Below are 42622 nucleotides of genomic sequence, written 5' to 3'. Positions count from 1 at the left end.
TCATGAGCGTCTCGTGGGCTCGGAGATGTGTATAAGAGACAGGTTTACTCCTGTGGCAGTGGCCGCCGCTCGGACGCTACGGGCGGTGGATATTCGCCGGCCTGGCGCTGTCGCTGCTGGGAGACGTGCTGCTGGACGTGGGGCCAGGGCTGTTCCTCCCGGGCCTGGGGGCCTTCCTGCTGGCGCACGTGAGCTACGTCGCCGCGTACGTCACGGTGTCACGCCAGCCGCGGTGGGGCAGGGCGCTGCCCTTCGTGTTCCTGGCGGTGGGGGCCAGCGTCTTTCTCTGGTCTCACCTGGGTGAGATGGCGCTCCCGGTGACGGCCTACGTCGCCGTCATCTGTGCGATGACATGGCGTGCGTGGGCCATGCTGGGGAGCCCGGGGCTTTCGCGTCGCGCGCAGGGGTTCGCGCTCGCGGGGGCGCTGCTATTCGCCGTCAGTGACGGACTGCTGGCGCTCAAGCTCTTCGTACGCCCGCTGCCGGGCTCCGGCTACGCCATCATGCTGTGTTACTGGGCCGCGCAGTGGTGCATCGCCGTCTCCGCGCGCGAGCCCCGCCAGTCTGGCGCGTCGCGAACCCTTCAGGCCGAAGGGGTGGGCTCCAGCGCCTGACGTGCGCGTTGGTACACGTCGAGGTCCCTGTCGCTGAACAGCACCACGGTGACGCGCTGGAGGGTCGGCATGCGCTGGAGCGCGGCCAGAATCTCGCGCAAGGCGATTCGCGCCGCCCGCTCGATGGGGTACCCATAGGCGCCCGTGGAGATGGACGGGAAGGCGATGGTGCCAAGGCCGTGCTGTTCCATCAGGGAGAAGGCCCGCCGGTAGCAGCGCGCGAGCACGGTCTCCTCGCCGCTGCTTCCTCCTTGCCACACGGGCCCCACGGCATGGATGACGTGTTTGGCGGGAAGGGCATGGCCTCCGGTGATGCGAGCTTCTCCCGGAGGGCAACGGCCCAGGGTTCGGCATTCGGCCAGAAGCCCGGGGCCGGCCGCTCGGTGGATGGCCCCGTCGACGCCTCCGCCTCCCAACAGTGTGGAGTTGGCTGCGTTCACAATCGCATCCGCTTGGACCTGGGTGATGTCTCCCCGCGTCAGCACCAATCGCTCATCGCTCATGTCATCCCCTCTGTCGGGTTCAAATCCTGGCGCAGGTTCCGTGTCGGGGCAGCGGGACGTCGGTCTATCCTGCGCTCATGTCCAATCCACTCCGAGACACGCTCCTGGGGCAACTCGACATCGCCTGGGCACTCACCCTCTATCACCTGGAGGGATTGACCACGGAGGATTGCCTGCGCCGTCCCGCGTCCGTGGGCCTCCATGCCCAGCAGGGTCCGGATGGAAAGTGGCATGTCGAGTGGCCCGAGCATGAAGGTTACGACCTGGGGCCGGCGAGTGTGGCCTGGCTCACGTGGCACCTGGGGTTCTGGTGGTCCATGGTTCACAACCACTCGTTCGGGGATGCCACCCTGACGCGGGAGCAGGTGGAGTGGCCGGGTACCGCGGACGCCGTGCGCGACTTGATTTCGCGGCGGTACACGGAGTGGCGCGCCGCCATCGAGCAACTCAGCGACGAGGACCTCCGCTCCACGGAGCGCACGCGTTGGCCGCTGCAAGGCAAGCCCTTCGGAGACATCGTGGCCTGGGTCAACCTGGAGTTGATGAAGAACGCGGCGGAGATTGGCTACGCGCGCTTCGTCCTGGCCGTTGCGCCCCGGCCGCCAGGGTAACGCGTTGCATGGTACGCGGAGGCCCCCTGAATCGCGGGCGCCCGCTACGGCTTCTGGGCGTCCACGACCTCGACGTTGCGGAAGTTCTCGCAGGGTTGCTTGAGGCCCAGCACGTACTTCATCGAGCTCAGCTCCAGCTTCAGCTTGGCCCAGAGCTTGCGCGGAAGGCTCGGGCGCACGGGCTCGGGCGCCGCGAGGACGAACGCGTTCAGGTCCAGGTAGTGCGTCGCCGTGCGCCCCATGCCCTCGAAGTCGTGCTCCAGTCCCTGGGTGAGCTGGCGGAGCTCCGGCGCGAGCCCCTGGTGCACGGCGTCGGTCATCAGGACGTACTCCGTGACGGGGACGTCGTTCTTCAGCATCCGGTGCACCAGGATGACGTCCACGCCCGCCAGCTCGGTGAGGTGCTTCACGCGCTGGAAGGCGACCTCACCGGCGTGGGCCACGAACTTGAGCGTCAGGGAGCTGACCTGCATGCAGCCGTCGCACTTGCACATGCGGTCGGCGATGAACTGCTCTCGCCGTGAAACGAAGGCGCGGCGGATGTCCGCGACCATCCGGGCGAAGGCGGGAAAATCGTCGCCCACGGCATAGAAGAACGCCGCGTCTCCTTCGAGCTTTGCGAGCTTGAGTGGGCCCGAGGCATCAATGACGGCCTCGAGCAACTGCGCCACCGTCTCCTGCGCGTGCGCGAGGCTGAAGCGGTGGTGACTCATGAAGCGGGTGTATCCGCCGATATCCGCGATGAGCAGAAGCGCCTTCTCGATCGCCATGCGGCGGCCACCCTAACACAGTGTCCGGAAGTTGACGCGAGCAAGATGCTGAAGCCCGTCCATCCGGAGCGGCTCGCGCGGACGCTGGCGCGGCTTACGGTCCGGGAGCAGGGAAGGCCCGGGCCCGCGCCCCGGCCGACTCCAGGGCGGGGCGGGTGTCGTGTTCCCAGCGATCGATTTCAGCAATGCGGGTTTCTGGCAGGGGTGTGTTGCCAGGAATTGCCATTCAATTCTATCTCACGCTCGCTCATCTAGACCGAATGGGTGCACGAGGGCTTCTCCGCTGGAGTCTGGGTGCGTGTGTCTTCACTTGTCGCACGTCCAGTCGCACGACCAAAGGGAGCCGGTTGATGAACGTCATCAAGACGCCTGAGGTAGCCACGAAGGAAGGCAAGGTGCAGGGCCTGGTCGAAGGGAAGATTTCTGTCTTCAGGGGCATTCCCTACGCGATGCCTCCCACGGGAGCGCTGCGCTGGAAGGCGCCCGAGCGCGCCACTCCATGGCCCGGTGTCCGCGAGGCCTTCAACTTCGGCTTCTCCGCGTACCAGTCCCGTCAGGCCTGCATCGAGGCCGGCGGTGGCGACCCCGGTGAGATGCACGAGGATTGTCTCTTCCTCAATGTGTGGACGCCCAAGCTGGATGCGGGCGCGAAGCTGCCCGTGGTGTTCTGGATTCACGGCGGCGCCTTCGTCATCGGCTCGGGCCGTCTGCCGCCCTATGAAGGGATTCATTTGGCGTCGCGCGACGTGGTGCTGGTGACCTTCAACTACCGCCTGGGGCACCTGGGCTTCTTCATGCATCCGGCGCTGGAGAAGGAGAATCCGGGTGGGCCCGCGAACTTCGGCCTGCTGGACCAGGTGCTGGCGCTGGAATGGGTGCGCGACAACATCGCGCGGTTCGGCGGCGACCCCGGCAATGTCACGGTGATGGGACAGTCGGCGGGCGCCAAGAGCGTCCTGTCGCTCTTCACGTCGCCGCAGGTGCGGGAGAAGAACCTCTTCCGCCGGGGCGTGGCCATGAGCGCGTACGTGCTCCAGGAGAAGCCCCTGGCGGACGCGCGGCTGGCCGGCATGGCCTTCGCGTGGAGGAACGGGCTGGACCGGCTGCTGGCCACCATGAAGGACCTGCGCGAGCTGGGGCCGGAGAAGTTCTGGATGCTCCCCGCGGACACCGCGAACGCGCCCAGTCCCATCTACGGAGACTCCGTCCTTCCCGAGCCTATCCGCGAGACCTTCGCGCGCGGAGAGCAACTCTCCCTGCCGCTCATCCTCGGCAGCACGAGTGACGACTCCAGCGTGGTGTCCTCGTTCGGAATCGACCCCGCCACCATCCTTGAACGCCTGGGCGCCTTCGCCGAGTCCATCCGCCAGCTCTACCCCGACGTGGACGATGACCGGGAGATTGGCCGGCGGATGTGTCGCGACTTCGTCTTCACGGTCATGCCCCGCTTGCTGGCCACCCGCCACGCGGAGCGCGGCGCCGCGGTGTGGCGCTACTACTTCGAGTACCGCGCGAAGATGCTTGCCCCTCGGCAGCGTCTGGGTGTGCCTCACGGGGGCGAGGTGCCCTACTTCCTGGAGACGGCCGCGGACGTGCCGCCCACCGGAGCGTTGTTCACGGAGGAGGACGGGACGTTCATGCGTCACCTGGTGGATTCACTGGTCCAGTTCGCGCGCACGGGCGCGCCCGGGCCCGTGGCCCAGGTGAGCTGGGAGGGGCACACGGAGACGCAAGACAGGCTGCTGAGGCTGGATGGCTCACCGCAGGGGGTGACGGACTTCGAGCGAGACATCCTGCAAGCCGCCGAAAACCTCATGCCCTTCCTGGACAGCCTCGCCAAGCCGCCTCCGCCGAAGCTGCCACGCGCCACCTCGGCCGCGGCCACCGCGAGCAGCAACACGCGGCAGGAAGGCCGCCCGTAGTCAGGGGTGTGACGGACCCGGTGGTGTGTCGCATCACACCGCCGGGCTGCTTCATGTCGCCGTCGTCACTTCGGCCCGCGGCTCCAATGACAAGTCATCAACGCTCCGCCCCATTCCAAAGTGTGGCGGAGATGTAATGAAACAGGCATGTCGCAAAACGTGAGCGCCTCCGAAAGCGGTAGCGCTTCATCCGGGGCGGGGCTGGTAGATGGGGAAGATCGTGTGTTACGGTTTTTTAAGCGTGGGTCGGCTAGTCGTGCTTTGCCGTTTCACGTCTTCCCCAGATACCCGAGGTCTCCATGATGTCAGTGAAGGTCATGCGGCGGTGGTCGACAGTTGGCGCGATGTCGTTGCTGGTCGGTTGCGGTCCGGAGATGGTCGAGGAGCAGGCGGAGTCGGTGGCGCCGGCGACCATCGAGCAGGACATCGTCGGTGGCACCACCACGACCATCAATGAGAATCCGTGGCAGGTGTCCCTGCGGTACGGCGGCCACTGGTGCGGTGGCTCCATCCTCAACAAGGATTGGATTCTGACCGCGGCGCACTGTGTGGATGGCTACGCCGTCACCAGCATCGTGGCGGGCTCCACCTCGAGCACGAGCACGAGCACGGGCCAGACGCGCAACGTGGCGCAGACCATCATTCATGAAGATTACGGCGCTTCCGGCAACGACGTTGCCCTGCTCCGTCTGGCCACGTCGCTGGACCTCAATGGCACCACCGTCGCGGCCATTCCCCGCATCTCGGCGGCGGATGCCGCGAGCGGCGCCACCGACCCGGCCGTGGTCGCGCGCGTGACGGGCTGGGGTGCGACCTCCTCCGGTGGTTCGGGGTCCGCCACCCTGCGCACGGTGGACGTCAACGTGATTTCGAACACGGAGGCGCAGCAAAGCTACCCCAATGAGTACATTGGCCCGGATCAGATTGGCGCCAAGGCGCCGGGCAAGGACTCGTGCCAGGGCGACAGCGGTGGTCCGCTCACCGTCAATCACAATGGCACCCGCAAGCTCGCGGGCGTCGTGAGCTGGGGCTACGGCTGCGCCGACGCGCGCTACCCGGGTATGTACGCGCGCGTGTCGTACTTCGAGAGCTGGATCGACTCCAAGCTCAGTGGGACGACCCCGCCGCCCGGCACCACGCTGCTGACCCAGACGAACCTGTCCGGCTCGTCCAGCACCTGGAAGCACTTCGCCATCACGGTCCCCAGCGGCACGACGTCGCTCAAGGTGGTGCAGTCGGGGGGCTCGGGTGACGCGGACCTCTATGTGCGCAGCGGCTCGCAGCCCACCACCAGCGCCTACAACTGCCGGCCCTATCTGGCCGGCAACGAGGAGACCTGCTCCTTCTCCAACCCCCAGGCTGGCACCTGGTACGTGTCCGTGCGCGGCTATTCGTCCTACTCGGGCGTGTCCGTGACGGCCACGATTCCGTAATCACGCGCAGGCTCGCGGGTGACGTCCCGTTGAAACCCCCAGGCCCCATGGACGGGCCTGGGGTGCTTCAAGGCTGGCTCACTCCGACCAGTGCTGCTCCGACAGGATGCGGTATCCGGTCACCGTGTCGACGTAGAACTTGACCTGGATGCCGCCCCACGGGCCCTTCCCGTAGCTGATGAAGCAGCCCTTGAAGGTGCGCCCGGCGGTGCGCGCCTGCAGCTCCGCCAGACCGTCGGTGTAGAGCGTCTCCGGCAGCGGCTCGTTGCGGTCCGCGTAGTCGACCGTGCTCTTGATCTCGTTGTAGACCTCGGTGCCCGTGGCCAGCTCGGGACGGACAGTCCAGACCTGACCCGCGGGGAAGAGGCTGGGGTCGATGCCGAAGCACTGCGCGCTCTTGAATTCGCCATTGCCGTGAGCGCCGTCAATCACGTCCTGGATGTCGAAGTCCTGGCTCAGGCGGGACGTCCACAGGCTCTCCTCCTGCGCGTTGATCACGGCGATGAGCGCCGTCAGGGCGTAGCCCTGCGTGGCCGCGTTGCGGAGGTTGCGCAGGCTGACCGTGCCGATGCCAGTCACCTCGGAGATGGCCTGCGCCGACGTGAAGGGCCGCAGGTTGAGGAGGTTCGTTGCGCCGTTCCAAGCGTACGGCAGGACGGCGTACAACGCGCTGCTGTCGATGGTGTTCACCAGGTTGACCAGGGCCGCCGCGTCATCGGTGGAGAGCGCGAGCTCGTCCAGGATGCCGGCGCAGGTGCTGGTGATGTAGCCCAGCGCGCGGGCGCCACCCTCGATTTGAGTCAGGCGCACCGGGCCGACACCCCGGACCGCGGACACCTGCGCCAACGTGGAGAAGGGCGCCGTCGCGCGGTAGCCGACGAGGTTCTGGGCGACGTCACTGGGGAGATAGGCGTCCAGCGTGGACAGAGACGCCGTGTTGACGAAGGTGAGCAGGCCCTGACACTCCGGGGCCACGTCCACGTCCGTGGTGGTGAGCGGCGCGTCCTGGTGCTCCGTGGACGAAGAAGACGGCTCGGACTCGGAGCCGGTGGGACCACATCCGACCATCAGGCTCGCGGAGAGAAGGGCTGGAACTAGACGACGCATCGAGGATTCCTCCTGGGGGTACGGCGGGGGAGGAGGCTCCATACACCAGGCCCCTGACTCGCCCAGCATCCTTGGATTGCGGGCTGCTGACTTCGCTCATGGGCCGGGTTATGCCGCGTCCACCAGCCCGCTCGAAATGTCATGGTGCTGGAGGGAGGCGACGCGCGTGTCGAACCGGTCCGAAGAAGTCGAACGATTCATGCAGGAGCTCGAACACGCCCGGAAGGACGAAGTCGAAAGCCTGCGCACCGCCATCCTGGCCGCCCATCCAGGCATCGCGGAGCGCATCAAGTGGAACGCGCCAAGCTTCTGCTTCAAGGACGATGACCGGGTGACATTCAAGCTGAAGCCCAAGGACTGCGTTCAGCTCATCTTCCACCGGGGCGCGAAGGTGAAGGCGACGCAAGGCTTCTCCTTCGACGACACCAGCGGCCTGCTGCAGTGGGCCGCCCCGGACCGAGCCATCGTCACGCTTCGCGACCTGGCGGAGGTGAAGGCGAAGAAGAAGGCGCTGTGCCAGGTCGTGGTCCAGTGGATGGAAGCGACCTCGCAGTGAGCGCTCAGGTATCGAGGGCCACCTGACGCGGGGGCGTCCATGCAGCGCCCGGAAGCCCGCCGTGTTCCTCGGTTCAATCCGCCGTGCTACGCGTGAAGTCGCCTGGCGCTTCGCTCAAGTACGTACATCACGCACGAGTCCCAGCCGACAAAGCCCTCGGATGACCCACCACCCCAGGTCCAGCTCGTGTGCCTTCTGGCCCATGCGTGCGGAGCCTGGGAAGGCGTGGTGGTTGTTGTGGAAGCCCTCGCCGAACGACAGCACGCCAAGCACCCAGATGTTCGTACCGCTCTCCGCCGCGCCCGGCAGGGCGTAGCGCCGCTCTCCCCAGACATGGGCCGCGTAGCCCACGGCCCAGTGTCCGAGGATGCCGGCGGCCGTGCGGGCGCAAACGCAGAGGGCCACGGCCTCGGGGCCCAGCACCGCGAGCACCACCCCCGTCAGCCCGAGCACGTGGAGCGGCCAGGTGCGCTCCAGGAAGCACAGCCACGGGTCCGTCAATACGTCTGGAGGAAGCCGCGCCAGGGCCCGGTCATCCGCGGGCTCGAAGCGCAGGTGCAGGTTCCAGCCGAAGTCGCGGGCCATCGAGTGCTCATAGGCGAAGTAGGGCGGACAGTCGGGACGGTTCTGCCAGTAGTCGCGCACCGCATGCAGGCGTGCCCACGACAGGGGACCGCCGAGCCCGCTCAGCACGAACAGGTACGCGAGCACGCCGCGTGTGAGAGGGCCCGCCTCGTAGGTGCGGTGGATGACGCCGCGATGCAGGCCCACCGAGTGTCCCAGGCAGAGCGTCGCGAAGGTGAGCAGGAGCGACACCACCACCGTGGTGGGCGTCGCCGCCGCGAGCCCCACGGTGACACCGGGGATGAGCATGCCCCAGAGCCACAGCGTCCGCGCCGCATCGAAGCGCAAGCGGCCCACCTCGGGAGGCACCAGGGATGCGGTGCTCGCGCGCGGCTCGCCTGTGCCTTTCCCGTTCAGGGAGACCTCGGCATGTCCCAGCGTCGCGGTATTCATCGCGTCACCTCTTCCGCCTGGGCACGCGCCGGTTCGCCGAAGAGCGCCTGCCGGCAGAGGGCGTCCGCGCCCAGGACCATGCTTCCGGCACCAGGCAGCCGGAGCAGGAGCGATGCAGGGGGCAGTAGGCCCGCCAGCATCGACACCAGGCCCTCGGTGGCGCGCTGACGTGGGCTCTTGTCGAGCAGCCACCACAGCACCACGGCCAGATGCGCGACGTAGAGCAACCGGCCCAGTGCATGGGCCACCGTGGCGTTGCTCGGGACGTCCGTGGCGCCCGCGACGGCGTCTTCAAAGACGGCCTGGACCCGCTGCCGGGAGAACGCCGTCTGCGGCGCGAACAGGCCGTCCTCTTCTCCGCCCACGAGCACGGGAATCAGCGCCTTGAGCACCTCGTGGTGCGGCCCGAGCACGCCAAGGCTTGCCCGGAGCGCGAACAGGAAGCGCTCCCGCCAGGAGCCGGCGGGCAACGCCTCGGCGCGCGCCGCATACGCCGAGGACAACTCGTCGTACAGCGCCAGGACGATGGCGCGCTTGCTGGGAAAGTACCGGTACAGCAGGCCAACGCTCACCCCCGCCTCCTTGGCGATGTCCCGCAGATGGGTGGCCTCGTAGCCCCGCGCGGAGATGAACCCCAGCGCGGTCGCATACAGCCGCTGGCGCGTCTCGTGGCCCTGCTCCGTCCGGCCCCGGGGGCGTCCCCGCTTGGGCCCGCCCGTCGCTCCGGCCTTGTTCCGCGTCGCCATGGCCTCCCCCCTTCTTTTCGGTGAACCTGTTCACTGAAATGATGCCTGGAGTGAAGGGCGGGCGCAAGCGGGGACACCCTCAAGGTCTGGCGAGCGGTGCTCGACGAGGAATTCACCGATGAAAAAGTGGGCTGTTGCCAACGTGGTGGCCGCGCAGCTCGCGCCCAGCACGGCCATCGACACCGGTCCGGACGTCACGGGCCGCGCGGCGAACGGGTTTTCGCTCCCTCGTCCGTCGTCAACGCACCGGTGGGGCCATTGCATGCCCCTGGAAACGCGCGTCTTCGGAGGGGGATTGGGGGCGGGGGGAAGGTGCGCCCCTTGGCCCACGTCCGCGCCATCCCGCATTCTTGGGGGGAGGGAATCCGGAATGCCGCCGCGTCATAGATTGAGGCTTTGAGAGGGGCTGATGTCATTTCATGCTCCAGTCGGGAAGTCGCAGCGGACTGGAGGCTTCTGCACGGAGCTTGTCTGTCTTGTTTGATTTGGAATGACGCAGGGGTGAAGCGGGAACGTCTGGAACCTCGATTCGGTCCAATAGACAGGAGGCCGGTGGCTCGCGGCCTTTTTGTCTGGATTGAGCCTGGGAGGATTCCATGAAGAATGGCCATGGACGTTGGTTCGCGTGGATTGCTGGCGTGGTGCTGTTGGTGGGATGCGGCCCCGCCGATGGAGAGGCACCACAGCCGGGCGAACCGGTCGAGGAGGAATCCTCTCCGCCAGGGATTCCCGCCGAGTATCTCGGTGAGGGCGAGGTCGAGAGTTCCGCCATCTGTTGCAACGTCAAGTGCAGCGGGACCTGGTACGGGCCCTTTCCCTCCATCAAGTATGACCTGTGCGCGAAGTACGGAAGGTACTACTGCCCGCAGAAGAAGCTCACCTATCAAGGGCACGCCTGGCGGAACTGCTAGCCATTGTCAGTGTGCAAGGACACGTGAGGGCTGAAACCATGAGAAATCAAATGAAGAGCACGTTGCCGCTGTGGATGGGGGCGCTGTTGGCTGTGGGGTGTGGTGGCCCGCTGCCCGAGGAGTCGCAGGAGCCGCAGGAGTCCATCGCCATTCCAGAGCAGTACCTGGAACAGGCGGACCCCAGCACCGAGGATGGAACGGTCAGCGCCCTCAAGGCCTGCTGCTTCATCCGGTGCTCCGATAAGGTCTGGAGAGGTCCCTATCCCAATGTCGTGTATGGCAACTGCCGCAACCACGGAAAGTACCAGTGCGCGAAGCGGGGGCTGGGCTATGCGGGTGCGGATTGGAAGGACTGCTAGCACGTAGGTCGCGGGGCCTCTCTCTGCCTCAGCAGAGAGGGGAGAGAGGCTTCCGCGGGTTCCTGATGCTCAGGGTATGTGGAGCTTCAGGACGTACAAGAAGTCCCGCTCGGTGCGGCCCCGTCCCAGGACGAGCCCGTCCTTCAGGATGAGAGTCTCTTCCATCGCATCCTGGAAGTGGGCCCGGGGCGTGGTGTCTCGTTGCAGGTGGAAGGTGACCGGGCCTTCGCCCAGCGTCTCCCAGTAGCGCTGGGACACGAAGTCGTCCGTGGTGACGCTTCCATCGAGCTCCGTGCGCAGTTCGCCCGTGGCGAGGTCGAAGACGCGCGTGTGCATGTCTTCGGCCAGGGTGACGAGCACCTCGCTGCTCAGCGCGATGGAGAAGGGCAGGGACGGGTGGGGAAGCTCATGCAGGCGTGCGCCTGTCCGCACATCGAAGACCCGCACGCACTCATCCATGCTGGAGGCCGCCACGCGCGTGCCGTCCGCGGAGAGTCCCAGGGCGATGACGGGCTCCTGGCTCACCGTCAGGACCTGTTGGGCGCCGGTGGGGAGCGTGATGAGCACGAGCTCTCCCGACGCTCGGCCCACGACGATGACGGGCGCGCTGGCCGCCGCGGCATAGGCGGGGGAAGGCTCGACCACCGCTTCGGTGTTGACGATGACCTTGCCGCCCCGGACCTCGTGGACGTACACGCGTTCGCTGGCCGCATGTCCCGACACGACACAGGTGCCATCCGGCGTGAAGTCCACCCAGGTGATGGGACCTCCAGGTCCGCGCAGCCTGTGCAGCAAGGTGCCGTCCGCCACGCGCCAGAGGTGCACCGCGCCCTCTTCGATGGCGGCCGCCAGCAGCTTCCCGTCGGGAGAGAAGGCAATCGGAAGTTTGTTGACGAGGAGCGTCTGGGCCTTCGCGGCCTGTTCGCCAGGGGGCGCCAGCAGGGTGCGCACGGGGGCGAGGCTCCGTGCGTCGAGCAGCAGGATGCCCAGCCGGTAGCGCCGCTCGTGTGAGGACAGCTCGGGTTGGGCCAGCCATGCGCCGTCGGGACTGACCTGCCAGGTCTGCGCGTAGGCCGCCGGAGAGCCGGGAGGCAGTGCCGTGGCCTGCCCCTGTGAATCGATGACGCGCGTCTCCGAGTGCAGGCGTGTAATGCCCCATGCCCCTTCGGCATGTCCCCACAGGTTCATGACGCGGTCCTGTTCGGCCAGGAGGGTAGGGCTGGGGTCCGCATCCAGGTCGCGGACATGCGTGCGCCCATTCGCCGCGGTCAGCGCGAAGCGCTTGCCGGACGGAAGGAAGGCGGCGCCGCGCTCACGGCCGTCGGAAGGGTAGGGATGCGCCCGGAGCACCTCTCCGTTCCTCGCGTCGAGCAGCTCCACCCGGTTGAAGGCGAGTGCGCCCAGCCGTGCGCCTTCGAGCCAGGCGACCTGGGAATAGGGACCCTGGCCCAGCGCCCCGGGCACGCGCGTCCAGCCTGCCGTCTCCACCCGGATGAGGCCGTCCATGGAGGTCAGCACGAGCCAATCGCCATCCGGGCTGAAGGCCACGGACGAGACGGAGGTGGTGCTGCGGATGTGGGCGGTCTGCGTGCCTGTCTCCAGGTCCCAGATGCGCACCGTATCGTCCGACGCGCCTGACGCCAGCCACCGGCCTGAGGGGTGGAAGGCGACCGTCAACACGGACTGTTCGTGCCCTTCGAGCGTGCGCACCTCCCGGCCCGAGGTCACGTCGAACAGCCGCACCCGCCACCCGAGGTTCGCCGCGGCGAGCCAGCGGCCGTCCGGACTGAAGGCCACCGACGTCACCTGGCCCTCCTGGCGTGTCATGGCGTGGAGGAGCTCGCCCGTCTCGACGTCCCAGATGCGCGCGTCGTGGTCGCGTGAGCCGGATGCCAGCCGCGTCCCGTCCGGGCTCCAAGCGACACTGCGCACTTCGCCCTCGTGCCCCGCCAGTTGGCGGATGAGTGTCCCGGTGGCCACGTCCCAGATGCGGACGTTCCGCTCGTCCTCCCAGGAGCCCGTGGCGAGCCAGTCGCCCGAAGGACTGAAGGCCGCGCACAACACCTGGGCGCCGTGCCGCAGGACCTGGTCATTGCCTTCCAGTGCTCCGGGCAGGGGCCGCAGGGATTCGACCCAGGACGTGCCCTCCCGCGCGGTCCACTGTCCCCTCCAGTGCTCCGCGAGCTTCCACAGGTGCGCTTCCGCGTGGCTCCAGGGCCCCGCGTCCGTGGGCGCGAAGTGCGCAGCCGTGTCTGGGGCGTCGAACCAGCGCAGGCGGTTGTAGAGGCATTGGAAGAGCGTCTCGGGGTGCGCCCGGAGAAGCGCCGCGTCGAGCGCGAGCGCGCGCCGGAGCACCTGCAAGGTCCTGGGGCCGACCGACAGGCTTTCGCTCTTGAGGATGCGTGTGTCCGGGGGCGTCCCGGCGAGCACCTCGTCGAAGGTGGCCAGGAGCGCATCCAGGCCACGCTCCGCCAGGAGCCCCTCAAGGGTGGTGAGTTCGGTCAGCGATTCGAGGGACGGAGAGGTGTGGGGCATTCGCGTCTCGGGTCGTTTGGGCCGACCCTACACCGTGTCAGGTGCCGCGTTCGGCAAGCCTCGCGAGTTGTTTCGTGAAGGCGCCCCACCCGTCGTAGAAGCCCAGCTTCTCGTGCCTGGCCCGGTCGGCGTTGTCCTTGAGGAACTGATGGCGGATGCCTTGGAGGAAGCCTCCGCGCTCGCTAAGAAGGCCGGGCCGCCAGACCGGAGGCAGGCACAGGAGACCCCGAGGGCATGCCCCCCGAGCGAATCAACCGCGGTGATGTGTTCTGGGTGGAGCCCGACGACTCACGAGGCCCGGTCCCCAGCTATTCGCACCCCCACGTGGTGGTTCAGGACGACGTCTTCAATCACTCACGCATCACGACGGTGGTCGTGTGTGCGCTGACGTCGAACCTGCACCGGGCCAGCGAGCCGGGGAACGTGCTGCTCGAAGTGGGAGAGGGAAACCTCCCCAAGCAGAGCGTCGTCGTCGTGTCGCAGGTGTCCTCGGTCGACAAGGCGCGTCTGGGAGAGCGAATCGGGGCGCTGTCGGACGCGCGGGTGGAACAGATTCTTGCCGGCCTGCGCTTCCAGCAGGTGTCGTTCTTCGCGAGGCCGTGAAGCCCCGGTGAGTGGGCTTGGAAACCCCTCGTGATTTCGAGGGGTTCTGTCGTTTTTCGAAAAAGAAGTGCCTGCCGTGAAGGGATTTCTTCCTCGCGCCTCTGAGCTGGCGGAAGGAGGAGGGATGACCTCGAAGAGTTGCGATGGATATCAGCTCGCGCTCGAGATGAGCCGCCACGGTGCTCTCGACGTGCGGGAGAAAGAGGAAGCGGAGCAGCATGCCGCGACGTGTCCGGAGTGCCAGCGGGCCCTCGCACTTTCGGCGGAGATGGACCAGGCGCTTGGCGGCGTGAGCATTCCGGCGCCGCGCTACGCGGAAGTCTCGCGGGCGCTCGCGAAGGACCGCTTCTGGCTGAAATACGGCCCGTGGGCCGCGCTCGGGTCCTTCGTGGGGCAGGGCGTGTTCCTGGGCCCTCTGTTCGCACCGGAGGCGCCCCTGCGGTTGTGGGCCATTGTCTCGGCGGTCGGAGTGCTCTTCGCTGGCGGGCTCGTCTTGACCCTGCGCGGCCTTCAACGGCGGGCCATCGAAGCGGCCAGTGTCGGCGTGGACGCGTGGATGGCGCAGCGGCGGGCTCGCATCGACACGGAGCTCAAGGACCTGACCACCCTCCTGTGGCTCTTCCCGGCGATGACGGTCGCGATGGCGGGGACTGCGTTTCTGATGCGCGACAAGGGGCTCCCGGGAGTCGTCACCCTGCTGTTTGCCGCGGGAGTGAACCTGGGCATGACGGTCTACCTCGCTCGGACGCGCAGGCCGCGACTGCTGCGCGAGCGCGCCGAACTCGAGGTCGCACCGTGACGCCGCGCGTGCCATTCGATGAAGAGGCCCTCCGGGCCGCCGTGGTGTCGGGCGACGCCGCCGCGCGAGAGGATGTCATGCGCCACCTGTACGAGGCGCTCAGCGGGAAGCTGTACGTGCTCTGCCATGGAATCACCCGGGACCCGAGTGATGCCCAGGACGCCGTCCAGGAGACGTTCCTCTCGATTCAACGGGCCCTGCCGCAGTTCCGGGGGGATGCGCAGCTGTCGACGTGGGCGTATCGCATCGCGGTGCGGGCCGCCGTGGCCGCGAAGACGCGGCGCGAGCGTCACCGTGGCGACGCGGTCGACATCGAGATGGCGGACCCTCGGGCGGGTATCGAGGAGACCTTCGAGACGCGGGAGCGGAGGCGCAGACTCGAGGTGGCGATGAGGACGCTCTCGCTGGAGCACCGCACCGTGCTGTCGCTCTTCGCCGTGGAAGGCCTGTCACACGCCCAGATTGCCAGCGTCCTCGGGATTCCCGAGGGCACCGCGTGGTCGCGCTTGCACCTGGCTCGCAAGCGGCTGGCGGCGGCGCTCGAATCCACCGCCCCATAGCCTGGGGCGCTCCATCCGCGTTGTCGTTCAACCCCGCGGTCTCATGGCCGCGGAGGGGAGAGGGTCATGTCCAATGTCTATCTGAACTTCGAGGCGTCGCGCTTCTTCGAGGCCTTGGCGCTCGTGCTGGTCCTCACGCTCACCCACGGAGCGGGTGCCTGCGCAATAGCCTGTCTGTTTTTCCATGGGGCTGAAGCGTAAGCTGTTCTGATGAAGGTGAACTCCCGGGGATACTTGGCGTCGCTCGCCGTCATGACCTTGAGCAGCGTGGCCTGCGGTGATGTCGACCCTGAAGAGGCCGTGACGATATCGCAGGGGGTCTATGGGATGACCTCCTATGTCAATGACGTGTGTTCTTCTGGGTGTGAGCGCGAGCCGCGGTCGATGACCTTGCTGGTCAAGTCACTGCCCCAGGACATGGACGTGGTTTCCGTGACATCGAACAAGGATGGCTTCTACGAAGCCTCGCTGGTCCTGGGGGACTATCGAATCTGCACGACGTTCGGGCGTTGCACGGACTTCTCGGTGGGCATCAATGAAGTGGTTCGCCTTGACTACGAGATGTCGGTGGGGCCGGGGTGGTCGAGGTAGTAGCCCACCGCGCCCCGCGGAATGGGGCGCTGGCTTGGTGGCCCACGATGACATCCTGAGCAGAGCGCAGCCGAGGGCCGGCGGCGGCGGGTCCCTTCCGGCTGGACCCTCGGCGTCAGCCGTGATTCATGAGTGGCTTCGGTCTCGCGCTCCAGCGCCTGCCGCCGCCCATGCACTCCGCCGCCGAGCCGACAGTCCCCCGCTTCTGGCCCTTCATGTTCACCCTGTTTGTCGGGTCGTTCATGTCGGTGCTGAGCTCCAGCACGATCACCATCGCCATTCCCGAGCTCCAGCGGCACTTCGGGGCGGAGCTGTCCTCCGTGCAGTGGACCCTGACGGGCTTCATGCTCGCCATGGGAACGAGCGCCCCGCTCACTGGCTATCTGGGTGGACGCTTCAGCTTCAAGTGGGTGTACGTGGCCAGCCTGGTGGCCTTCCTCGTGGCCTCCGTGCTGTGTGGGGTGGCCTGGGACACGCGCTCACTGGTGGCCTTCCGGTTCGTCCAGGGGGCGTTCTGTGGCGCCATCATGCCGGTGACGATGACGCTCATCTATCAGTTGCTGCCGCGTGAACGGCAGGCGCTGGCCGCGAGCCTCTGGACCCTGTCCTCCATGCTCGCCCCCGCCTTCGGCCCCACGCTGGCGGGCTGGCTGATGACGCTGGGCAACTGGCGGTGGTTGTTCTTCATGAACGTGCCGCTGGGCCTCGCCGCCGTGGCGATGGCGGTGCGGGCCGTTCCCTACTACCGCCTGGAGGTTCCGAAGGCGTTCGACTTCCCCGGGCTGCTCACCGTCATCACCGGAACGCTGGCGCTGCTGATCGCCTTGAGTCAGGGACGGGCCTGGGGATGGACGGATTCGAAGACGGTGTCGCTGGCCGTGCTGGGGACGGTGTCACTCGTCTACTTCGTCGTCCGCCAACTGAGGACGCATGCGCCGCTGCTCGACTTGCGGGTGCTGGCCAACGGCCGCTACGTGGTGACGTTGCTCATCTCGAGCATCATCACCATCAGCCTCTATTCGGGCGCGTTCCTCATCCCGTTGTTCCTCCAGGAAATCCAGGGTGTGACGCCGCTGAAGACGGGGTTGATTCTTCTCCCGGCCTCCCTGTCCATGGCGCTCCTGATGCCCCTGGTCGGACGCATGTACGGCAAGCTCGGGCCGAGCACGCTCATGACGGCGGGCGTCCTGTTGATTGCGGGTGGCACATATGCCTTGAGCCGCCTGACGCCGGACGTCTCCCACACCTACGTGCTGATGTGGATGCTGGTCCGGAACGTGGGCATCTCGCTCTCCATCATGCCGGCCAGCAACGCGGGCATGGAGCAGCTCTCCCGGGAGCTGAGTGGCCACGCCTCGTCTATCAGCAACTGGCTGCGAAACGTGTTCGGGGCCTTCTCGATTGCCATCTTCACGTCGCTCCTCTCCAGCTTCGCGGCCCGGGAGGCGCAGGTGCTCGCGCGGGAGGGGATGACGGAGCGTCGTGACATCGAGTTGCTCTCATTCGTGACGGGCATCAACCAGGTGTACCTGGTGGCGACTGTCATCGCCCTGGTGGCCGTGCCCTTGAGTCTGATGGTCCGGAAGTACGTGAGCGGGCTGGAAGCCTCCCGGGGCGCTCGCTAGCGGGCGCGGCGGCTTTCACGCACCTGGGGCCACCAGTCCCGAGATGTCGCGTGTGATTCGCCCTTCCTGGATGGACGTGTAGCCGCCCACGGTTCCGGTTACGCTGTGCTTTGCATGAAGTACGCCTTCGTTTTCGCCATGGCTGCCGTGTTGATTGCCTTCCTGGCCCTGCGACTGGGCGGCGTCGCGTGGCTTCTGTTGTGGCCTGGGGTGAGCTTCATCCTGGTGGCACTCGCCTACGCTGGACTGGGCGAACACGCTTTCGGCAAGCGCGTGGACGGGCGGATGCAGCCCTGGGCAATCATCTTGCTCCTGCCTTATCTCTTGCTGACATGGGGCGCCTGGCATCTGGTTCGATGGCTGTCGCGAGAGCGTGCGTTCGACGAAGTGGTGCCAGGCGTTTTCATTGGAAGACGCTTGTTGGCGGGAGAGCTTCCCGACGGCATCGTGACCGTGCTCGATCTGACGTCTGAGTTCGTCGAACCGGAAGGAATTCGTCGCGCGGGCCGGTATGTCTCCCTGCCCATCCTTGATGCTTCGATTCTGCCCGTAGCGAGAGTGACCCCTGTCCTGCGTGAGCTGGCTGTCGGACCTGATGCGCTCTACATCCACTGTGCGCAAGGGCATGGACGCACCGGGATGATTGCGGCCGCGCTCCTCATTGCCCGAGGTGATGCGTTGGATGCGTCGACCGCGCTCTCGATGGTGCAGCGCGCGCGGCCCGCGGTGCGACTCTCTGCGACGCAATCGCGGGCCCTTGCGGAGCTGGCCACGGCGCTTCTCGCGGCGCGGCAGGGCGCTGGCGCTGCTCTCCCCTGAGTTGACCGATTTGACGGGCGCAAATCCAATGGCGGTGACGGTGCCGGCGACGGCCTCGGCGCTGGCGGCCCTGCTGGTCCGCCTGGCGCCGCGTGCCCGCGTGGCCCACTGACGCGAGTGGCGCATGGGCGCATCACGTCGCGCTTTGTGCTCCCGCGCGTCCCAGCCGCTGAGCGAAGAAGGCGAGGATTTCGTCTCGCGCCGCGCGAGTGGGCTCTCCCTCCGCGTCGATGAGATGGGCCGTCACGACGCTGTGGGCGCACCCGACGACTTCCGCGAAGAAGGGGGGCGGCGTCGGGTTCGCGGCGGACGTAGGCAGCACTCGGGGAACGAAGCGCTTTCCGAGCGCGGCCGTATATGCCTGGAATCGCTGCGCCGTGCAGAATCGGTCTCCCTCGAACCGATAGGCGAGCACCGTCAGGTCGTCACGTTCGAGGCGCTCCTTCACGGCGGCAAGCTCGTCAGGCGCCAGTTGAATCGCGCCGGTGTCGCTCAGGGGCAGCGACGGCTGACACATGACGGGAGCGAGCATCGCGGGTTCGAGCATCATGGAGAGCGCGAAGTTCCCCGTGAAGCACATCCCAATCGCGCCGACCCCCGGACCGCCACACTCCTCATGTGCGAGGCGTGCCAGGGCACGCAGCCACTGCGTCACGGGGCTCGACTCATTCGCCGCGAACGCTCGGAACTCCGCGCTCACGCAGGCGCGTTGCATGATGGCACGCCCCTCCTCCGCGCGAGGGTAGGCACCGTCCCTGCCGAAGAGGGAAGGCATGTAGACAGTGAAGCCCGCGTCGCGGACCCAACGCGCGAAGCGGGCGACGTGCGGGCTGATGCCTGGCATCTCGGCCATGACGATGACGGCGGGGCCGTGGCCGGCGACGTAGACCGTTCGCATGGCGTCGTTGAGGGTGAGGGGCCGCCGGGTGAAGTCATCGAGAGGGTCGTCGGCCGTGGAGTCAGGTGTGGATGGGCGCATGCCTGGACGATGCGGGAAGTCCATCCTCCGCGGCCAGTGGCGAGATTGACAATGAACGGGCTATTCTTGCCACTGTGATTACGCATGTGGTGTTCGATGGCGTGGCAGAGGGCTCGCTGGGCGTGGGGCTCGATGTGGTCGACACGGCCGCGCGACTCGTCGAGGCAGGGCTCGCCTCGGTTCCCCGGGGTGCCCAGGTCTTGCGTCAGCGGGTGGTGTCGCTCGATGGTCAGCCGGTGCGCTCGGGCACGGGACGCACCGTCTCCGTGGACGGCGCGCTGAGCCTCCGAAGTGTGAAGGCTGGAGACGTGTTGCTGGTCCCTGGGCTCTCCGCGGCCAGCGAGCGCGCCATCGAACAGTTGCTCTCTCGGGCCGATGCGGCGCGTGGCATCACGTTGCTCGCGCGTGTGGCGGCGAAGGGCGCCATGGTCGCGGCCTCGTGCTCCGCGACCTTCGTCCTCGCGGCGTCCGGCCTCCTCGCGGGGCGGAGCGCGACGACGACCTGGTGGCTCGTCCCTTCGTTCGTGCGTCGCTTCCCCGAGGTCGCCCTCCAGCCGGACCGGATGGTTGTCGAGAGCGACGGCGTCCTCACCGCGGGCTCGGCCTTCGCGCATGCGGACCTGGTGCTGGCCATCGTCGCGCGGGTCGCGAGCCCATCACTCGCGCACCTGGTGGCCCGCTACCTCGTGCTCGACGAGCGTGTCTCACAGGCCAGGTACATGGTGATGGAGCACCTCCGCGTCTCGGACCCAGCGCTTCGTGCCGTGGAGCAATTCGTCGCCGCGAATCTGGGCCGGCAACTGACGCTCGATGAACTCGCCCGGGCCGGTGCCACCTCCTCGCGCACGCTCGCGCGGCGGGTGCAGGCGGGGCTGGGCATGACGCCGCTCGAGTTCGTGCAGCGGGTGCGCGTGGCTCACGCCTCCCACCTGCTCGAGACGACCCATGCGTCGGTCGAAGATGTCGCTGCCCGGGTGGGGTATGCCGACACCGCTGCGTTCCGCCGCGTGTTCCGGCGGTACGTCGGAGAGACGCCACGAGGAAGGCGCGGCAACTCGCGCTCCCGGCGCTCACCGCTGAACGCGCGCGATTCACCGGCGCCATGAGGGCTTTCGCAGAGATGTCTTGCCCCAGCGCAGCGGGGCTGGCAGCGCAAACGCAGACGCCCCTTTGACCTTCCCGTCAACGGTGCGCTAATAGCTGCCAGACAATGAACTCAAGAATAAGCAGTATGACTGGGGTATGGGCAGCGGTGCTTGGCGCGCTCTTGCTCACGGGATGCACGAAGGATGGCACGCCGGAAGCCGGCACGGGGGCCGCGCTGCGGGCTGTGACCTCGCCGGTGACTGTGTCAGAGGCGGTGGCCATCACCAGCCAAGGCATGACGCAGAACGGCTCGGCACATCGCAATCAGGTGCTGCTCGGGGTGTTCCAGACCGAGGACTATGAGGTTCAGGCCTTGTTGCGCTTCCCGCAGACGGGCGTGCCGGCTGGGGCGGTGGTTCAGAGCGCGACGCTGCGTTTCGCGGTGGAGACCTACACCAGCGACTTCTCGATTCGAGGCGCATATGTGCAGGCGCCCTGGAACCTGGGGGCCAACGGACTGGGATGGCAGTTCCGCGACGATGGGCTGGAGTGGGACCGGCTGGGGGCGGCCGGGCAGGGGACGGACCTGGTCGCCGGTTCGTCGTTCGAGGTCTCCACGTTTCCGGGCACGGTGAGCGTGCACGACGTGCCACTCGACGTGGCGGTGGTGCAGTCGTGGGTCGACGACCCGTCGACCAACCAGGGCGTGATGTTGGCGAACTCGAGGATTGGGAAGGTGGCCAAGGTCTTCACCAGCCTGGCCACCCAGCCGGAGCGTCGGCCGCTCCTCACCATTGAGTACACCGCGCCTGCGCCGCGCAGCGATACCACGCCTCCGTCCGTTGCAATCACGGCGCCCGCGGCGGGCGCGACGGTGCAGGGCGTGGTCGGCATCACCGTGGACGCGAGCGACGACGTCGGCGTGGTCGGCGTGCAGCTGCGCATCGACGGCCGTAACCTCGACTCGACGCAGCTCGACACCCGCCTGTTCCGCAATGGAAACCATGTGTTGACCGCGCACGCGCGCGACGCCGCTGGCAACCTCACCACCTCGGCGCCGATCCTCGTCACCGTCGCCAACGCTGTTGTCGACACCACGCCTCCCGAGGTGCAGGTGACCGCGCCCGTTGCGGGAGAGGCGGTCAGTGGTCCCTTCACGGTGCGGATGAGCGCGAGCGACAACGTGGGCGTCACCCGGGTCCACGTCGAGCTCGACGGCGTTCAGGTCGGCTCGCCGGACATGGCCGCACCCTGGTCGGTGACGCTCGACACCGAGGCGCTCCAGCCCTATGGGCTCAGGCAGTTGACCGCGGTGGCTCGTGATGCCGCTGGCAATGTCACCGTCTCCGCGCCGGTCTCCGTCAACGTGAGCGCGCCACCTCCCGACGTCACGCCGCCCCAGGTCCAAATCGTCGCGCCCGAGAGCGGCGTGACGGTGGGCGGTACCCTCCAAGTCAGGGTCGACGCCCATGACAATGTGAGGATTGCGGGCGTGCAGTTGCAGGTGAACGGACAGGACTTCGGGCGCGAAGACCTCAGCTATCCCTATTGGATCAACGTCTCCACCACCCTGCTGGGGGACGGCACCTTCCCGATGACGGCGGTGGCGCGGGACCGCGCCGGCAACCGGACCACCTCGGCGCCAGTCATGTTGACCATCGCCAACGGGCCGCCCGTGGTGCTCGATATCCCGGTGGCGCATCCTCGGGTGTGGTTCACGGCGGACCGGCTGGCCCGGGCCCAGGCGTACTTCGCGCAGAACCCGTACACGCCCGTCGCGAACGTACAAGCGCCCGAGCAGGCCATCGATGCGGCAATGCACTCGCTGCTCACCGGCACCCCGGCGTCGTGCCGCGCCGCGATTGACTGGGCGGTGCGCACCGAGATTCCCATCTCCGAGAACACGGTGTCGAGCGATCCGGCCCGCTGGTACGGCGAGGCGGCCATCCTCACCTACGACTGGTGTTTCGCCCACCTGCTTCCGGCGGAGCGCACGCTCCTGATCAACCGGTGGAACGTCGCCATCGAGTCGCTCAACGACAATCCGTGGGGCGGCATCGGCATGGAGGGCAACAACTACTACACGGGGTACTTCCGCAACTCGCTCCTGTGGGCCATTGCCAGCTGGCATGAAAACCAGCCGTTCGCCAACGAGCTCCTGCAGTACGCGATGAAATCACGCTGGGCCTTCTCGCTGCGGCCCTATCTGGATGGGCCGGCGGCGGGTGGCGCACCGCACGAGGGCTCAACCTACGGCCGCCGGACGTTCGGCTACATGACGGTGCCGTTCACCACGCTGGGCCTGTATGGCCACGACATGTGGAACCAGACCGACTACTTCATGGCGTCGGTCTTCTGGTCCATCTACTCGACCACGCCGGGGCCCAGCCGGAGGGGCCAATTCCAGCTGTTCGAGACCTTCCCATTCAATGACGACGAGCGCTGGCTGAACCGGTGGAATCCCAGCAACACCGCGCAGACGTTGCTGGGCAGCTACTTCGCCCCGCTCATCGGGGAGTGGTCGGACCAGCCCATCGCGGGTTATGCCAAGCGCTTCCTGGAGCTCACCGGCCATCCGATTGACGACCGGCTCATCCGGTACGTCTACAGCGACACGCTGGCGGCGGTGCCGTCTCGTGACCTCGCGGAGCTGCCGCTCGACTACCACGCACCTGGACTGGGCATGGTGTACGCCAAGACGGCGTGGGCGCCCGACGCGACCCTGGTCAACCTGCAGTTCGGTGTGACGGCCAACGCGGGCCATGAGCACCGCGACTCCGGCAACTTCCAGGTGTGGCGCGCGGGCGAGTTCCTGACCCGCGAGACGGTGGGCTACGCCAACTCCATCGTCGGATACGCCGGTGGCGCGGCGGTCGACTGTGCGTCACCCGTGGCGCACAACACGCTTTTGTTCGAGGGGCTGGGCACGGTCGGCTACTACCACCACGCGCCGCAAATGCTGCGCCTGGAGTCGTCGTCCGTGGCGAGCTACGCCGCGGTCGACCTCACCGGCGTGTATGACTTGAACGCCGAGTGGGCCCACCGAGAGGCCGAGGTCGGCAACCCGCACGCGGGACGGGTGGTGCGTGAGACCTTGTTCGTGCGTCCGCTCGACACCCTGATTGTGTTCGACCGGCTCGAAAGCGCACGGGATGACGCCTCGGTGGCCAAGACCTTCTTGATTCATTTCCCGGAGCAGCCGGTGCTCATGGGCAACACCTGGTCCGCGAACAGTGGCGGGCAGCAGCTGCGGGTCAGCACCCTGGTTCCTGCCAATCCGGTCCGGCGAATCGTCGACGAGCGCGGCCCGGTGCGCGGCGATGGCACCTACCCGTACCCGGTGGGCCAGTTCCGTGGAGAGATTGAGACCCACGGGCAGGTGGTGAGTCACTTCCTGAACGTCGTGCAGGCCAAGGATGTGGCCGACAGCTCGGCGCTGCAGCTCACGCTCGACGAGACGGCGACCGCGTACAGCGTGACGTTGAGTCACCCAACCCGCGGAAGCGCGGTGGTCCGCTTCGAGAAGGGGATTGAGAGCACGGGCGGCAGCTTCGGCTACGCCGCCAGCGGCGCGGTTACTCCGGCGCCGCTGCGCGCGGGGGTGCAAGCGATGACGGTCACCCCAAGCGGGCCGGTGTGGGGACCGTGACCGGCTGAGCCTGGCCCGCGAGCGACGACGTACGCCTTCGCGGTGCTCGAGGTCAGCGTGGCGACCGGTCCGTTGCCGGCGACATCGACCTGGAGCACCTCTGTCTCTCGCTCGGGGCCCGGCTGCATTCTCGAGCAGCAGGGAAGCGGCATTCAGTCAGGAGATGCCGCTTCCTCGGCTTGCATCAAGGCTTCCACCTGCCGCTGGATGCCCTGCAGGTGGTCGAGCCTGAGCTTCAGTGCTTCGCGCAGGTCGCGCTCGTCGGTGTGAAGGACCTCGTCATGCAACTCCGCGATGCTTTCAGACAGGCACGCGTGGAGGACGTGGATCTGCTGATGGGAGAGCTCCAGGACCATGGGTCACCTCTCTGACAGCGGAACAACGGAGACACGCAGCCCTCTCCCCGGGGGCACGGGTGCGAATGCGTGCACGTCAGGCCGCTGAAGCCGGTGCCGCCGCACCTGAGGCCTGTCGCGCAGGCGGTCGCGGTACACCATGAGTGTAGTGCTTGCCCACCCGCTGGCCAGAGCACTCCCGGGCAGGCAAGGGTGGGGATGGTCGGTTCGCTCCCCCCGAGGTCCGGCCCGCTGCCAGGAGGCGCGGTGCCGGCGGGGTGGGGACACCAGGTGGCCAGGCTTGCCCTGGCTTCCCTCCAGCGCTCCGGAGCACCGCGCGGCTGATGGGGCCGCGCGGTGCGAGCTGCCGGGGGGGCGCGGCGCCTCGGCATCCGAGGCGCTGCACCGGTGCGACTACCGCAGCGCGATGAGCGAGGCCACGAGCAGGGACACGACGCTCATGACCTTGATGAGGATGGCCACGCCAGGACCGGAGGTGTCCTTGAACGGGTCACCGACCATGTCACCGACGACGGCGGCCTTGTGGACCGCGGAGCCCTTCGCGTGGCCCGGCAGCTTGCCCTTCTCGATGAACTTCTTGGCGTTGTCCCACGCGCCGCCCGCGTTGGCCATGTAGAGGGCCATCGTGGCGCCGACGACGAGCGAGCCGGCCAGCAGACCCGCCAGCGCACCAGGGCCCAGCAGGTAGCCCACCAGGGGCGGGGCGGCGACGGCGATGATGCCCGGGAAGACCATCTCTTGCAGGGCGCTCTTGGTGGCGATGTCGACGATCTTCTTGGGGTCCGGGTCCGCCTTGAGCTCCATCAGCCCCGGAATCTCGCGGAACTGACGGCCAATCTCCTCGACGATGGCACCGGCCGCGCGACCCACGGCGAGCATCGTGGAGGCGCCCACCAGGAACGGGAGGATGGAGCCCAGCAGCAGGCCGACGATGACGTTCGGGTTGGTCAGTTGCAGGCTCATCTCCGGCAGGCCAGCGGCGATGCGCGTGTGGTTGACCTCGAGGTTGAAGGCGGAGAAGAGCGCGATGACGGTGAGCGTCGCCGAGCCGATGGCGAAGCCCTTGCCGATGGCCGCCGTGGTGTTGCCCACCGCGTCCAGCTCATCGGTGATGGCGCGGACCTCGGGGCCCAGGCCGGACATCTCGGAGATGCCACCGGCGTTGTCGGAGATGGGGCCGTAGGCATCCACGGTCATCACCACGGCGGTGCCGCCCAGCATGCCCACGGCCGCCAGCGCGATGCCGTACAGGCCAAGCGCCTGGTCGGCGATGTAGGCCACCACGGCGATGGTGGCCATCGGGATGCCCACGCTCTCCATGCCGACGGCGAGGCCGCGGATGAGGTTGGTGCCGGCACCCGTGACGGAGGCCTCCGCGATGCGCTGCACCGGCGTGGACGACGTGTAGTAGTCCGTGACGAGGCCGATGATGGCGCCGCCGAAGGCGCCCGCGGCCAGCGCCACCGTGATGGCCTGGGACAGGCCGAACACCTGCATCATCACGAAGGACAGACCCACCAGGATGACCGGGGGCAGGATGAGGGCGCTGCGCAGCACCTGCGCGGGGTTCATGTGCTTGAGCGCGCGCGCGATGAAGATGCTCAGCAGGCTGACCACCAGGCCCACGGCGGACAGCACCAGCGGGATCACCACGCCCGCCACCTTCGCGCTTCCGATCGCGGAGGGGTCCACCACGAGGCGGGAGAGGTCCGCGGCGCTGGCGGTCAGCGCGATGGCCATGGCGGCGACAATCGCGGCCACCATGGACTCGTAGATGTCGGCGCCCATGCCGGCCACGTCACCCACGTTGTCGCCCACGTTGTCGGCGATGACGCCCGGGTTGCGCGGGTCGTCCTCGGGGATGTTCTCAATGACCTTGCCGGCGATGTCGGAGCCGACGTCAGCGGCCTTGGTGTAGATGCCGCCGCCCACGCGGGCGAAGAGCGCGATGGAGCTGGCGCCCACGGCGAAGGAGTGGAGGACGGGGGAAAGCTGCGGATGCCCCTGGAAGGCGTAGTAGACGCCGCCCATGCCGATGAGGCCCAGGCCGGCGACGGCGAGGCCCATGACCGCGCCACCGTCGAGCGCGACCAGCAGCGCGTTCGGCTTGGAGCCGGTGCGCGCGGCCTGCGCGGTGCGCACGTTCGCGAACGTCGCGGCCTTCATGCCGATGTAGCCGGCCAGCAGCGAGAGGAACGCGCCGAGCACGAAGCTCCCGCTGGCGAGCGGCCCCAGCGCCAGGCCGATGAGCACCGCGATGACCGCGCAGTACGCGGCGAGCACCTTGTACTCGCGGACGAGGAACGCCATCGCGCCGTCGCGGATGTAGCCCGCGATGCGGTTCATCGTCGCGTCACCCTCCGGGAGCGCCTTGACGCGGAAGTAGAAGACCGCAGCGAAGAGCAGCCCCACGGCGCCGACCACGCCCGGTGCGATTGCCCAGAAACTCGACTCGAGACTCGACAACTCCATCCAATCCTCCAGAGACGTCCCGGGAGCCTGACCTCGCCGACCGGGTCGCTCGTGTGCCGCGAAATTTGTACGGAGCGCGTATAGTTGATTTCAGCGCAATCTGGGAGTTTCCTAGGCGCGCCCCAGCAGGTTGGGAGTCCTACCAACGTTCTGGGCGGGTGCGTTACGGACTCCAGCGCCGGGCCGGCTCTCATGCGGGGCGCGAGTCCGGACGACATGCGGGGTGGGTGGCTGCATCCCCAGGGGCCCCAAGTGCCCGGACTCACTCGCGATTCTACGAAAGTACGGGCCAGTACGTATTCAAGGCGCCGTCTCCAAGGGGGGCAACGCCCATGGCGCGGCCTTCTCCGAGGGCACCGTGGGGGCCGTGCGCTCAGGCCGGGGGCGGAGGCGGGGGCTCTGAGCTTCTGTGGTAACGGATCGCGGCATGAACGCACCGCACCAGTCGAGTCCACTCCTCGTCACGGCTTTCAATGGCCTGGTCGCGGCCTATGACCGCATGAACGGCAGTACCGCATGGACGTTCCCCGTTCTTGGCAAATCGGTCCCAGGGATGCGCCCGCGTCCCACGCACGTGGAGGTGCTGGATGGGCGCGTGTTCGTGTTCGCGGGCGGCCCCAATGGACGCGAAGCAGCGAACATGGGGATGGGGGCAGCGACTCGCTCCAACTGCAGATGGGGGGCCATGGCGCGCGGGCACGCGTGTCAGGGGCGCCTTGTGCGTGGTGAATCGCTGTTCGTACGTCATGAGGCTGTGCCCGGCCGCTCTTCTGGACGAAGCACTCATGGATGACCTCCCGCTGGACCGCTTCGCGCGAGAGGCCAATCCATGACCATCAATGAGCAACGGCGACTGCCTGCCGCATCAAGCCGCGGCGTGGCGGACTACTCGGAGTACTCGTAGCTGTCGACGAGCTGCCAGTTGCGGTTGTAGACGTAGCGCAGGGTGAACCAGCCGCTGTGGCAGCTGCCCGTGTTGCTGGCCTTGTAGCCATAGACGAAGCCGTTGTGGACGCGGGCCTCGAGGGTCGGGTAGCCGGGGTTCTCACAGGGCTGGGTGACTCGGACGGCCTGGTAGGCGGCCTCGGCGTAGACCTGCTCCTGGCCCTCGAAGTCGTAGCGGGAGTGGACGCGCTCCGCGGTGAACGTGGCGAGCTGGCTGGCCTGCTGGGTGTTGGTCTGCGTGAGGAAGGACTGCAGGTGCGCCAGGGTGGTGGCCTCGGAGGTGAGCGTGCCGGTGAGGCGGTGCACGGCGCCATCGGTGTCGGAGAGCGCCGCGCGGATGGAGGCGATGCCGGCCGGGCCCTGGTAGACGGCGGTGTCGCCCCAGGTGAAGCTGAGGGCGCCGCCAGCGCTGTAGGCATTGAGCGCGCAAGCGCCGTTGGCACCGGCCGTCTCGACGATGATGATCTTGCGGAGGCGGTGCTCGGGGTTCACGAGCGCGATGCACTCGTTGCCAGCGACACCGTCGTAGTTGGCGGCCGGGAGCACCGCCTCGACGATGTTGTGGACGCGGAACAAGGGGTCCGTGGCCTGCTGCTCGATGGACTGAACCGCATCCGTATCAGTGTCCGTCTCGGGGCCGAGACAGCCAACGGTGAGGGAAGATGCGACGAGGAGGGACGCGAAGCTGAGGGAAGTGCGCATGGTGGCCGAAGATAGCACGCCAGATTTGCACGTTTTAAACGGTAATAAGTGTTCCGATACGGAAAGGACAGATGTCCTGTTGGAGTACGCGGACGGACGCTACATGCCTCTGCGCATGTGAAAAAGTTCAATGACTGCGTCCGGCTGTCTCCTGTGGATTGATACAAATCTGTTACACAAAATAGCCGGAGGGCTCGATGAAGGCATTCGCGGCCCCAGGCAATCGGCTGGCCAACGGAGTCGCTGATGTATGCAGGGCTCCGTGAATTCGCCGAAGGGAGTCACCAGCGTGCTTGCGCGGGTGAATCACCCTAGAAGTCTCGAATCGAATCCATCACCGACACCAGGGCATCTCGATTGAGCGGCTCGGCGGGAGTTCCTTCCGTGGACCGGAGCTTTTCATCCACTGCGTCGAAGATGCCCATCAGCGCGAGATAAATCTGCTCACGCTCCTCGGTGAAGATGAAGGTGTGGCGGGCATCCAGCTTGTTGAAGCCATCGGTGTAGGCCGTGACGATGGGGGTGAGCGCGGACACGAAGGCGGCGGGGGAGCGGTCTCCTTCGGATACGGCCTTGAGCGCGGCCGACCGTGCCTGGCGGTACAGCGCCGCGGCCTTCTTCGCCTGGGCTGGACTGATGTTGTCGGCTCCGTCCCAGACGCGAAAGGGGTTGTCCAGGTTCTCCGCCAGCCAGTCGGCCTTGCGCGGCTGTCGCACCGACAGGTCCAATCCCTCGCGCGCAGCGGCCTTGTAGGCTTTCTTCACCTGGGCGGCGACGTCCGCGGGAATGCTCGTCAACCACAGCATGCCCAGGTGGGGGAGCTGCTCCGGACCGGGAAACTCGTCGGGTGACATCCCGAACAGGTCGCTCAATGTCAGCATGGCCAGGGCCGGGAGCTTCGCCAGCTCCTCGGTGTTTCTCAGGTAGCCCGGGGCTCCCCAGATGCGCAGCTCCGTCAGGTTCGGAAAGCGCCGCACGATGCGCGACGCATCCACGTCGCGCGCGGCCCGCAGATGAAGGCTGTCCAGTGTGTCCAGACCGGACCAGGGCATGTCCGGAGCGCCCAGGGACAAGGTCAGCCAGCGCCCATCCGCCTCGCCGTGAATCTTCAGCGCCGGGTCCGGCTGGCCGACCAGGGACAGGTCCTCAAGGCCGTCGTTCAGATAGAGCTCGTGGACGCCCGTCACGTCGAGCGTGAGCCGGGACAGTTGGGCTCCCCGCAGGTCGACTCGGCGCTCACCATGCTTGAGCACCGCTGATTCATAGACAAAGGGGCGGCGCCGGATGAAGTCGAACAGGCCAGGGATGGGGGCGTCCGCATTGACAGACGTCAGAATCGGCAGCACCTCGAACACCGTCAAGTCAGGCGCGGCGGCGAGGCGAGCCGTATCCAGCCGCTGCGTCGAGCGGCGTACCTCCATGTCGCCGACCGTGAACAGCACCTGCTCGTCGGGTGCTGCGACCATCTGCTTGAAGGCGTCGCGCTGCGCCTGGGGGATGGCCTCCCAGCGGCGCTGACTGTAGAGGGCGCTGCCGGATGGCCAACCGCTGTAGCTGTTGACGTCCTCGACGACGAGGGGCGGCCGGTGGCCCACCCGGGTGAAGCCGCGAGGAACCTCGGCGGACGCCCAGACGTGGACGCAGTGGTCCTTCCAGAAGAAGAAGTTGAAGTGGGCGGGAGCCATGGCCGCCACCGCGGCGGCGTCGGGCAGGGAGGGGCCTACCCAATCCAACGCCAGCACACAGGCCAGCTCGTGTTTCCCCTCGACCTTCAGGGCGGTCACCTGGACCGCCGTGTAGGCGTCAAGCCGAGGGGTGTGGACGACGAAGATGTCTCCTGGCGTGGGCTTCATGGTCGACCGGGTCCGTAAGAGGGTTGGTTCGGACCCAGTCTAGGCCATGTGCCGCATCGCTCCCTCGTTGTTTGAGGGGGAGGGGCGGCGACGGAGCGCTGCCCCTCCAGAATTCAGCCCGCCAGGGGCGTCTGCCGCGCCTGCGCCTCGCGCAGCCACGCCACCGTGTCGCTCAGGGTCTGCCGGTGGCTCCGCGGCCGGTAGTCGAGCTCCTCGTGGCTCCACAGAGTCTTGAACCCCCAGTGGCACGTCGACATCTCGAGCACCACGGGGTCCGGCAGCTTCTTGAGCGGCACGTGGGCGCCGAGCTTCGCGAGCCCGTCGACGACGAGCGTCGGCACGCCGGGACGGTTCACCCGGATGCCGGCGACCTCGCCCACGCGCTCGAAGAAGGTGCGCAGAGGCAGGGTGGTGCCGGACAGGTGGTACGTGTCCCGCCAGTCGGACTTCTTCGCCAGCACGGCGAGCGCATGCGCCACGTCCCGCACGTCGGTGAAGGCGATGCCCCCCGTGGGGATGAAGGGGAGGCGCCCGTTCAGCACGCGGGCCACGTTGGTCGTCGAACGGCCCAAGGTGTCCCCGGGGCCGAGGAGCACCGGAGGCCGCACCACCGTCATCTCCACGCCGAGTTGCTTCGCCAGCTTCCGTGACTGTTGCTCGGCGAGAATCTTCGACAGGTAGTAGGGCCACCGGCCCACGAGCGCCTCGGCGTAGAGGGAGTGCTCGTCCGCCTCGATGGTCGGATGGGAGAAGCAGCCCACCGTGCCTGACGTCGACACCAGCACCAGCCGGGCGTCGAGCGCCTTCGCGGCGCGCACCATGGCCAGCGAGCTGTCGATGTTGAAGCGCACCATCTCGTCGGCGTGCTGCCGGCTGTGGTGGACCATTCCCGCGGAGTGAATCAGCACCTTCACGCCCTGGGCCTGGGACAGCCACGCGTCAGGGTCGAGCGGCGTGCCCGACACCTGGGCCACCGGGCCCGGCAGCGGTGAGCGAACCAGCGCCACGGCGTCGTCGCCCAGCGTCTCCAGCAGGTTGCGTCCGAGGAACCCGCTGGCTCCCGTCACGAGTGTCTTCACGGCTGCACCCCGCGCCAGGCGCATGCCTCATGGAACTGCGAGAGCTCCGCCGCGTTCGGCCCCCACTCGAAGTTGTCACCCGCGGGCTTCACGATGTCGCGCGAGACCAGCGCCTGCACCACGCCATCGAGGTGCGGCCGGTGTGTCACCGCCACGGCCTTCAGCTCATCAGGCGCGCGCACCTTCGTCGCTTCCTGGTAGTCGCGCACGACAGGCTCGAAGAGCGCCTTCACCACGGCGTCGACGCGCGCGTCGCTCAGCTCGGCCAGCGGCGTGGCGCACCAACGGTAGCGCGACAGGTGGTCCTCCAGCGCGGGGTTGCCGGGCTGCCGGGCCAGCACATCACCGGCGAACCAGTGCTGCCACTGATTCCGGAGCGAGTGTGCCAGCGCGGGAGACAGGGAGCTGGGGACGGGCAGGTCGCTGTCGAGCACGCGGCCTCCGCGGCGCTCGATGGCCTCGCGCAGCCACGCTTCATCCACGCCCGGAATCGGGTTCTCGGCGAGGAACGTGCGCAGATGGAAGCTGCTCACCGTGGTGTGACGCTGCAGCTCCGCCATGAGCGTATGGCTCAGCGCGCGGACGTCGGTGTCCGGGTTGAGCGCCAGCGGCGCGCCACACGACAGATGCACACGGCCCAACTGCACCTGGCCACGCGTCAGCTTCGTGAGCCACGACAGCACGCCGGTGAGCGTCATCTTCGGGCGCGGCTTGCCGGACAGTTCCTCCGACAGGGACGCCTCCTCCGGGAGCCGGTCGTAGGAGATGGCGACGGGCAACACGACGAACTGGCGCTTCGTATTCTGCAGCGCGCGCAACATCCCGCGCTTGGGCGGCAGCATCAGCCGCGCGCGGCTGCGCTGACCCTCGACGAAGAACATGAGCGAAGCGTTCTTCTCGGTGAGCCGGCGCAGTTCCTCGCCCAGCTCCGGCACCTCGCGGCCCACGCCGCGCTTGATGAAGAAGGCCTGCGAGTCCTTGAGAATCGGGCCCACCACGGGGATGCGGCCGAACTCCTCCGCGGCGGCGATGTGTGGCATCGAGATGCCCAGCTCCGGGTGCTGGAAGCACAGGTAGCTAGTCAACAGGAAGTCGAAGTAGCTGCGGTGGGTGGGCGCCAGCACCACCAGCGTGCCGGGGGGCACCTGCGCCATCGCGCGCTCGAACGACGGCCGGTCGAACGTCACGTCGCTGGTGCAGTGGCGGAACGTCTTGCGCAGCGCATAGCCAAACACCTTGTGCGTGGTGTTGCCCACGCCGCGCTCCTGGACCCATGCCCGGTCGCCGCGCGCGTCGTCGTGCTTCGGCCCGGCGAAGGACACCTGGCTCTCATCGCGCGACAGCAGGTAGCGGTACATGCCCTCGTTCACCACGCGCACGTACTCGAAGGGGTCGAAGCCGGGGACCTCCAACGGCGCGCTGCGCACGAAGTCGAAGGTGTGGTGCGTGAAGTACGCGAAGCCCTCGTTGAGGTACTGCACCTTCTCGTCGGCGCGCACCAGCCGGCGGTGGGCCTTGGTCTGGCCGAAGAGCGCGAGCGCCGCCTTCTGCAATTGCACCGGCAGCTCCCGGCGCATCAAGTCGGCCGCGTCGAAGCCGTGGTCCTTGCGGCCGACGAACATGTCGGGCGCCTTCACCACGCCGGGGCGGTGCTTGAACCACTCGATGGTCGACGCCGCGGCCATGTCGATGCGCAGCGCGCGCTGCACACCCATGGTGGCGTGAACGATGGGAACGGCCTGGCCGGGCTTCGGCATGGGGCCGAACACCGAACGCACGACTTCACTGGCGACCACATCCACTGGCACCACGTCCAGGCGCACCGACGGGTCGGCGTTGAAGGCGCGCACCACGCCCAGGCCGCTGTACAGCAGGCAGCCCGCGAGCGCCGCCGGGCTGTCGAGCCAGGCCGGGAAGGGCGTGCGGTGGGCCGCCGAGACGATGCTGGGGCGCACGATGACGACGGGCACGTGGCCACGGCGTTCACAGATGAGGTGCTCGGCGACGCTCTTGGTGAGCGTGTACGTGTTGGGGTGGCCGGTGAGCTCCAACCACTCGCGGCCGTCGCCCTGCGCCGCCTGGAAGGCCTCGTAGAGCTCCGCGGCGGGCTTCGGCAGGTGCGCCAGCTTCTCTTCGATGGGGCCGGGCCGCCACACGCTGACGTAGGCTGTCGACACGTCGACCATGCCCACCACCTTGGGGCACGTGCGCGCGAGCTCCAGCACCGACAGCGCGCTCCGGATGTTGGCCGAGGTCGCCTGCGCCAGCGGCAGGTCGAACTCCACGCTGGCGGCGCAGTGCACGACGTGCGTGACGTGCTGGCGCACGGCGTCGGCGTCGGCGGGAGACAGGTCGCAAGCGGGCTGCTCGAGGTCGCCGCTCACCACCGCGACGCGCTCCGTCCAGCCCGGCTGGAGGCGCGAGAAGCACTCGGCCTGCGCCACCTTCGCGAAGCGCTCCGCCGCCGAATGCACGCGGCCCTGGCGGTCCTTCGACTCGCGCACCAGCACCGTGACGCGCTCGACGCCCTGCGCGAGCAGCGCCTCCAGCACCACCTTGCCGACAAACCCCGTGACGCCGGTGAGAAATACGTGGCGGGACATCAGTGCGCCTCCTCATCCGGGGTCAGGGCCACCGGGCCGTTGATTCCGCAGTTCGACGCGCCGAAGACGTTGTCGGGGTCGATGGCGGCCTTGACCTTGCGGTTGAGGGCCAGTGCGGCCTCCGAGTACACCTCGGGCAGGAAGTCGCGGCGAATCTTCCCGACGCCGTGGTGATGCGACAGCGAGCCGCCAGCGGCCAGGATCTCCTCGCGCGCCGCATGCTCGAGCGCCGCGTAGGCGCCCACCGGGTCGCTGACGCCGCGCGCGTAGAAGCCCAGATAGAAATAGATGGCCACGCCCGTCTGGTAGACTTGCGTGAAGCGGCCGGTGAAGAAGACCTTGCCCGGAAGGCCCAGCGCGGCGTGCTCCTTCTCCACGCGGCGCTGCACGCGCTCGTAGAGGTCCATGGCACGGCTCCACGGCACGCTCGTCTCGAAGCTCTCGGCGATGGCCCAGTGCTCGAAGGTGAGGTCCCGGATGTACGCGATGCCGAAGGTCAACTGGTAGCCGCGTTCACCGTTGGCGCCACCGCCCTTCATGCCGCCGTGCTCCGAGGCGATGCGGTACACCGTCTTCTCCTGGAAGGCGACCTCCTCGCGCGAGCCCTCGAACACGAGGGTGGCCACGGCGAGCTTGTACGGGTCGAAGCCCTTGAGCTTCGTCACCACGGCCTTCTCGACCTCGCTCTTCACCTTCGCGGCCAGCCCGTGCTTGGCTGGCTTGAGCGCCTGGCCGAAGTGGAACTGGGTGTTGTCCATCACCCGCACGCTGGCCGGCACCGCTCCCGACTGCTGGAGCGCGTAGAGGAACGAGAGGCCCGTTTCGAGGTCGGGGAAGATGACCGAGCCGTAGCGCTGCACTTCGGGAAGGGGGAACAGCTTCACCACCGCCGTGGTGACGATGCCGAAGTTGCCCTCGCTGCCGAACATGTACTGGCGCGGGTTGACGCCCACACTCTCCCGGGGGGCCTGGCGCGGGCGCTCCACGATGCCCTGGGGCGTGACGACCTGCATGTCGAGCACCAGGTCCTCGATGTTGCCGTAGCGGTTCTTCTTCATGCCGCTGGCGTTCGTGGCAATCCACCCGCCGAGCGTGGAGAACTCGAGGCTGTCCGGCTCATGGCCCATGGTGAAGCCGAACTTCGCGAGCTCCTCCATCAGGTGACGGCCCGTGGCACCCGCCTCGATGCAGGCCATGCGGTTGACGGGGTCCACCCACAGAATCCGGTTCATCTGCCGCATGTCGACGGCGATGACCAGGCGCTCCTCGGAGAGCGGGATGCGCAGCGCCTCCGTCACATTGGTGCCGCCGCCGAAGGGGATGACACAGGCGCCGTGCTGGGTGGCGACCTCCACCAGTCGCACCACCTCATCGTGGCCGCGCGGGAAGACGACGAGGTCGGGCACCCGGTCCAGCTTTCCGTAGCGGATGGCCCAGATTTCACCGCCGGTGTGGCCATGGCCACGGCGCAGGCGCTGCTTGGGGTCGTCGGTGAGCTGCTCTTCCTTCAGGAACTCGCGCAGCGCCGCTACAAGCTTGTCGTTCTTCTTCGCCGCGGGAATCTCGGGCGGGTAGTGCGGCTCGTTGCGATTGTCGTACCCCAGCGGCGAGGCCAGCTTGCCGGCGAACCACTGCATCAAGTCTGGCAGCGCGACATTGCTGATGTTGTAGCGGGTGCCCGTGAGAACGGTGCTCCCGTCGGGCTTCACCACGAAACGCGTGTCGGCGAAGCCCCAGCCTTCGAGTGATTCTTCGTCCTTCGACGCGGCAGGCGTCGGCGGCGTGAAGCGCGTGTCTCCGGAGGAAGGCGTGGGTGACGTGCTGCCGAAGCGCTCGCTCACCTCATTCAGCGCCACATTCCCAAGACGGCGCAGCAAACCTGATTGTTTAGCCATGGTCACTCGCAGTCGTACACAGGGCCCTCTTCTCCGTCAACGCGCGCGGGTTACGCAGGTGCGCACTGCGTTACGCGATTTCGGAACCGCCGGTCTCGTAAGTGGGTTGTTTCCGAGACCCGAAGTCTCGTAAAGGCGAGTCATGCGGACGGGACGACCCAGGGATGAAAAAGTGCGCCTGGCCATTCTCACGGCGGCGCAGGAACTGGTGCTGGAGAAGGGCTATGCGGCGGTGACGACCGCCGACGTGGCGGAGCGCGCGGGGGCTGGGAAGCAGACCATCTACCGTTGGTGGCCGGGCAAGGGGGCGCTGGTGCTCGACGCGTTCTCCGAATGGGTGAGTCAGGCGCCCCGCATGAACCGGCGCAAGCCTTCCCTGTCCTCGACGCTGGTGGAGTTCTGCCGGGGGGCCGCGGAGGCGGCGCCCGTGCTGCGAGCGCTGATGGCGGAGGCACAATTCGACGAGGACCTCCACCGGCGGCTCATCGCCCAACTGGTGCGCCCGCGGGGTGACGAGCTCCGGGCGTGCCTCGCCGATCGCCGGCCCGCCGACCGGGAGCTCGTGGTCAACGTGCTCTCCGGCCTGGTATGGCAGCGCCTCATGCTCAATGAGCCACTGGACGCACGTTTCGTGCGCTTCGCGCTGCGGGTGGTTCAGCGCATCTGAGGCGGGCGGCTCTGTTGGGGGCCAACCGGGGAGGCGTGGAACGCGGTGGCGGCTCGCGGTCCTCCTGTGCTAGCTAGCCCGGAGCCACTTGACGCTCCGATGGCGGCCGCGACATCTCGTTGCGACCGTAGGGTGTCCTCGAGTGGCTCTGTCAGGCGTGTGCCTCTCGAGCATTCACCACGTTGTTGCTGGAGGCTCACATGTCCTCGTCCGAACTTCCCGTTCTCAAGTTCGTCCTCACGAACTACAAGAATTTCAACGCGCGCGCGACGCGCGATGCGCTCCTGTCCTACTGGGAGCATGTGTCGAACGGTGGCCGGATGTTCTGGAGCGTCGCGGGCGCGATGTCGTCGGCGCAGCTCGGCATCACGCTCGCACCGGCCATCCGGGCGGGGCTGATTCACGGTCTGTCGGTGACGGGCGCCAACATCGAGGAGTCGCTCTTCCGGCTCGTCGCGCATACGGGGTACAAGGACTTCCCGGAGTACCGCTACTTCACCAAGCAGGACGACACGCGAATCCTCGAGCAGCGGATGCGCCGGGTCACCGATACGAGCATCCCCGAGGACGAGGCGTTCCGCGCGGTGGAGAAGATTGCCGTTCCGATGTGGAAGGGCGCGACCGAGAAGGGCGAGCGCCGCTTCTGGCACGAGTACTTCTACGCGTTCATCCAGGCGCTCGACCCCTCCGTGTATGAGGGTGACCCGGAGGCCTGCTGGCTGCTCGAGGCGGCGCGGCTCCGTCTGCCCATCGTCGTCCCTGGCTATGAGGACTCGACGTTCGGCAACATCTTCGCGTCCTACGTGAAGGCGGGCGACTTCAACGCGAGCATCGTCAAGTCTGGCATTGAGTACATGGCCGACTTCTACGACCGCTACGAGGAGATGTCCGAGGGCCGGGGTGTCGGCTTCTTCCAGATTGGCGGCGGTATCGCCGGTGACTTCCCCATCTGCGTCGTTCCTTCGATCAAGTACGACCTGCAGAAGCCGGTGAAGCCCTGGGCCTACTTCTGCCAGATCAGCGACTCGACGACGTCCTACGGTTCGTACTCGGGCGCGACGCCCAATGAGAAGATCACCTGGGACAAGCTGACCGAGACGACGCCGATGTTCGTCATCGAGTCGGATGCCACCATTGTCGCGCCGCTGATTCTCAGCGCCCTGCTCGAGTGCAAGAGCAACCCGGAAGCGGCGAACGCGCTCATCGCGAAGCACCAGGGCTAGCCGTCGCAGCAGGCGGGGCGGCTCGCGCCGCTCCGCACGTGGGAATGGCGTGACGCTGCCACGACGCACGGGATGCCGTGCGTCGCGGTCCCCCAGTCAGCCGGGCTCCACGGATGGCCAGGTGAGCCGTACCCTCGTCCCGTGTGGCTCCACGGCGCTGAAGGCCACGTCGCAGTTGAACCGGCGCGCCAGCCGCTCCACGAGGGACAGGCCGATACCGAAGCCCGAGTGTCCGGGTTCGACCTGGCCGAAGCCCACGCCTGTGTCGGAGATGCTCCAGCCCTCTGGCGCGATGTGGATGACGATGCGCCCCTGGTGCGTATAGGCGAGCGCGTTCTTGATGAGGTTGCCCAGCATCACTCGCGCCACGGACCCCGGAAGTGGCGCGAGGACCTCCTCTTTCGCCTCGATGACAAGCGCCACGTCGCCGTGAGGGCGGTGTTTGCCGTACAGCGCGACCATTTCGCGGGAGATGCTCACCAGTCCGCACGATTCGTCGGAGCGGCCTGACCGGGCCAGCCAGAGGATGCCCTCTGTCAGCAGGCCCATGTGGTGAATGGCCTGCCGCAGACGGCCGAAGGTCTCCGTGTCCGCGGGTGGGTCCAACTCCAGTATCTCCACCGCGCCTTGCGCCACGGCGAGGGGCGTACGCAGTTCATGGCTCGCGTCCCGGTTGAAGGCGCGCTCCCGCTCCAGCAGTTCCTGGATTCGGGCATCCCGGACACGCAGGGCTTCGGCCAGGGCCCGCACCTCGGTGACCCCGACGTCCACTTCCGGCGCCAGAGTATCCGACTGGACGCGTGCCACGAGCTGTTCCAGCGGACGGCTGAGCCTCCTCGCGACGACAAGGGAGAGCCCGGCGGCGCCCAGCAGGGCCAGCAGGGCACTTGCCAGCAGCAGTCCGGACGTCTGGCGCAGGTGGCGGGTGGTGCTCGTCAGCGCCGTCGTGTCCAAGACCACGTAGCGCGTCGTGCCAGCCGACGCGTCCGGTCGCACCGCGACATGGAAGTGCCCACGGCCTTGAGCAAAGACCTCGTATTCGCCGCGAGGTGTGTCCAGGGGGAGCGCGTCTCCGAGCCAGGACGGAAGGCCTTCGTGGCCGACATAGGCCGTCATTCCAAGTGGGATGGCCCCCGTGTCATCCCTGCGTCCGTCCGCCGCGGTGGCGACGAGCCGAGCGAAGATGGCGTCTTCGAGGTCGTAGCTGAAGAGCGTGAAGAACGTCCCCATCAGGACGAGCGCGAGCGCCGCGGACATGCCCATGGCGCCCAGGAGGAGACCTCGGACCGACCTAGTCCTCGCGCGCATCCAGGCGGTATCCCTTGTTGCGGAGGGTGGTGATGCAGTCGCTCATCCCCAGCTCGGAGAGTGCTCCGCGCAGGGCATAGACGTGGGTGCGCAAGGCACTGGACTCCGGCGCATCGTCCCCCCAGAGGTGGTGGGCCAGCGTGGCTGGCGATACGGGCTCGGGCGCGGCCTCCATCAGGAGCCTCAGGAGGAGCGTCTCGGTCTTGTTGAGGTGGACGGTGCGCACGCCTCGCCGTGCCTGGCCCGTGTCTGGCTCCAGCGTCAGTGGCCCCACCGTCAGCCGCCGTCCGCTCGGAGGCACGGGGCGCCGCGCCAGGGCTTCGAGCCGCAGCCGCAGCTCCCTCAAGGAGAACGGCTTGACGAGGTAGTCATCCGCGCCCGCGCGGAAGCCTTCTTCCTTGTCATCGAGGGTGTCCCGCGCGGTCAGCATGAGGATGGGCACCAGCCGGGGAGCGAGCTGCCGGTAGCGTTGACACAGCTCGATGCCACTCATTCCCGGCAGCATCAGGTCCAGGACGATGACGTCGTATTCCTGGCCCAGCGAGAGCGTGAGGCCCTGGGGCCCGGTGGCGGCGAAGTCGAGCTGGAAGTCCTTCCCCAGAAACCTCTCGATGTTGGCCTGGAGGTCCAGGTTGTCTTCGACGACGAGCACTCGCATGGGTGGGCAGGTTATCAGCCGCCACGTCAACCGGAGGTCAACCGGGTGTTGACGCGTGGCTGACGCGGAGGGCGGCAAGGTGACCGGGCTTCTTACCTCTGGGAGAACCGCGATGACCCGCTTGCTGTCGTTGTGCCTGCTGCTTCTATCCGCTTCTGTGGCGCGTGCCGCCGCCCTGGAAACGTCGTTGGACGTTCGCGGCGCGGATGGAGAACGCATCCCCATGCGGGTGCTGGAGCCGGAGGGAGCCGCCGCGAATCCACCCATCGCAGTCCTCCTGCACGGCCTTACGCGCCGCAAGGAGGACTGGCTGTCGAACGAGGGGCCAACCCACGGCGGTGTGCTGAAGGACGAACTGCTGCGGTCCGGCTACCGCGTCTATCTCCTCGATGCACGCCGGCACGGAGAGCGGGCGACACCCGAGGCCAGGCCAGGAGCGCTCGCCAAGCGGGCCCATCAAGGGGACCCCTCGGGGTACGTGGCGATGATTGCCGACACCGTCCGCGATGCCCACGCGCTGCTGACCACCGTGCTCGCGAAAGGCCAGCCGCCTCGGGTGCTCGTCGCCGGGTACAGCATGGGCGCGCAGGTGGGAATCCTGCTGGCGGCGCGTGAGCCGCGCATGACCCACCTGGTCACGATGGTTCCTCCCAACATCGACCCGTCGATGGAGGAGGTTGCCCCCTCGCGTCACATGGCGAGCGTTCACCAGGACTGGCTGCTGCTGACGGCGAACAAGGATGACTTCGCGCCTGTCGCGGACAGCCGCGCCCTGTTCGATGCCGCTCCGTCCCGTCGCAAGACACACAAGACCTTCGACAGCGGGCATGTCCTCCCTCGGGAGTACCTGGAGGAGGTGCGCCGCTGGCTCCATGCGGACCGCCGAGCGCCTGGCCGCAAGGATCCATGAGGAGCCCTTACCGTGGACCGCCCAGGGTCCGGAGGAAGAACAGGCCCACATCGTCCCGGTAGTAGCGGCTGGCGGCACCCCGAGGGGAGTGCGGCTGGCCGGGCATGATGAGCAATTCGAAGCGCTTGCCCGCGCGGATGAGCGCGTCCGCCATCCGCATCGTCACGGAGAGCGTGGCATTCACGTCGCTCGTGCCGTGCATCAGCTTCAGGTGGCCCCTCAGCCTGTCTGCAATCGCGAGGTTGTCGCCCGCCGCGTACCCCTGGGGATTGACGCTTGGGAGGTTGAGATAGGGCTCGTTGATGATGGCCTCTTCCTCCAGCGCTCCGGGGGCTCCGGCGTAGCCCGCCTTGAAGAAGTCCGGCGCCGTCAGCATGCCGCGCAGCGTGAAATAGCCGCCCCACGAACCGCCGTGGATGCCGACCCGCTCCAGGTCCATCCAGGGGCGCGTGGACGCGGCCTGCTTCAGCCCCGCGACGTAGTCGGGAATCTCCGTCTGGCCCACGCGGCCGTAGTTCGCGTCCTGGAAGGACTTGCTCCGTCCGGGGCCACCCCGGGGGTCCAGCAACACCACGATGAAGCCCAGTTGCGCCAGGCCGCTGGCGGTCAGCGAATCCGAAGTCCCCAGGAAGCTCCAGGGGACAACGGTGGTGAACGGACCCGCGTAGATGGAGGCGAGCACGGGGTAGCGCTTCGAGGCGTCGAAGTCGCGTGGCTTGTAGAGCACGCCGTGCAGGGGCGTGACGCCATCGGCCGCCTTGACGAGCAGCGCCTCCGGCCGCGTGTCGCCGAGCGACTCGAACTCACTCGCGTCCGACGTGGTGAGCCGCACGCGCTTGCCACCCTCCACGGACACCAGCTCCCTCAACCGGGGCTGTGTCCGCGAGGACCATGTGTCCACGTAGTACTGGCCGGAGGGGGACGGCGTGATGCGGTGCATCCCCGAGGCAGAGGACAGCCGCTTCAACGCGCCTCCCTTCAGGCTTCCCCGGTAGAAGAGGTGCTCGTATGGCGCGCCGCTGTCGGCGGAGGCCAGCACGTAGAGGGCATCTCCCGTGGGGGCGACTCCCACCACTTCGTGCACGGGAAAGGCGCCTCGCGTGAGCTGCCTCACGCGCTTCCCCGAGCGGTCATACGCATACACGTGGCGCCAGCCATCACGCTCGGACATCCAGAGGTAGCCGCGCCCTCCTGGCAGCGCCGTCACCTGCTTCGCCCAGCCGCCCACCGCGAAGTCCAGGCCGGTGACGAAGGTCTCCGGGCGCTCCTCGCGCAGGACGTGCCGACGCTGGCCCGACGCGGGTTCCACGACGCTCAGGTCCAGCCGCTTGGCGTCACGCGAGAGGTGGAGACACAGCGCCTCGGTGCCCTCGGGATTCCAGCCGGCGAACCAGTCATATGTCTCGCCCTCGACGGGCGGAACGCGCGTCACGCGGCCCGTCGCCACTTCCACGACATGGAGCTCCGCGCGCGGCAGTGGCGTCCCGGACTTCGTGTACGGCACCGTCGTCACCTTCTCCAGCGCGGAGGAGTAGTCCACGACGGGCACCTGGTGAACGGCGCGGAGGTCGTCCCGCCACACCACCAGGAAGCGGCCATCCGGTGACCAGGGACGCTCCGGAATCCGCCAGTCGAGGTTCGCTTCCCCCGTGCGCTCGACCACGGTGGCGCCTTCCGCGTTCAGCACCGCGAAGCCGCCCTGGCGTTGCACGGCGAGCGCGCCGCCTTTCGGCGCGAGGAAGTGCTGGGGCGACAGCGTCAGCGCGGCCCGGTCCTCCGGCGACAGCAAGGTGACATGGCCACCTGACAGGCCCAGGCCAAAGGTCTTCCCCTCCAGGCGGAACACGATGCCCCGCTCATCCGGAGCGAGCGCGACGTCGAAGAAGCGGGGCGCGGTGATGGGCTTGCCCAGCAGCGTCGAGAGCTGCTGCCTCAGTTGCTCACCGGAAAGGAGTGGCTTCAGCTCCCCGGTCTTCGCGTGCGCCAGCACCCACGTCCCGCCGTCCTTGCCCTCACGGGACCAGAAGACCAACCGGTCGCCCTCACGCAGCCACCTGGGGGGAACCAGGCTGTCCCGCAGGAGTTCCGCCCGGCGGACGAACCGGTCCGCCAGGTCCAGCTTCGCCTGGACCTGCGCATCCGGCGTGGTTCCGGAG

The 42622-nt window shown here is 67.6% G+C and carries 36 protein-coding genes; 19 read left to right on the top strand and 17 right to left on the bottom strand.

The genetic code is table 11. The annotated features are described in order from the left end of the window. Positions 1 to 50: 50 nt before the first annotated feature. Complete coding sequence (locus tag FMQ63_RS28080) at positions 51 to 614, top strand: lysoplasmalogenase (protein WP_228556509.1); 564 nt, start codon at positions 51 to 53, stop codon at positions 612 to 614. Here the strand turns inward: FMQ63_RS28080 and FMQ63_RS28075 are convergent. Then, on the bottom strand, positions 584 to 1117 hold the full coding sequence (locus FMQ63_RS28075; RefSeq protein ID WP_011551757.1) for an O-acetyl-ADP-ribose deacetylase: 534 nt from the start codon (positions 1115 to 1117) through the stop codon (positions 584 to 586). The genes FMQ63_RS28080 and FMQ63_RS28075 overlap by 31 nt on opposite strands. 77 nt (positions 1118 to 1194) lie before the next feature. Here FMQ63_RS28075 and FMQ63_RS28070 point away from each other — a divergent pair, with 77 nt between their 5' ends. After that, on the top strand, positions 1195 to 1728 hold the full coding sequence (locus tag FMQ63_RS28070) for a DinB family protein (protein ID WP_011551758.1): 534 nt from the start codon (positions 1195 to 1197) through the stop codon (positions 1726 to 1728). Positions 1729 to 1772: 44 nt separating this feature from the next. Here the strand turns inward: FMQ63_RS28070 and FMQ63_RS28065 are convergent, their stop codons facing one another. Continuing rightward, positions 1773 to 2498, bottom strand: a complete 726-nt coding sequence (locus tag FMQ63_RS28065; RefSeq protein ID WP_011551759.1) for a DUF2652 domain-containing protein — start codon at positions 2496 to 2498, stop codon at positions 1773 to 1775. Between the two features lie 350 nt (positions 2499 to 2848). On the opposite strand from FMQ63_RS28065, the gene FMQ63_RS28060 reads away from it, so the two are divergent. Both FMQ63_RS28060 and FMQ63_RS28055 read left to right on the top strand, forming a co-directional pair. Further along, the gene (locus FMQ63_RS28060; RefSeq protein WP_011551760.1) at positions 2849 to 4420 is read left to right on the top strand and encodes a carboxylesterase/lipase family protein; all 1572 of its coding nucleotides are present in this window, start codon (positions 2849 to 2851) and stop codon (positions 4418 to 4420) included. A 299-nt stretch (positions 4421 to 4719) separates the two neighbouring features. Further along, the gene (locus tag FMQ63_RS28055) at positions 4720 to 5853 is read left to right on the top strand and encodes a trypsin-like serine protease (RefSeq protein WP_011551761.1); all 1134 of its coding nucleotides are present in this window, start codon (positions 4720 to 4722) and stop codon (positions 5851 to 5853) included. A 78-nt stretch (positions 5854 to 5931) separates the two neighbouring features. Here FMQ63_RS28055 and FMQ63_RS28050 read toward each other — a convergent pair whose 3' ends face one another. Next, positions 5932 to 7029 (bottom strand): helix-hairpin-helix domain-containing protein, encoded by a 1098-nt coding sequence (locus FMQ63_RS28050; RefSeq protein ID WP_011551762.1) that lies wholly within the window; start codon positions 7027 to 7029, stop codon positions 5932 to 5934. A gap of 97 nt (positions 7030 to 7126) precedes the next feature. Between FMQ63_RS28050 and FMQ63_RS28045 the strand changes: the two genes are divergently transcribed. Further along, positions 7127 to 7516 (top strand): DUF1801 domain-containing protein, encoded by a 390-nt coding sequence (locus FMQ63_RS28045; RefSeq protein ID WP_225909802.1) that lies wholly within the window; start codon positions 7127 to 7129, stop codon positions 7514 to 7516. Positions 7517 to 7630: 114 nt separating this feature from the next. Here FMQ63_RS28045 and FMQ63_RS28040 read toward each other — a convergent pair whose 3' ends face one another. Next, entirely contained in the window at positions 7631 to 8533 is a 903-nt protein-coding gene (locus FMQ63_RS28040; RefSeq protein ID WP_011551764.1) for an acyl-CoA desaturase, read from the bottom strand. Beyond that, entirely contained in the window at positions 8530 to 9279 is a 750-nt protein-coding gene (locus tag FMQ63_RS28035; protein WP_011551765.1) for a TetR/AcrR family transcriptional regulator, read from the bottom strand. The genes FMQ63_RS28040 and FMQ63_RS28035 overlap by 4 nt, the downstream gene beginning before the upstream one ends. Before the next feature lie 596 nt (positions 9280 to 9875). On the opposite strand from FMQ63_RS28035, the gene FMQ63_RS28030 reads away from it, so the two are divergent. Then, positions 9876 to 10190 carry a hypothetical protein gene (locus tag FMQ63_RS28030; protein ID WP_011551767.1) on the top strand — a complete coding sequence of 105 codons (315 nt, stop codon included), beginning with the start codon at positions 9876 to 9878 and terminating at the stop codon, positions 10188 to 10190. A gap of 50 nt (positions 10191 to 10240) precedes the next feature. Further along, positions 10241 to 10549, top strand: coding sequence for a hypothetical protein (locus FMQ63_RS28025; protein ID WP_225909803.1), 309 nt, complete (start codon positions 10241 to 10243; stop codon positions 10547 to 10549). A gap of 69 nt (positions 10550 to 10618) precedes the next feature. On the opposite strand, the gene FMQ63_RS28020 is transcribed toward FMQ63_RS28025, so the two are convergent. Then, positions 10619 to 13084 (bottom strand): WD40 repeat domain-containing protein, encoded by a 2466-nt coding sequence (locus FMQ63_RS28020; protein WP_020477714.1) that lies wholly within the window; start codon positions 13082 to 13084, stop codon positions 10619 to 10621. 234 nt (positions 13085 to 13318) lie between these two features. On the opposite strand from FMQ63_RS28020, the gene FMQ63_RS28015 reads away from it, so the two are divergent. From FMQ63_RS28015 to FMQ63_RS27990, 7 genes are all read left to right on the top strand, one after another. Further along, complete coding sequence (locus FMQ63_RS28015) at positions 13319 to 13687, top strand: type II toxin-antitoxin system PemK/MazF family toxin (RefSeq protein WP_011551770.1); 369 nt, start codon at positions 13319 to 13321, stop codon at positions 13685 to 13687. Positions 13688 to 13811: 124 nt separating this feature from the next. After that, entirely contained in the window at positions 13812 to 14486 is a 675-nt protein-coding gene (locus FMQ63_RS28010) for a hypothetical protein (RefSeq protein ID WP_020477713.1), read from the top strand. Next, a complete protein-coding gene (locus FMQ63_RS28005) occupies positions 14483 to 15046 on the top strand; it encodes an RNA polymerase sigma factor (protein WP_011551772.1) in 564 nt (187 codons plus the stop codon). Before FMQ63_RS28010 ends, FMQ63_RS28005 begins: the two co-directional genes overlap by 4 nt. A 66-nt stretch (positions 15047 to 15112) precedes the next feature. After that, positions 15113 to 15247 (top strand): hypothetical protein, encoded by a 135-nt coding sequence (locus FMQ63_RS38475; RefSeq protein ID WP_011551773.1) that lies wholly within the window; start codon positions 15113 to 15115, stop codon positions 15245 to 15247. A 183-nt stretch (positions 15248 to 15430) separates the two neighbouring features. After that, positions 15431 to 15637, top strand: a complete 207-nt coding sequence (locus tag FMQ63_RS38160) for a carboxypeptidase regulatory-like domain-containing protein (protein WP_225909804.1) — start codon at positions 15431 to 15433, stop codon at positions 15635 to 15637. A gap of 128 nt (positions 15638 to 15765) precedes the next feature. Then, on the top strand, positions 15766 to 17262 hold the full coding sequence (locus tag FMQ63_RS27995; protein WP_020477712.1) for a DHA2 family efflux MFS transporter permease subunit: 1497 nt from the start codon (positions 15766 to 15768) through the stop codon (positions 17260 to 17262). A 114-nt stretch (positions 17263 to 17376) separates the two neighbouring features. Continuing rightward, the gene (locus FMQ63_RS27990) at positions 17377 to 18081 is read left to right on the top strand and encodes a dual specificity protein phosphatase family protein (protein WP_216609317.1); all 705 of its coding nucleotides are present in this window, start codon (positions 17377 to 17379) and stop codon (positions 18079 to 18081) included. A gap of 133 nt (positions 18082 to 18214) precedes the next feature. Here the strand turns inward: FMQ63_RS27990 and FMQ63_RS27985 are convergent, their stop codons facing one another. Beyond that, the gene (locus FMQ63_RS27985) at positions 18215 to 19060 is read right to left on the bottom strand and encodes a dienelactone hydrolase family protein (RefSeq protein ID WP_011551777.1); all 846 of its coding nucleotides are present in this window, start codon (positions 19058 to 19060) and stop codon (positions 18215 to 18217) included. 74 nt (positions 19061 to 19134) lie between these two features. Here FMQ63_RS27985 and FMQ63_RS27980 point away from each other — a divergent pair, with 74 nt between their 5' ends. Together FMQ63_RS27980 and FMQ63_RS27975 are read left to right on the top strand one after the other, a co-directional pair. Beyond that, positions 19135 to 20166: a GlxA family transcriptional regulator gene (locus FMQ63_RS27980; RefSeq protein WP_228556508.1), complete on the top strand. Its 1032-nt coding sequence runs from the start codon at positions 19135 to 19137 to the stop codon at positions 20164 to 20166. Between the two features lie 125 nt (positions 20167 to 20291). After that, on the top strand, positions 20292 to 23795 hold the full coding sequence (locus FMQ63_RS27975) for an Ig-like domain-containing protein (RefSeq protein WP_225909806.1): 3504 nt from the start codon (positions 20292 to 20294) through the stop codon (positions 23793 to 23795). A 152-nt stretch (positions 23796 to 23947) separates the two neighbouring features. Here FMQ63_RS27975 and FMQ63_RS27970 read toward each other — a convergent pair whose 3' ends face one another. The 7 genes from FMQ63_RS27970 to FMQ63_RS27940 all read right to left on the bottom strand — a co-directional run bounded on the left by FMQ63_RS27970 (position 23948) and on the right by FMQ63_RS27940 (position 35700). Then, positions 23948 to 24151, bottom strand: coding sequence for a hypothetical protein (locus tag FMQ63_RS27970; RefSeq protein WP_011551780.1), 204 nt, complete (start codon positions 24149 to 24151; stop codon positions 23948 to 23950). 393 nt (positions 24152 to 24544) lie between these two features. Continuing rightward, complete coding sequence (locus FMQ63_RS27965) at positions 24545 to 26623, bottom strand: sodium-translocating pyrophosphatase (protein WP_011551782.1); 2079 nt, start codon at positions 26621 to 26623, stop codon at positions 24545 to 24547. Positions 26624 to 27508: 885 nt separating this feature from the next. Continuing rightward, positions 27509 to 28270, bottom strand: coding sequence for a hypothetical protein (locus FMQ63_RS27960; protein ID WP_216609319.1), 762 nt, complete (start codon positions 28268 to 28270; stop codon positions 27509 to 27511). Positions 28271 to 28581: 311 nt separating this feature from the next. Then, the gene (locus tag FMQ63_RS27955; protein WP_011551784.1) at positions 28582 to 30123 is read right to left on the bottom strand and encodes a hypothetical protein; all 1542 of its coding nucleotides are present in this window, start codon (positions 30121 to 30123) and stop codon (positions 28582 to 28584) included. A 113-nt stretch (positions 30124 to 30236) separates the two neighbouring features. Continuing rightward, positions 30237 to 31202 carry an NAD-dependent epimerase/dehydratase family protein gene (locus FMQ63_RS27950; protein WP_225909807.1) on the bottom strand — a complete coding sequence of 322 codons (966 nt, stop codon included), beginning with the start codon at positions 31200 to 31202 and terminating at the stop codon, positions 30237 to 30239. After that, complete coding sequence (locus tag FMQ63_RS27945) at positions 31199 to 33805, bottom strand: SDR family oxidoreductase (protein ID WP_011551786.1); 2607 nt, start codon at positions 33803 to 33805, stop codon at positions 31199 to 31201. The genes FMQ63_RS27950 and FMQ63_RS27945 overlap by 4 nt, the downstream gene beginning before the upstream one ends. Beyond that, complete coding sequence (locus FMQ63_RS27940) at positions 33805 to 35700, bottom strand: FAD-binding oxidoreductase (protein WP_011551787.1); 1896 nt, start codon at positions 35698 to 35700, stop codon at positions 33805 to 33807. Before FMQ63_RS27940 ends, FMQ63_RS27945 begins: the two co-directional genes overlap by 1 nt. A 172-nt stretch (positions 35701 to 35872) precedes the next feature. On the opposite strand from FMQ63_RS27940, the gene FMQ63_RS27935 reads away from it, so the two are divergent. Beyond that, positions 35873 to 36367, top strand: coding sequence for a TetR/AcrR family transcriptional regulator (locus tag FMQ63_RS27935; RefSeq protein WP_225909808.1), 495 nt, complete (start codon positions 35873 to 35875; stop codon positions 36365 to 36367). 200 nt (positions 36368 to 36567) lie between these two features. After that, complete coding sequence (locus tag FMQ63_RS27930) at positions 36568 to 37590, top strand: deoxyhypusine synthase family protein (protein WP_011551789.1); 1023 nt, start codon at positions 36568 to 36570, stop codon at positions 37588 to 37590. A gap of 96 nt (positions 37591 to 37686) precedes the next feature. Here the strand turns inward: FMQ63_RS27930 and FMQ63_RS27925 are convergent, their stop codons facing one another. Beyond that, complete coding sequence (locus tag FMQ63_RS27925) at positions 37687 to 38853, bottom strand: HAMP domain-containing sensor histidine kinase (RefSeq protein WP_011551790.1); 1167 nt, start codon at positions 38851 to 38853, stop codon at positions 37687 to 37689. A 28-nt stretch (positions 38854 to 38881) separates the two neighbouring features. Then, on the bottom strand, positions 38882 to 39556 hold the full coding sequence (locus FMQ63_RS27920; RefSeq protein WP_011551791.1) for a response regulator transcription factor: 675 nt from the start codon (positions 39554 to 39556) through the stop codon (positions 38882 to 38884). A 112-nt stretch (positions 39557 to 39668) separates the two neighbouring features. On the opposite strand from FMQ63_RS27920, the gene FMQ63_RS27915 reads away from it, so the two are divergent. Beyond that, entirely contained in the window at positions 39669 to 40466 is a 798-nt protein-coding gene (locus FMQ63_RS27915) for an alpha/beta hydrolase (RefSeq protein WP_011551792.1), read from the top strand. A gap of 7 nt (positions 40467 to 40473) precedes the next feature. Here FMQ63_RS27915 and FMQ63_RS27910 read toward each other — a convergent pair. Beyond that, positions 40474 to 42622: DPP IV N-terminal domain-containing protein (locus tag FMQ63_RS27910; protein WP_141276783.1), on the bottom strand; the 2149-nt coding region annotated here is incomplete at its 5' end.

Origin of the sequence: Myxococcus sp. CA005 (genome assembly GCF_006518205.1) — a bacterium.
GTDB classification, from domain to species: Bacteria; Myxococcota; Myxococcia; order Myxococcales; family Myxococcaceae; genus Myxococcus; species Myxococcus xanthus.
Note: the sequence above shows the minus strand (reverse complement) of the source record. Positions and strands in the feature narration are given on the sequence as shown.

Coding starts and splice junctions, on each gene's coding strand:
- FMQ63_RS28075 (WP_011551757.1), bottom strand. CDS start 1,117: ATGAGCGATGAGCGATTGGTGCTGACGCGGGGAGACATCACCCAGGTC.
- FMQ63_RS28070 (WP_011551758.1), top strand. CDS start 1,195: ATGTCCAATCCACTCCGAGACACGCTCCTGGGGCAACTCGACATCGCC.
- FMQ63_RS28065 (WP_011551759.1), bottom strand. CDS start 2,498: ATGGCGATCGAGAAGGCGCTTCTGCTCATCGCGGATATCGGCGGATAC.
- FMQ63_RS28060 (WP_011551760.1), top strand. CDS start 2,849: ATGAACGTCATCAAGACGCCTGAGGTAGCCACGAAGGAAGGCAAGGTG.
- FMQ63_RS28055 (WP_011551761.1), top strand. CDS start 4,720: ATGATGTCAGTGAAGGTCATGCGGCGGTGGTCGACAGTTGGCGCGATG.
- FMQ63_RS28050 (WP_011551762.1), bottom strand. CDS start 7,029: ATGCTGGGCGAGTCAGGGGCCTGGTGTATGGAGCCTCCTCCCCCGCCG.
- FMQ63_RS28040 (WP_011551764.1), bottom strand. CDS start 8,533: ATGAATACCGCGACGCTGGGACATGCCGAGGTCTCCCTGAACGGGAAA.
- FMQ63_RS28035 (WP_011551765.1), bottom strand. CDS start 9,279: ATGGCGACGCGGAACAAGGCCGGAGCGACGGGCGGGCCCAAGCGGGGA.
- FMQ63_RS28030 (WP_011551767.1), top strand. CDS start 9,876: ATGAAGAATGGCCATGGACGTTGGTTCGCGTGGATTGCTGGCGTGGTG.
- FMQ63_RS28025 (WP_225909803.1), top strand. CDS start 10,241: ATGAAGAGCACGTTGCCGCTGTGGATGGGGGCGCTGTTGGCTGTGGGG.
- FMQ63_RS28020 (WP_020477714.1), bottom strand. CDS start 13,084: ATGCCCCACACCTCTCCGTCCCTCGAATCGCTGACCGAACTCACCACC.
- FMQ63_RS28015 (WP_011551770.1), top strand. CDS start 13,319: ATGCCCCCCGAGCGAATCAACCGCGGTGATGTGTTCTGGGTGGAGCCC.
- FMQ63_RS28010 (WP_020477713.1), top strand. CDS start 13,812: ATGACCTCGAAGAGTTGCGATGGATATCAGCTCGCGCTCGAGATGAGC.
- FMQ63_RS38475 (WP_011551773.1), top strand. CDS start 15,113: ATGTCCAATGTCTATCTGAACTTCGAGGCGTCGCGCTTCTTCGAGGCC.
- FMQ63_RS38160 (WP_225909804.1), top strand. CDS start 15,431: ATGACCTTGCTGGTCAAGTCACTGCCCCAGGACATGGACGTGGTTTCC.
- FMQ63_RS27995 (WP_020477712.1), top strand. CDS start 15,766: ATGAGTGGCTTCGGTCTCGCGCTCCAGCGCCTGCCGCCGCCCATGCAC.
- FMQ63_RS27990 (WP_216609317.1), top strand. CDS start 17,377: ATGAAGTACGCCTTCGTTTTCGCCATGGCTGCCGTGTTGATTGCCTTC.
- FMQ63_RS27985 (WP_011551777.1), bottom strand. CDS start 19,060: ATGCGCCCATCCACACCTGACTCCACGGCCGACGACCCTCTCGATGAC.
- FMQ63_RS27975 (WP_225909806.1), top strand. CDS start 20,292: ATGACTGGGGTATGGGCAGCGGTGCTTGGCGCGCTCTTGCTCACGGGA.
- FMQ63_RS27970 (WP_011551780.1), bottom strand. CDS start 24,151: ATGGTCCTGGAGCTCTCCCATCAGCAGATCCACGTCCTCCACGCGTGC.
- FMQ63_RS27965 (WP_011551782.1), bottom strand. CDS start 26,623: ATGGAGTTGTCGAGTCTCGAGTCGAGTTTCTGGGCAATCGCACCGGGC.
- FMQ63_RS27960 (WP_216609319.1), bottom strand. CDS start 28,270: ATGCGCACTTCCCTCAGCTTCGCGTCCCTCCTCGTCGCATCTTCCCTC.
- FMQ63_RS27955 (WP_011551784.1), bottom strand. CDS start 30,123: ATGAAGCCCACGCCAGGAGACATCTTCGTCGTCCACACCCCTCGGCTT.
- FMQ63_RS27945 (WP_011551786.1), bottom strand. CDS start 33,805: ATGTCCCGCCACGTATTTCTCACCGGCGTCACGGGGTTTGTCGGCAAG.
- FMQ63_RS27940 (WP_011551787.1), bottom strand. CDS start 35,700: ATGGCTAAACAATCAGGTTTGCTGCGCCGTCTTGGGAATGTGGCGCTG.
- FMQ63_RS27930 (WP_011551789.1), top strand. CDS start 36,568: ATGTCCTCGTCCGAACTTCCCGTTCTCAAGTTCGTCCTCACGAACTAC.
- FMQ63_RS27925 (WP_011551790.1), bottom strand. CDS start 38,853: ATGGGCATGTCCGCGGCGCTCGCGCTCGTCCTGATGGGGACGTTCTTC.
- FMQ63_RS27920 (WP_011551791.1), bottom strand. CDS start 39,556: ATGCGAGTGCTCGTCGTCGAAGACAACCTGGACCTCCAGGCCAACATC.
- FMQ63_RS27915 (WP_011551792.1), top strand. CDS start 39,669: ATGACCCGCTTGCTGTCGTTGTGCCTGCTGCTTCTATCCGCTTCTGTG.